This window comes from Campylobacter sp. B0100352/1 (assembly GCF_020135855.1).
Taxonomy (GTDB): Bacteria; Campylobacterota; Campylobacteria; order Campylobacterales; family Campylobacteraceae; genus Campylobacter_D; species Campylobacter_D taeniopygiae.
The window spans coordinates 1-57,671 of the sequence record NZ_JACHTP010000006.1 but is presented as its reverse complement, the minus strand read 5'-3'; the positions used below and the strand labels follow the sequence as shown (position 1 = coordinate 57,671).

At 30.1% G+C, this 57,671-nt stretch carries 55 protein-coding genes, 1 other RNA gene and 2 pseudogenes (1 of these 58 running past the window's edge); 32 read left to right on the top strand and 26 right to left on the bottom strand.

Going from position 1 to position 57,671, the window contains the following annotated elements; genetic code table 11:
* Together H2279_RS03070 and H2279_RS03065 are read left to right on the top strand one after the other, a co-directional pair.
* Window positions 1-545 carry the 3' portion of an ABC-type transport auxiliary lipoprotein family protein gene (locus H2279_RS03070; protein WP_137623127.1) on the top strand. The gene continues 49 nt to the left of window position 1, outside the view, so the window shows 545 of its 594 coding nt (coding positions 50-594); its start codon lies beyond the left edge, outside the window; the stop codon is at window positions 543-545.
* Window positions 546-602: 57 nt separating this feature from the next.
* Window positions 603-1,103, top strand: a complete 501-nt coding sequence (locus H2279_RS03065; RefSeq protein WP_337195549.1) for a flagellar FLiS export co-chaperone — start codon at window positions 603-605, stop codon at window positions 1,101-1,103.
* Between the two features lies 1 nt (window position 1,104).
* On the opposite strand, the gene map is transcribed toward H2279_RS03065, so the two are convergent.
* From map to H2279_RS03035, 6 genes are all read right to left on the bottom strand, one after another.
* A complete protein-coding gene (gene map, locus H2279_RS03060) occupies window positions 1,105-1,863 on the bottom strand; it encodes a type I methionyl aminopeptidase (protein ID WP_137623129.1) in 759 nt (252 codons plus the stop codon).
* A 9-nt stretch (window positions 1,864-1,872) separates the two neighbouring features.
* On the bottom strand, window positions 1,873-2,616 hold the full coding sequence (gene murI, locus H2279_RS03055; RefSeq protein WP_337195548.1) for a glutamate racemase: 744 nt from the start codon (window positions 2,614-2,616) through the stop codon (window positions 1,873-1,875).
* A complete protein-coding gene (locus tag H2279_RS03050) occupies window positions 2,613-3,086 on the bottom strand; it encodes a C40 family peptidase (protein ID WP_337195547.1) in 474 nt (157 codons plus the stop codon). Before H2279_RS03050 ends, murI begins: the two co-directional genes overlap by 4 nt.
* Before the next feature lie 15 nt (window positions 3,087-3,101).
* Window positions 3,102-4,271: a Na+/H+ antiporter NhaA gene (gene nhaA / locus H2279_RS03045; RefSeq protein WP_137623132.1), complete on the bottom strand. Its 1,170-nt coding sequence runs from the start codon at window positions 4,269-4,271 to the stop codon at window positions 3,102-3,104.
* Window positions 4,268-5,416, bottom strand: a complete 1,149-nt coding sequence (gene nhaA, locus H2279_RS03040; protein ID WP_337195546.1) for a Na+/H+ antiporter NhaA — start codon at window positions 5,414-5,416, stop codon at window positions 4,268-4,270. The genes nhaA (H2279_RS03045) and nhaA (H2279_RS03040) overlap by 4 nt, the downstream gene beginning before the upstream one ends.
* Before the next feature lie 119 nt (window positions 5,417-5,535).
* Window positions 5,536-5,718 carry a YjfB family protein gene (locus tag H2279_RS03035; protein ID WP_337195545.1) on the bottom strand — a complete coding sequence of 61 codons (183 nt, stop codon included), beginning with the start codon at window positions 5,716-5,718 and terminating at the stop codon, window positions 5,536-5,538.
* A 220-nt stretch (window positions 5,719-5,938) separates the two neighbouring features.
* Here H2279_RS03035 and H2279_RS03030 point away from each other — a divergent pair, with 220 nt between their 5' ends.
* From H2279_RS03030 to H2279_RS02995, 8 genes are all read left to right on the top strand, one after another.
* Window positions 5,939-8,002, top strand: a complete 2,064-nt coding sequence (locus H2279_RS03030) for an FTR1 family iron permease (RefSeq protein WP_337195544.1) — start codon at window positions 5,939-5,941, stop codon at window positions 8,000-8,002.
* A complete protein-coding gene (locus H2279_RS03025) occupies window positions 7,999-8,535 on the top strand; it encodes an iron transporter (RefSeq protein ID WP_137620299.1) in 537 nt (178 codons plus the stop codon). The genes H2279_RS03030 and H2279_RS03025 overlap by 4 nt, the downstream gene beginning before the upstream one ends.
* A 184-nt stretch (window positions 8,536-8,719) precedes the next feature.
* Window positions 8,720-10,123 carry a Fe-S-containing protein gene (locus H2279_RS03020; protein ID WP_337195543.1) on the top strand — a complete coding sequence of 468 codons (1,404 nt, stop codon included), beginning with the start codon at window positions 8,720-8,722 and terminating at the stop codon, window positions 10,121-10,123.
* Complete coding sequence (locus H2279_RS03015) at window positions 10,113-11,408, top strand: ABC transporter permease (protein ID WP_337195542.1); 1,296 nt, start codon at window positions 10,113-10,115, stop codon at window positions 11,406-11,408. Before H2279_RS03020 ends, H2279_RS03015 begins: the two co-directional genes overlap by 11 nt.
* Window positions 11,398-12,519: an ABC transporter permease gene (locus H2279_RS03010; RefSeq protein WP_337195541.1), complete on the top strand. Its 1,122-nt coding sequence runs from the start codon at window positions 11,398-11,400 to the stop codon at window positions 12,517-12,519. Before H2279_RS03015 ends, H2279_RS03010 begins: the two co-directional genes overlap by 11 nt.
* Window positions 12,515-13,168, top strand: coding sequence for an ABC transporter ATP-binding protein (locus H2279_RS03005; protein WP_137623191.1), 654 nt, complete (start codon window positions 12,515-12,517; stop codon window positions 13,166-13,168). The genes H2279_RS03010 and H2279_RS03005 overlap by 5 nt, the downstream gene beginning before the upstream one ends.
* Window positions 13,165-13,650, top strand: coding sequence for a TlpA family protein disulfide reductase (locus H2279_RS03000; protein ID WP_337195540.1), 486 nt, complete (start codon window positions 13,165-13,167; stop codon window positions 13,648-13,650). The genes H2279_RS03005 and H2279_RS03000 overlap by 4 nt, the downstream gene beginning before the upstream one ends.
* Window positions 13,611-14,111, top strand: a complete 501-nt coding sequence (locus tag H2279_RS02995) for a TlpA family protein disulfide reductase (protein ID WP_337195539.1) — start codon at window positions 13,611-13,613, stop codon at window positions 14,109-14,111. The genes H2279_RS03000 and H2279_RS02995 overlap by 40 nt, the downstream gene beginning before the upstream one ends.
* A gap of 18 nt (window positions 14,112-14,129) precedes the next feature.
* Here the strand turns inward: H2279_RS02995 and H2279_RS02990 are convergent, their stop codons facing one another.
* From H2279_RS02990 to H2279_RS02945, 10 genes are all read right to left on the bottom strand, one after another.
* Window positions 14,130-14,573 carry a DUF411 domain-containing protein gene (locus H2279_RS02990; protein WP_137623140.1) on the bottom strand — a complete coding sequence of 148 codons (444 nt, stop codon included), beginning with the start codon at window positions 14,571-14,573 and terminating at the stop codon, window positions 14,130-14,132.
* A 96-nt stretch (window positions 14,574-14,669) separates the two neighbouring features.
* Window positions 14,670-14,888 (bottom strand): hypothetical protein, encoded by a 219-nt coding sequence (locus H2279_RS02985; RefSeq protein WP_337195538.1) that lies wholly within the window; start codon window positions 14,886-14,888, stop codon window positions 14,670-14,672.
* Window positions 14,875-15,921 carry a GTPase ObgE gene (gene obgE / locus H2279_RS02980; RefSeq protein WP_337195537.1) on the bottom strand — a complete coding sequence of 349 codons (1,047 nt, stop codon included), beginning with the start codon at window positions 15,919-15,921 and terminating at the stop codon, window positions 14,875-14,877. Before obgE ends, H2279_RS02985 begins: the two co-directional genes overlap by 14 nt.
* 309 nt (window positions 15,922-16,230) lie before the next feature.
* Window positions 16,231-16,485: a 50S ribosomal protein L27 gene (gene rpmA, locus H2279_RS02975; RefSeq protein ID WP_002800974.1), complete on the bottom strand. Its 255-nt coding sequence runs from the start codon at window positions 16,483-16,485 to the stop codon at window positions 16,231-16,233.
* 10 nt (window positions 16,486-16,495) lie between these two features.
* Complete coding sequence (rplU, locus tag H2279_RS02970) at window positions 16,496-16,804, bottom strand: 50S ribosomal protein L21 (protein WP_137623143.1); 309 nt, start codon at window positions 16,802-16,804, stop codon at window positions 16,496-16,498.
* 146 nt (window positions 16,805-16,950) lie between these two features.
* On the bottom strand, window positions 16,951-17,961 hold the full coding sequence (locus H2279_RS02965; RefSeq protein ID WP_337195536.1) for a hypothetical protein: 1,011 nt from the start codon (window positions 17,959-17,961) through the stop codon (window positions 16,951-16,953).
* A 1-nt stretch (window position 17,962) separates the two neighbouring features.
* Window positions 17,963-18,586: a penicillin-binding protein activator LpoB gene (gene lpoB / locus H2279_RS02960; RefSeq protein ID WP_337195535.1), complete on the bottom strand. Its 624-nt coding sequence runs from the start codon at window positions 18,584-18,586 to the stop codon at window positions 17,963-17,965.
* Between the two features lie 34 nt (window positions 18,587-18,620).
* Window positions 18,621-19,970, bottom strand: a complete 1,350-nt coding sequence (locus H2279_RS02955) for a hypothetical protein (RefSeq protein ID WP_337195534.1) — start codon at window positions 19,968-19,970, stop codon at window positions 18,621-18,623.
* A 74-nt stretch (window positions 19,971-20,044) separates the two neighbouring features.
* Entirely contained in the window at window positions 20,045-21,382 is a 1,338-nt protein-coding gene (locus H2279_RS02950; protein WP_137623147.1) for an anaerobic C4-dicarboxylate transporter, read from the bottom strand.
* Between the two features lie 11 nt (window positions 21,383-21,393).
* On the bottom strand, window positions 21,394-22,794 hold the full coding sequence (locus H2279_RS02945) for an aspartate ammonia-lyase (protein WP_337195533.1): 1,401 nt from the start codon (window positions 22,792-22,794) through the stop codon (window positions 21,394-21,396).
* A gap of 196 nt (window positions 22,795-22,990) precedes the next feature.
* Here H2279_RS02945 and ung point away from each other — a divergent pair, with 196 nt between their 5' ends.
* The 6 genes from ung (at window position 22,991) to H2279_RS02915 (ending at window position 31,015) form a co-directional block, all read left to right on the top strand.
* Entirely contained in the window at window positions 22,991-23,686 is a 696-nt protein-coding gene (gene ung, locus H2279_RS02940) for a uracil-DNA glycosylase (RefSeq protein WP_137623149.1), read from the top strand.
* Between the two features lie 381 nt (window positions 23,687-24,067).
* Complete coding sequence (locus tag H2279_RS02935; RefSeq protein WP_137623150.1) at window positions 24,068-25,735, top strand: L-lactate permease; 1,668 nt, start codon at window positions 24,068-24,070, stop codon at window positions 25,733-25,735.
* A 22-nt stretch (window positions 25,736-25,757) separates the two neighbouring features.
* On the top strand, window positions 25,758-26,495 hold the full coding sequence (locus H2279_RS02930; RefSeq protein WP_337195532.1) for a (Fe-S)-binding protein: 738 nt from the start codon (window positions 25,758-25,760) through the stop codon (window positions 26,493-26,495).
* Window positions 26,492-27,928: a LutB/LldF family L-lactate oxidation iron-sulfur protein gene (locus H2279_RS02925; RefSeq protein WP_337195531.1), complete on the top strand. Its 1,437-nt coding sequence runs from the start codon at window positions 26,492-26,494 to the stop codon at window positions 27,926-27,928. Before H2279_RS02930 ends, H2279_RS02925 begins: the two co-directional genes overlap by 4 nt.
* Window positions 27,921-28,577 carry a LutC/YkgG family protein gene (locus tag H2279_RS02920; protein ID WP_137623153.1) on the top strand — a complete coding sequence of 219 codons (657 nt, stop codon included), beginning with the start codon at window positions 27,921-27,923 and terminating at the stop codon, window positions 28,575-28,577. The genes H2279_RS02925 and H2279_RS02920 overlap by 8 nt, the downstream gene beginning before the upstream one ends.
* Before the next feature lie 695 nt (window positions 28,578-29,272).
* Window positions 29,273-31,015: a hypothetical protein gene (locus tag H2279_RS02915; protein WP_337195530.1), complete on the top strand. Its 1,743-nt coding sequence runs from the start codon at window positions 29,273-29,275 to the stop codon at window positions 31,013-31,015.
* Window positions 31,016-31,211: 196 nt separating this feature from the next.
* On the opposite strand, the gene sppA is transcribed toward H2279_RS02915, so the two are convergent.
* Both sppA and mqnF read right to left on the bottom strand, forming a co-directional pair.
* Window positions 31,212-32,102 carry a signal peptide peptidase SppA gene (gene sppA / locus H2279_RS02910; protein WP_137623156.1) on the bottom strand — a complete coding sequence of 297 codons (891 nt, stop codon included), beginning with the start codon at window positions 32,100-32,102 and terminating at the stop codon, window positions 31,212-31,214.
* Entirely contained in the window at window positions 32,090-33,343 is a 1,254-nt protein-coding gene (gene mqnF, locus H2279_RS02905) for an aminofutalosine deaminase family hydrolase (RefSeq protein ID WP_442862186.1), read from the bottom strand. The genes sppA and mqnF overlap by 13 nt, the downstream gene beginning before the upstream one ends.
* 68 nt (window positions 33,344-33,411) lie before the next feature.
* Between mqnF and aroQ the strand changes: the two genes are divergently transcribed.
* Genes aroQ through fliY form a run of 8 tightly spaced genes read left to right on the top strand, consistent with a single transcriptional unit; the run spans window position 33,412 to window position 39,630 of the window.
* A complete protein-coding gene (gene aroQ, locus H2279_RS02900; RefSeq protein WP_137623158.1) occupies window positions 33,412-33,891 on the top strand; it encodes a type II 3-dehydroquinate dehydratase in 480 nt (159 codons plus the stop codon).
* Between the two features lie 6 nt (window positions 33,892-33,897).
* Window positions 33,898-34,380, top strand: coding sequence for a 2-amino-4-hydroxy-6-hydroxymethyldihydropteridine diphosphokinase (gene folK / locus H2279_RS02895; protein WP_137623159.1), 483 nt, complete (start codon window positions 33,898-33,900; stop codon window positions 34,378-34,380).
* Window positions 34,381-35,814, top strand: a complete 1,434-nt coding sequence (gene flhF, locus H2279_RS02890; RefSeq protein WP_337195528.1) for a flagellar biosynthesis protein FlhF — start codon at window positions 34,381-34,383, stop codon at window positions 35,812-35,814.
* Window positions 35,807-36,673: a flagella biosynthesis ATPase FlhG gene (flhG, locus tag H2279_RS02885; protein WP_337195527.1), complete on the top strand. Its 867-nt coding sequence runs from the start codon at window positions 35,807-35,809 to the stop codon at window positions 36,671-36,673. Before flhF ends, flhG begins: the two co-directional genes overlap by 8 nt.
* Before the next feature lie 15 nt (window positions 36,674-36,688).
* Window positions 36,689-37,045, top strand: a complete 357-nt coding sequence (locus H2279_RS02880) for a hypothetical protein (RefSeq protein WP_337195526.1) — start codon at window positions 36,689-36,691, stop codon at window positions 37,043-37,045.
* Window positions 37,026-37,718, top strand: a complete 693-nt coding sequence (locus H2279_RS02875) for an RNA polymerase sigma factor FliA (protein ID WP_171000059.1) — start codon at window positions 37,026-37,028, stop codon at window positions 37,716-37,718. The genes H2279_RS02880 and H2279_RS02875 overlap by 20 nt, the downstream gene beginning before the upstream one ends.
* Complete coding sequence (gene fliM / locus H2279_RS02870) at window positions 37,718-38,797, top strand: flagellar motor switch protein FliM (RefSeq protein WP_337195525.1); 1,080 nt, start codon at window positions 37,718-37,720, stop codon at window positions 38,795-38,797. Before H2279_RS02875 ends, fliM begins: the two co-directional genes overlap by 1 nt.
* Entirely contained in the window at window positions 38,794-39,630 is an 837-nt protein-coding gene (gene fliY / locus H2279_RS02865; RefSeq protein WP_337195524.1) for a flagellar motor switch protein FliY, read from the top strand. Before fliM ends, fliY begins: the two co-directional genes overlap by 4 nt.
* 68 nt (window positions 39,631-39,698) lie before the next feature.
* Here the strand turns inward: fliY and H2279_RS02860 are convergent, their stop codons facing one another.
* Window positions 39,699-40,478 (bottom strand): hypothetical protein, encoded by a 780-nt coding sequence (locus H2279_RS02860; protein ID WP_137623166.1) that lies wholly within the window; start codon window positions 40,476-40,478, stop codon window positions 39,699-39,701.
* 133 nt (window positions 40,479-40,611) lie between these two features.
* Here H2279_RS02860 and H2279_RS02855 point away from each other — a divergent pair, with 133 nt between their 5' ends.
* Window positions 40,612-41,211, top strand: a complete 600-nt coding sequence (locus H2279_RS02855; protein WP_337195523.1) for a TIGR00730 family Rossman fold protein — start codon at window positions 40,612-40,614, stop codon at window positions 41,209-41,211.
* Complete coding sequence (gene mnmA / locus H2279_RS02850) at window positions 41,211-42,227, top strand: tRNA 2-thiouridine(34) synthase MnmA (protein ID WP_337195522.1); 1,017 nt, start codon at window positions 41,211-41,213, stop codon at window positions 42,225-42,227. Before H2279_RS02855 ends, mnmA begins: the two co-directional genes overlap by 1 nt.
* 9 nt (window positions 42,228-42,236) lie before the next feature.
* On the opposite strand, the gene ffs is transcribed toward mnmA, so the two are convergent.
* An RNA gene (gene ffs, locus H2279_RS02845) (signal recognition particle sRNA small type) lies at window positions 42,237-42,334 on the bottom strand.
* A gap of 571 nt (window positions 42,335-42,905) precedes the next feature.
* Between ffs and H2279_RS02840 the strand changes: the two genes are divergently transcribed.
* Both H2279_RS02840 and H2279_RS02835 read left to right on the top strand, forming a co-directional pair.
* On the top strand, window positions 42,906-43,607 hold the full coding sequence (locus tag H2279_RS02840) for a hemerythrin domain-containing protein (RefSeq protein WP_137623169.1): 702 nt from the start codon (window positions 42,906-42,908) through the stop codon (window positions 43,605-43,607).
* Window positions 43,600-45,430: pseudogene (locus H2279_RS02835) on the top strand (flagellar assembly protein A). The gene H2279_RS02840 and the pseudogene H2279_RS02835 overlap by 8 nt, the downstream one beginning before the upstream one ends.
* A 1-nt stretch (window position 45,431) precedes the next feature.
* Here the strand turns inward: H2279_RS02835 and H2279_RS02830 are convergent.
* From H2279_RS02830 to H2279_RS02815, 4 genes and pseudogenes are all read right to left on the bottom strand, one after another.
* Window positions 45,432-47,069 (bottom strand): flagellar hook protein FlgE, encoded by a 1,638-nt coding sequence (locus H2279_RS02830; protein WP_337195521.1) that lies wholly within the window; start codon window positions 47,067-47,069, stop codon window positions 45,432-45,434.
* A gap of 133 nt (window positions 47,070-47,202) precedes the next feature.
* A pseudogene (locus H2279_RS02825) lies at window positions 47,203-47,995 on the bottom strand (flagellar basal body rod modification protein); the annotation flags it as partial.
* 58 nt (window positions 47,996-48,053) lie between these two features.
* Window positions 48,054-49,805: a flagellar hook-length control protein FliK gene (fliK, locus tag H2279_RS02820; protein ID WP_337195519.1), complete on the bottom strand. Its 1,752-nt coding sequence runs from the start codon at window positions 49,803-49,805 to the stop codon at window positions 48,054-48,056.
* A 15-nt stretch (window positions 49,806-49,820) separates the two neighbouring features.
* Window positions 49,821-50,144, bottom strand: a complete 324-nt coding sequence (locus tag H2279_RS02815) for a hypothetical protein (protein ID WP_337195518.1) — start codon at window positions 50,142-50,144, stop codon at window positions 49,821-49,823.
* 128 nt (window positions 50,145-50,272) lie between these two features.
* Here H2279_RS02815 and typA point away from each other — a divergent pair, with 128 nt between their 5' ends.
* From typA to H2279_RS02800, 3 genes are all read left to right on the top strand, one after another.
* Window positions 50,273-52,081, top strand: a complete 1,809-nt coding sequence (gene typA / locus H2279_RS02810) for a translational GTPase TypA (protein ID WP_337195517.1) — start codon at window positions 50,273-50,275, stop codon at window positions 52,079-52,081.
* Window positions 52,081-52,719, top strand: a complete 639-nt coding sequence (locus H2279_RS02805; protein WP_337195516.1) for a poly(A) polymerase — start codon at window positions 52,081-52,083, stop codon at window positions 52,717-52,719. The genes typA and H2279_RS02805 overlap by 1 nt, the downstream gene beginning before the upstream one ends.
* A gap of 106 nt (window positions 52,720-52,825) precedes the next feature.
* Complete coding sequence (locus H2279_RS02800) at window positions 52,826-53,869, top strand: c-type cytochrome (protein ID WP_337195515.1); 1,044 nt, start codon at window positions 52,826-52,828, stop codon at window positions 53,867-53,869.
* 21 nt (window positions 53,870-53,890) lie between these two features.
* On the opposite strand, the gene H2279_RS02795 is transcribed toward H2279_RS02800, so the two are convergent.
* On the bottom strand, window positions 53,891-55,234 hold the full coding sequence (locus H2279_RS02795; RefSeq protein ID WP_337195514.1) for a DUF2130 domain-containing protein: 1,344 nt from the start codon (window positions 55,232-55,234) through the stop codon (window positions 53,891-53,893).
* Window positions 55,235-55,312: 78 nt separating this feature from the next.
* Between H2279_RS02795 and H2279_RS02790 the strand changes: the two genes are divergently transcribed.
* The gene (locus H2279_RS02790; RefSeq protein WP_137623178.1) at window positions 55,313-56,512 is read left to right on the top strand and encodes a multidrug effflux MFS transporter; all 1,200 of its coding nucleotides are present in this window, start codon (window positions 55,313-55,315) and stop codon (window positions 56,510-56,512) included.
* Here H2279_RS02790 and H2279_RS02785 read toward each other — a convergent pair.
* Window positions 56,509-57,189: a hypothetical protein gene (locus H2279_RS02785; protein WP_337195513.1), complete on the bottom strand. Its 681-nt coding sequence runs from the start codon at window positions 57,187-57,189 to the stop codon at window positions 56,509-56,511. The genes H2279_RS02790 and H2279_RS02785 overlap by 4 nt on opposite strands.
* Between the last annotated feature and the right edge of the window lie 482 nt (window positions 57,190-57,671).

The window sequence follows — 57,671 nt, the reverse complement described above, 5'->3', positions numbered from 1 at the left end:
GCTCTATAAATAATCAAGTTGATAAAACTCAAATGTTTATTTTAAAAAACGATGAAATTTCTTCTAATATCCCTTTTAAAAAAACAACTAAGATTTTAAAAATCAAAAGTGCCACTTTGCCTTTATATCTTAATTCAAAATCAATCATTTACACACAAAACAATATAAGCAATACCTATGCTTATCATTTTTGGGCGGATTTGCCTAGTAATTTTTATCGATCTTTTCTTTTATCAAAACTAGAAAAAACTAAAATATTTAAAGCTGTTATTTCCTCGCAAAGCTCATTAAATGCTGATTATATTCTTGAAAGCAGAATTGATTCTTTTGAACAAATTCTTAACTCAAAGCAAAATTATACACAAATTGCCGTAAGTGTTAATCTTATCGATGTTAAAGAAAATAAAATTATTGTTCATCGATTTTTTAATCATAAAGAAAATATTGAGCAAAATAATATTTCAAGCATTTATCAATCTTTTGAAAAAAATTTAAATTCTTTAACCACGGATATTGTTCTATGGATTAATTCTAATATTGATTAAAAGTAGGAACACTTTTTGCTTTTAAAAATTTAGCAATATTTTTTTGAAAGGCAAAAGATGAAAAATGAATTAGATATACTAAAAAAACATTTAGGGGAAGTTGAGGCTGTAGGAGAATTTAAAGCAAATCAAATTTGTTCACAAATAAACGATGCAAATGATTTTATTGGTGCCTTGCAAGTATTAGAACTTGCCCTTAAAAAAATTGAACAAAGTATCACTCAAAGACTCGAGGATCAAATTGATGATTTACAAAAACGCACTTTAGATGCAACCACTTCACAACTTATCCAAAATTGTTCTTTCATGGGAACTGCACTTTTTGGAAATATTTTTAATGTATATGTTGGCAAAAAACTTTTTGAATTTGAAATTTCAAATCCTCTTTTAATCTTAGAAAAAGCTGGATATGAAGGTGTTTTAGCTTATATTCAAGATAAAAGAGATGAAATAAAAAATATTTTAGCTGATCTTGCTAATGCAATCATCATGGGTCAAAGCATAGATAATGCTGGAATGTATGACTCAAGCATGGATTTTAAAAATCTTTTTAGATAATTTATAAAGCAGAAAGGATATCTGCTCTTCCATTAACAATTGCAACGCAATGCTCATAATGGGCAGTGTTTAACTCATCGGCACTGCCCGCATCCCATTTTCCATTAAAATGCTTTGGAGTTCCATCTTTTTGGCATATCATAGGCTCTATACAAAAAACCATTCCATTTTTTATCTTAGGCCCACTTTTAGCATTAGCCCCTTTTTCTAAATAATTTAAAATTTCAGGCTCCCCATGAGGTTTGCGCCCTATTCCATGTCCGCAATATCCACGCAACGGAACAAAACCTCTTGAAGTAATAAATTCACCCAATGCAGCCGAAAGCTCCTTAAAACGCATTCCATCTTTAATAATATCAATTGCATAATACAAAGCATCTTTAGCACAAGCGATCAAAGCTTCATCCTTAGAAGAAATTTTACCAATAGCAATAGTCCTAGCAGCATCGCCATAATACCCATCAAGCATTGTGCCGACATCTATACCCAAAATATCGCCTTCTTTGAGAATTTTATCATCGGGAATTCCATGGATGCAAACTTGATTTAAAGAAGTGCAAATTGCACCTGGAAAGCCATAAAGTCCCTTAAAAGAAGGTTTGGCACCTAAGCTTAATATATACTCTTCTGCCATTTGATCAATTTGTTTTAAACTCATTCCAATTTTTATTTCTTTTTCTAGAAAATCCAAAGTTTTTGCGACGATTTGATTTGCATTTCTAAGTTTTTCTATTTCTGCCGGTTTTTTTAATTCTATCATGATTTATCCTTATAAATTTAACCAAATTTTAGCAGTATTTTTTAAAGATTGTACATCACTTGAAGCATAAAAATGCAATAGTGCTTTATCTTTTTTATAAATTAATTTTTCTTTTTCTTTCAAAAAATCAACTATAGCATCACCTGAATGGATTAATTTTGTATTTTGACCAAAATAATCACTCAAAGATTTCATTAAAAAAGGAAAATGGGTACAAGCTAAAATTAAAGCATCTGGAGTTTGAACTTTTTCAAAATAATATTTCATAGCACTTTGTAAAAATTCCCCCTCAAAAATACCCTCTTCAACCATAGGGACAAAAAGCCCAGTTGCTAAGGCTTTTATTTGAGTGAAACCTTGCTCGCTTAAACGTTTTTGATATTCTTGTGATTGAATAGTTGCTTTAGTAGCGATCACTAAAATTTTTTCATCTTTACGCTTTAATGCTTTTTTTGTAGCCTCCACTCCAGCGTCTATTACTCCATATATTGGGATATTAGCATTTTGTCGCAATATATCTAAGGCATAAGCACTTGCAGTATTACAAGCAATAATAAGCATATCAATTTGAAATTTTTTAAAAAAATCTAAAGCCTCTAAACAAAATTTGATAATCGTATCTTTATCTTTTACTCCATAAGGAACTCTTGCGGTATCCCCATAATAAATTATTTCATCAAAAAAATTCGCTTCATAAAGAGATTTTAAGACGCTAAGTCCTCCTACACCACTATCAAAAACTCCAATTTTCATCTTATATATCTTCTAGCGCCTATATAACGTGATTTCCAATAAGAATTACTCAAGTTAGCTTCTCTAGCTCCACCCCTAGAAGAAAGATGGATGAAATTGCCTTTGCTTGTATAAATTCCTACATGCATGCCATTTGGCCCTCTACCCGTTCTAAAAAAAACTAAATCTCCAGCTTTTAAATGAGACTTAGAAACCCTTATGCCTGAATTTAATTGAGTGACAGTTGTTCTTGGGATTTTTGCATTAAACTCCAATAAAGCTTTTTGCGTAAATGCTGAACAATCAGCACCTCTTTTAGTATTGCCCCCTAAAACATAAGGAGTTTTTCTCCATTCATAGGCAATAGATTTTAATTTAGATTCTACATTAGAATAATGGTGATTTGGTTTTCCCATAAAAGCAAAATTAGGATAAAAACTACAACCTGTGATAAAAAATAAAGCTAAAAAAATAAAAAAAAGTTGTTTCATTCATTTCTCCTTTTTTTAAGCACGATTTGCAAAAAATCTAAGATAAATAAAGCCCCAAATTCCAGAACAAAATGAAGCAATCAAAATAGCAAGATTATCTGCATAATGAAATATATCGCTTACCTCATAAGCCAAACCATCAATAAATAAACTCATGGTAAAACCTATGCCTGTTAAAATACAAACTCCATAAAGTTGTTTTAAATTTGATCCTTGAGGCAAATGAGCTAATTTAAATTTTATAGCAAAATAAGAAAAGACAAAAACTCCTAATTGCTTTCCTATAAAAAGTCCAAAAAATATCCCTATACTCACTCCAGAAAACATAGCTTTTAAATCTATGTTTGACAAATTCACTCCCGCATTTGCAAAAGCAAATAAAGGCAAAATAACAAAATTGAGCCAAAATTTTAAACTTTCATAAATATCTTCTAAAAAAGGTTTGCCTTCTTTAGTAACCATAGGGATAAAAAAAGCTGTAATGATTCCTGCTAAAGTAGCATGCACTCCACTTTTTAAAACACTGATCCAAAGAATTAACGAACAAATAAAATAAAAAGATTTTCGCGTAATACCAAAAACATTAAGCATAAGCATTATAAAAATAACAATTGTAGCAATGATAAAAGCAAAAATAGAAAGTTTGGTGGTATAAAAAATTGCGATAATTAAAATAGCCCCAACATCATCGAAAATCGCTAAAGAAAGTAAAAAAATTTTCAAACTCGATGGAATATATTTTCCGCACATCATCAATATCGCTAAAGCAAAAGCGGTATCTGTAGCTGTTGGGATAGCCCAACCTTTAAGGGTATATATATCGCCTAAATTAACCAAAGTAAAAAATAAAGCAGGGATTAATATACCTCCTAAAGCCGCTATAAAAGGCAATACTATATTTTTAGGATTTTTAAAATCTCCATGTAAAAATTCTTTTTTAAGCTCAAGACCTATTGCAAAGAAAAAAATCGAAATGAGTCCATCATTTACCCAAAGCAAAAAAGGCTTATTAAGTTCAAATTCGCCAACACTAAATCCCACTTTTAAATTAAGAAGACTACGATAATGTTCGCTAAAAAATCCATTTTGGATCAATAAAGCAAGTAAAGTAGAAACAATAAGTAAAATTCCGCCAAAAGCTTCACTTAAAATGAGAGTTTTTAATTTTTGGAAAACACCATTCATTTGATTATCTTAAGATATATAAAGCCGATTAAGGCACTGATGAAACTCGCTAATAAAATAGCTAATTTATCAGCATGTTCAAAAATATCACTATTTTTATACGCTAAACCATCGATAAATAAACTCATAGTAAAGCCTATGCCTGTTAAAATACAAACTCCATAGAATTTGGAATATTTTATATTTTCAGGAAGTTTTGCAAGTTTTAATTTGATAGCAAGATAACAAAAAGAAAAAACCCCTAATTGTTTTCCCAAAAATAAACCTAGCATAATTCCGAGACTTACAGGTGAAACTAAAACACTCGCATCCATATCTTTAATATCAACCCCTGCGTTTGCAAAAGCAAATAAAGGCAAAATAAAATAAATCACCCAAGGATTTAAATCCTTTAAAACTGCATGCAAATAAGGTTTTTTATCAGGTGTATCTAAAGGTATAAATAAAGCTATGATCACTCCTGCTAAAGTAGCATGCACTCCACTTTTAAGCATCGCTACCCATAAAATCACTCCGATTAAAACATATAAGGATAGGTGTGTAAAATGAAGATAATTTAGCACAAACAAGACCAAAATACATAAAAAACAAATCACAATAGCCAAAAATGAGAGTTGATCCGTATAAAATAATGCGATAATAATAATCGCGCCCAAATCATCAAAGATAGCCAAAGAAAGTAAAAACAACTTTAAGCTCGATGGAATTTTATTTCCTAAAAGCATTAAAATTCCCACTGCAAATGCTATATCTGTAGCTGTTGGAATAGCCCAACCTTGCATAGCAAAATCATGGGAATGATTGATTAAAGTAAAAATCAAAGCGGGGAAAATCATCCCCCCTAAAGCTCCAAATAAAGGCAAAGAAACTGATTTTATATTTTTAAGCTGTCCGCGTAAAATTTCATATTTTAACTCAAGACCAATACAAAGAAAAAATATAGCAATCAATCCATCATTGATCCAAAGTTCTAAAGACTTTGCAATTTTAAAATTCTCAAAACCTATCGTTAAATTTGCGTGAAAAATTTCTGCATAATAAAAACCAAGAGAAGAATTTTTAAACAATAAAGCTAAAAGAGTAAAAAATATAAGCAAAATTCCAGGAAAAGTTTCACTTAAAATTATTTTTTTAATTATATGCATTTATAACCCATCCTAGAACTAAAAATTATTTTTGTATGATTATAACTAAAAAATACTAAAGAAATAATTATTTTCAAATAATTTATTAGGATACAAATTGCATCCTAATTGATTAGATATTAAGCATAAATATCTAAACCACTAGAGCTAGAAGCTTGTGGAGCGGAGGCTTCAGAGACATTCTCCATACCTTCAATAAGCTTACTCATTAATGTTTCATTTGTATCCATAGATTTTTTTAATACTGAGGTATTAACCGCTGTTAATAAGTTTGCATTATTCATGGTTGCATCTGAAATCATAACATCCTCCTTATTTTGATGTAGTCTTATAAAAGACGTTTAAATAATATCGGAAATATTTTTTAAAAATTAATACCTAAATTTTTTAAATATTTTAAAATTTACAATAAAACCTTGTATTTAAATTATTTTTTAGTCTTATTTAAGATTGTTGGTATTATACTTCTATATTGATAATAAATATTATTTTTATAAATACATGATTTTGGAGCAAATCACAATGAAAATTTTTAAAATAATGCTTTTTTATTTTTTATTTTTTTCTACAACAGCTGTTTTTGCTAAGGTTGATGATTATATAGTTGAAACAAATATTATTAAAAATATCCTTAGTCAAAGTTTGGATGTATATAAAAAAGGCGATAATGGACAAGCAAAAAAATTAAGCGAAGATGCTTATTTTCAACATTTTGAAAATATGGAAGGTCCTATAGGTAGAAATATAGGTCGAAAAGCTATCACTATGGAGCGTAAATTCATTAATTTGCGTCGTATGTATAAGGAAAAAGCTCCTTTAGATCAAATCAACGCACTCATTGAAAGCCTTTATTATGACTTAGATGAAGTGGCTCCTATTTTACAAAATGGATATAGGTTAAAAGCAGAAGCTAGTCAAACCAATTATGATAAAGCAGCGGCTGAAAAATCAAGTTTAGAGGCTAATGCTAAAAGAGAAGCTGATGCTGAAGCTTTAATTGCCCAAATTACAGGTGTTAAACCCAGCTCAAACAATAATTCTAATATCCAAACTAGCTCATCAAATTTAAAAACCAATGATATCAATTCCGATCTTCAAGCGGCAGCCTCTATGGACACAAGATTGCAATTTATTCTTGATAATATTTCGACCAAATTTACCCTTGCTGCAAATGCTTTTAAAAATGGAAATTATGATGAGAGTAAAAATTTATTAAATGATGCTTTATTTAATGATTATCGTAATACAAAAGTTGAAATTCTAATCAATAAATTTACCAAAGCTGGAAATGATCAAAAATTCCAACAAGCTTTAAGAACCTTGATACGTGAAATTGATGATAAAAAACTTGATGAAAAAAAATTAAGAGATGGTTTAGATGATATAGAACAACAGCTTTTTGATACATTTTTACAAATTCCAAATTCAGAACTTTCAAAATTAAGACTAAAAGGTTTTAACGATGAAAATCAAGGAAAAGATTACGCTAAAGTCGGAGATGATATCAAACTTGCCTTAAATGAAATTTTAAATAATTACGATGGTTTTAATATTTCAGCTATCAATGATTTACAAAATACCTATTTAGATATTTTTGAAGCCAGTGGAATGGAAAATAAAATAGGTGCTGTTGATAGCAATTTGAAATTAAAAATCGAAAGTTTATTTTCTCAAAGTGTTGCATTAATCAAAAATAGTGCCGATAAAAAAGAGCTTAAAGCTACTTTTGATGAATTAGAAAAATTCATCCAACAAGGTATAGATAAAATTCAAGATTCTACGCCTTATTCTCTTTTTATATGGGCTTTAGGAATTATCATACGCGAAGGTTTAGAAGCTTTAATTATCGTTGTTGCAATCGTATCTTATCTTGTTCAAAGTGGCAATAAAAATCGCCTCAATATAGCCTATAGCGCACTTTTTACCGGAATCATACTCAGCTTTATTACAGCTTTTGCTGTCTCTTGGCTTTTTAAAGAAAATGCGGGGCAAAGTAGAGAACTTATAGAAGGCATTACTATGCTTATAGCTGTTCTTTTATTATTTTATGTTGGATTTTGGTTGCTTTCAAACGCACAAAATAAAAAATGGGCTAGTTTTATCAAGCAAGGTGCAATTGATGCTATTTCAAACAATAGCGCAAAAACACTTTGGATTACCGTTTTTCTAGCTGTTTATAGAGAAGGTGCGGAAACGGTTCTTTTTTATCAAGCTTTGCTTTTTGATGCAAAAACCAGTACGGATTTAAGTGCTATATTTGGGGGACTTGGACTTGGAATTTTAATTTTAATTGTTTTATATTTTCTTTTAAAAGCAGGAGCTATTCGCATCCCTGTTAAGCAATTTTTTTATATCACCTCTTATATAATCTTTTATATGGTATTTGTTTTTACAGGCAAGGGCATAGCAGAGCTTATAGAAGGAAAAATCATCCTTCCTAGTTTAGTTCCTATGAATTTTGAACCTATATTATGGCTTGGAATTTATCCTTATTATGAAACTTTAATTCCTCAATTTATAGTATTAATTTTATTGATTATTGGTATTTTAATCACAAAACAAATTTCAAAAAAAGGAGTAAAATGAAAAAAATTTTATCAAGCGTTGCTATAGCAGCGATTGCAAGTATCAATCTTTTTGCAGGTGAAGTGCCAATTGGCGATCCAAAAGAATTAAATGGGATGGAAATAGCCGCTGTTTATCTTCAACCAATCGAAATGGAACCAAGAGGAATTGATCTTGCAGCATCTTTAGCAGATATTCACTTAGAAGCAGATATTCACGCAACTAAAAATAATCCTAATGGCTTTCCTGAAGGATTTTGGATGCCTTATCTAACCATAGCTTATGAACTTAAAAATACGGATACTGGAGCCATTAAACGCGGAACTTTAATGCCTATGGTTGCGGATGATGGTCCTCATTATGGTGCTAATATCGCTATGGAAAAAGACAAAAAAGGTGGTTTTGGAGTGGGTAATTATGAACTTACTTTTTATATTTCAAATCCTGAAAAACAAGGATTTGGACGCCATGTTGATGAAGAAACTGGCGTAGGTAAATGGTTTGAACCTTTTAAAGTTGATTACAAATTTAAATACACAGGCACACCTAAATAATTCCCAAATTTTTAGAAATTCTTAATAATAGAATTTCTAAAAATACTTCTTATTCTTTAAAAAATAAAATCTTGATTAATTTTAATATCTTAAAAATCTTTATACAAAAATTTATTTATTTTTTACACTTGTTAAAGTTTTTTATGTAATAATAACTCTTATCAATATAAAAAAGTGAAAGATTATGAGCATATATTTTGTCAATTTTATTTCCAATATTTTGCCCTTAAGCGTTTTAATAGCTTTTATAAATCCTGACAAAAAATACATTACAAAAAGCTTTATAGCGGTTTTTTTAGGGTTTTTATTTGGGTATTTTGCATTTTTTATATCCGCACAATTTTTAAAAACTGATAATTTGATATTTAATCTCAATTTTATTTTTATAGCTTCTTTACTTGCAAGTTTTATATTTTATTTTTGGGAAAAAGTTAAAGTTTTAAACTTAGTTTTATCGACCGTTTTAAGTTTTTGCATAGCTTTAAATTATTATTACATCAATCAAGATTTGCCTATATTTAGCAATTCTTTATTGGATAGTCAAACAATTACATCTTTAGGTTTTATATTCTTAGCTTTCATTATTTGTATTTTAATCTTTTTCTTTTTAAGATGGCAAAAAACAATCAATAAAAAAGCAAGTTTTGTTGTCTTTTGTATCGTTATCTTTATAGAAATGGATCGTGCTTTAGCTAACATCTTACTCACTTTGATGAGAAATTCAATTATTGATACTGAAACTTTTTTAATTAGCTTTGTTGGAAAAAGCAATTATTTTGGTACTTTTAAAATTTATCTTTATATCATTTTAATCCTTATTCTTGCTTTTTTAAGTTTAAAAATTCGCCAAAACAATATCAATAAGCATACGATTTTAGATATTAAGTATCGCAAAGATAAGGCAAAAAATCATCTAATCAATTCTTATTTTTCAAGCGTTTTTATAAGCTGTATAGTTAGTTTTTGTATTGTTTTGTATTTTTTTATGATCAGTTCTAAACCTTTGGTTATAGATGAACCTAAAGAAATTTTACCTAACGCTGAGGGTAAATTTATCTTTGATGTGGCTCTTTTAAGGGATAATAAACTTCATAGGTTTGCCTATGTAACAGCTGAAGGTAAGGTTGTGAGATTTTTTCTAATCAATAAAAGAGAAGATAGAGACTCTCCTGTTGCTGTTTTTGATGCTTGTATGATTTGCGGAGATATGGGGTATATTAAAAAAGATGGGGAATTAATCTGCATTTCTTGCAATGTCCGTATTTTTCTACCAAGCGTAGGTAAATCAGGTGGTTGCAATCCTATTCCTTTAAAATATACCTATGATGGTAAAAATATTATTATTGATGTAAAAGATGTCATTGCCGGATCTAATTATTTTAATCAAATCAAAGAAATTCAAGTTAGCGATCCTGTTTCAAAAGATAAACTGATTAACATAAAAGCACCTTTTTCTTATAGTTATAAAGGAATTACTTATTATTTTATCAATGAAAAAAACTATGAAGAATTTAAAAAAGATCCTTTAAAATTTATTGGGGATACAGAAGCTAAGTTTTTAATCCAAAGGAGAAGCGATGTTAGCTAAAATAATCCTTAGTTCTATTTTTAAAAATAAAATTCAAAAATTCTTAGCCTTTCTTACTTGTTTTTTAGCCACTCTTTTGCTTTGCATCATGCTAAATATTACTTTAAGTATAGGCAATGAAGTCACAGAACAATTAAAAAGTTATGGATCAAATATACTGGTTTTACCTAAAGGTTCTAACTTAAACATTGAAATAGGCAATGAAATTTATAAACCCTTAAAAAATAAAAACTATCTTGAAGAGAAAAATTTATATATGATTAAAGATATTTATTGGCGCAATAACATCACTGCCCTAGCCCCATTTTTAGATGGTAAAATCACTGTTAAAAATGATGATAAGGCTATAAAAACTCTATTGTATGGGACTTATTTTAGTAAAGCAATTAAAATAAAAGACGATGATGATTTTGTAACAGGAATTCAAACCCTTTATCCTTATCTTAAAGTAGAAGGAAGCTGGGCAAAAGATGATAGCAATGAAATCATGCTCGGTGAAGATTTGGCTAAAAATTCCAAACTAAAGATAGGACAAAATATAACACTCCTTGGAGAAAATAATATTTCAAAAGAAGTTAAGATTGTAGGAATTTTATTGCATACAAATCCTAAAATGTCAAATAAAATCATCGCTCCTTTACATCTTGCTCAAGAATTACTTAATAAACAAGGGCTTTATTCAAGTGCTGAAGTTAGAGCTTTTACTATACCTGAATCCTCACTTTCTGAAAAAGTACGCCGCTTAGGAGAAGAAAAACTCGATCAAGTTGAATACGATAAATGGTATTGTTCTGCTTATGTAGGTTCTATTGCTAGTCAAATCAAAGATGGACTTCCAGGATCTGATGTAAAAGTGCTAAATGCTATAAGCGATGCTCAAAATTTAATCGTTAAAAAAATTCAATCTCTAATGTCAATCACCTGCATTATTTGCATTATTATTTCAAGCATAGCTATTTCAAGCCTTATAAATTCAGAAATTCATCGCAGAAAAAAAGAAATAGGCCTTTTAAAAGTCCTTGGAGCTAATACTTTTCAAATTTATTTGATCTTTTCAAGCGAAAATTTAATTGTAGCTTTTATCGCTGCAATTTTTGGATTTGTATTTGGCATAGGAATTTCAGAAATCATCAGTCTTAATATTTTTGGTTATTTTATCAACATTGCTTTTATCGCTTTACCTTTGAGTCTTATTTTTGCTGGCTTAATAGCTATAATTGGCTGCTTAATCCCTATAAGAAATATTTCTAATCTTTCTCCAGTAGAGGTGCTTTATGGAAAATAGATTTTTTCTAAATGAACTTTTTAAAAGTCTTAGTTTTTCTTATCAAAGACTTTTTATCATCATTTTATCCATTTTCATAGGTGCCTTAACTTGTTCAGCATTTTTAAATATCTATTTTGACATAGATACAAAACTTTCTAAAGAACTCAAAGCTTACGGGGCAAATGTGATTATAAGCTCTAAAAATATGGATGAAAATTTTATCTCTAACGCTAAATATGAGGAAATCAAACAGAAATTAAAAGCTAGGGCTTTAACTCCATTTTTATACGAATTTTTAAATTTAGGTAGCACAAGTGCGGTTGTTTTGGGAACAGATTTTAAGGCCTTAAGACTGACTAAACCTTTTTTAGAGATAAAAGATGGAAGCTTTTCTTTAAGAGATTTTAGTGATAATTCTGTTTTTTTAGGTATTAATCTAGCTAAACAATTAGATCTTAAAGTAGGAAATGAGCTGCAAATTTATAATCCAAACAATGGAAAAAGTGTTAAATTAACCATAAAAGCTATATTTTCAAGCAATGATGAATTCGATGGTATAGCCTTAGCGTCTTTAAATGTGATTCAAAATTTAAGCGATACTCAAGGTATTAATTATGCTAATGCTATAGTCGATGGTGATTTTCAAAGCGTTTGGAATAAAACTCAAGCTATTAGCGATCATACTATTAACGCTAAACCTATATCATCGGTATCTTTAAGTGAAAATTTGGTTCTTGAAAAAATAAAAACCTTAATGTTTTTAATCGTCATTATTGTTTTAATCATAGTCACAACCAGTGTTAATACCACGCTAAGCTCTATCATATTTTCTAGAAAAAAAGAAATTGCTTTGCGTTTAGCTTTAGGAGCTAAAAAGAGAGAAATTTTTAAACTTTTTGCAAGTGAGTGTTTTATTGTGAGCTTAATAGCAAGCATTATAGGGGCATTTTGTGGAATATTTTTAGCCAATATTTTTGGTTATTTAATTTTTAATTCCAGCATTGACTTTAGATTTAAAGCGGTATTAATATCTATCATTATTTCTTTGGCTTTTGCTTTTTTTGCCGCTTTTTTACCTATAAAAAAGGCTTTAAAAATTAATATTTGTGATAATTTGAAAGGTGATTAAAATGAAAGAATTAATAAAAATAACAAATCTTAGCAAAAATTTTGGCAAAGTCAAGGCTTTAAATAATATTAATTTAAATGTTTATCAAGGAGAATGGCTTGCGATTATGGGGCCATCAGGAAGTGGTAAATCCACACTTTTAAATATTTTATCTCTAATGGACACCCCAAGCAGTGGTCAATACATCTTAGATGGGCAAAATTTAGAACAAATTCAAGAAGAGCAAAAAATACAATTACGCAGAGAGAAAATAGGACTTATATTTCAGCAATTTCATCTTATCCCTTATCTAAATGCTTTAGAAAATGTGATGCTTTCTCAATATTATCACTCTTGTATTGATGAAGAAGATGCAAAAATGATGCTTGAAAAAGTTGGTCTTTCACATCGTTTAAATCACCTTCCTAATCAACTAAGCGGAGGGGAGCAACAAAGAGTTTGTATCGCAAGATCTTTAATCAATAATCCTGAAATTTTACTTGCGGATGAACCCACAGGAAATTTAGATGAAGCCAATGAAGAAATCGTTCTTCAAACCCTAAAAAAACTCAAAAATGAAGGAAAAACTATTGTTTTAATCACGCACAATCCAGATTTAGCTAAATTTGCCGATAGAACCATATGCTTACACCATGGGGTTTTAAAATGAAATTTTTATGTATTTTTATTGCACTATTTTTACTCAATGCATGTTCTTTTGAAAATCATAAAAAAAGCACGAAAATAGGAGAAGTGGCTGCAGAAATTTCAGCTAAAAATCTTTTAGGAAATGAGATTAAATTAAACAATGATAAAAATCCTTTAAAAGTATTAGTTTTTTTTCAAAATGGTTGTTCTTCTTGCTTAAAGGAACTGCCTTATCTAGATGAATTTGCGCAAAATTATCCAGATAAAATTAGCGTTTATGCTATCAATTCAGCCAATGATATACAAACCATACAATCTTTAGCAAAAAAATTTGATTTTAAAAAGGTTAAAATTTTAAAAGATGATCTTAAAATAACGCAAGATAGATATGCCATATTTGCAACGCCAACAACTATAATCATTAAAAATGGAATTATAAAAGATAGAATTTTAGGAGAAACACCTTGGGAAAATTTAAAGTCCAAGCTTATTTCATTGCTTTAATCACAGCTTTATTTTTTATAGCTTGCAGTGATGGAGAAAATTTTAAAAGCTTAGATCATAAAAATTATAATTTTTCCTACAATGGTTTTGAGAAAACATTAAAGCTTAATCAAAAGGATGAAAATTTTGCTTTGGTGTTTTTTACCAAAGATTGCGAAGTATGCAAAGAACAAATCAAAATCTTACAACAATTAATCCAAAATTATAATTTTAATGTTTTTGTAATTTTAGGAGATGCAAAAAATTTAGATGATGCAAAAAATTGGGCAAAAGAAAAAGGCTTAACTCAATTAACTTTATTCTATGAAAAAAATGCAGCCAAATATCTTTCAGATTCCATAGGCGGTATTTATGGAGTTCCTGTAATTAGTTTTTTTGAGTCAGGAAAAATGAATAAAAAATTTATAGGATTGACACCTTATCATATACTTGAAAATGAAATTAAAAGGATAAAAAATTAATCTTATCCTTTTAAATAATTAAAGTTTTTGATCTCCTAAAAAATAACCATAAATTTCATAACTTCCATCTTTTTTCATTAAGATGACGGGATATTTTTCATTGTAGCCTTGTTCCATTCCAGGGCTTCCTTGTGGCATTCCAGGAGCTGAAATTCCTATAACGTCTTTTGGTTTATTTTCAAGGAGCCAAGCTACAGCGCTTTCAGGAACATGTCCTTCAACGACATAGCCTTCAATAATCCCTGTATGGCAGCTTTGATATTCATTTTTGATTCCATATTGATCTTTAATTTTTAGAAAATCATCTGTTTTATGCACATTTACACTATAGCCTTTTTTCTTCATATAAGCCGTCCAATAATCACAACACATGCAAGTAGGACTTTCATAAATTTCTAAATTTTTAGCTTGTAAAATACAAGCACTTGCAACTACAACAAAAGCTGAAATTACTTTTTTCATTTTCTACTCCCTAAATTTCATTATTTTAACTATGCAACCTGAATTAACAATATATCAAATTTTACTTTTAAACAAAGTAAATCTTTTTGTGCAAAATTAATTTTTTTTATTTAATTGACTTAATCGATATTGGCTATAAGCAGTAAAAATAACTCCAATAACCAACCAACAAATCCCACTCCAAATAAGTCTTGACTCTTTTCCGAGCAATAATATAAAAAATGCCCCGATAAAATGCACCAAAGCTACAACTAAAAACAATATGCCTGCTAAACGTTGCTTTTTAAGTTTTTTCAGTTTTTCATCTTTTTCCATGTTTTTCCCTTAACTTTTTAATCTCTTCTAAAAGCATAAATTTAAGCTCCTTAAGCCCTGTTTTTTCAAGACTTGAAACCTCAATTAAAAAACTTTGCGGATCTTCTGTACTTTTTAAATAATCTTTTAAATTTACTATATTCTCTGCAATCGCTTCTGCAAAATCAACACCTAAATTCACACTATCACTTTTTGAAATCATAATACCAAATTCACGCTTAAAGAGCTCTTTGGAAAATTTTTCGAGCTCATTTCTTAGCACTATAAATTGCTCTTTTAAAGACATTTCTCTTAAAGGATCCAATACAAAAAGTAAAAAAGATGTTCTTTCTATATGCTTTAAAAAAGCAAGTCCTAAACCTTTACCTCCACTTGCACCCTCGATAATACCAGGAATATCTGCCATCACAAAAGAATTATACTCATCCACATCAACAAGACCAAGTTTTGGCGTCAATGTGGTAAATTCATAATTCGCAATTTCAGGTTTTGCGTTTGAAACTACACTAATAAGAGTCGATTTTCCCACATTTGGAAAGCCCACAAGCCCCACATCAGCGATCAATTTAAGTTCAAGTCTTACTAAACGACTCTCTCCTTTTATACCAGGTTGTGCATAGTCTGGACGTTGATTGGTTGCATGTTTAAAATGAGTATTTCCAAGCCCTCCTTTGCCACCTTTTAAAAATACTTCTCTTTGCCCTTCTTTAGTTAAATCAAGTAAAATTTCATTGCTTTGTGCATCAATAACTTGAGTGCCCTCTGGAACAATGAGTTCTAAATTTTCACCTTTTTTTCCATTTTTATTACGCCCCATACCCGCTGCACCATTTTGCGCACGAAGTTCCTTTTTTCCTTTAAAATTAACAAGGGTATGAGTATTGTTATCACATATAAAAATAATATCTCCGCCATTTCCGCCATCGCCACCATCAGGACCACCCAATGGAACGTGCTTTTCACGACGAAAACTTACAGCACCTTTGCCTCCATCGCCTGAAGCTAAAGTAATCTTAACGCTATCTATAAACATAAAAAAACCTTAAAAAATTTAAAAAGAAGTATATCAAAAGAAAATAAAATTCAAAATAATTTTTACAATAGCTCAAAACTCTCATTAGCTTATTTTATATAAAAACTACTATAATTAAAAATTTTAACATCGTCAAAAATTGATATTTTAGATTAAATATTGATATTAAACTAAAGATTTTATAGTAAAAATTTGATTTTAAGTACTTTTTAAAATTTATAATCTTTAAAATTAACTTGTTTAAAAAAATATCTAAGTTTTTAAATTTTGGATAAAAATTTAAGATTTTTCTAGGCAGAAGCCTAGAAATTAAGCAGGATAAACAGAAACTTTTTTTCTATCTTTATCTTTTCTTTCAAATTTAACAAAACCATCAATTAAAGCAAAGATAGTATGATCTTTTCCCATACCTACATTATTACCTGCATGTGTTGCAGTTCCTCTTTGGCGAATGATGATATTTCCAGCTCTAACAAATTCGCCACCAAATTTTTTAACACCTAAACGACGACCAATAGAATCGCGATTATTTTGAGTTGAACCTTGACCTTTCTTGTGTGCCATTCTTTACTCCTTAAGCTTTAATATCTTTAACTATAACGCGAGTAAATTGTCTTCTAAAACCTCGTTTAAGTTTAGAATCTTTTCTGCGTCTTTTTTTATAAATTACAACTTTCCTATCTTTTCCGTGATTGATCACTTCTAAAACAACTTTTGCACCTGCTACGAAAGGCGCACCTACCTTAATATCTTTATCGCAAATTGCAAGTACTTCATTCACTTCGATAATAGCTTTGCTTTCAGCTTCAAAGTGATCTAGCTTTAACTCATCATTAACGCTAACTTTATACTGCTTTCCGCTGTGTTTCATAATAGCATACATTGCTTTTCCTTATAATTTGGTAAGTACCATAAAGCACCAATTAGGATTTAAAAGCTTTAATGGTTTAGAAAAACTTTAATTTTATAAAATTTTTCTTTAATATTTAATGAATTTAAAAGTTTGCAAATTAAAAAATCAAAGCGAAACTAAAATCCAAGATCAACCCCACCACCTTCATGAAGCTTATAGGTAGAATCTTTGCCTTTGTCTTGCTTATTTTCCTCTGATGCATTAGCGTTAAAAAGAGAATTTTGTATATATTTTTGCACCATTAAAGCAGTATTTTCCCAAAATTTTTGTTCTTTTTGAGCATCATAAGTAAGTATTAAATTCGTACTTAGAGTTTTTGACAATACTATCTCTCTTGTGGGATAAAATATAAGTTTGAAAGAGATATTTATCTTTAATTTTTTATCATTTTGATAAGTAATATAGCTATTTTGTTTAGATGTATCTAAAATTTTATACTCTAAAATATAATCCGTACCTAAAACATTCCCTAGCTTAGAGCTTTCATCACTAGAACCTTGAGCACTTTCGATAAGTTTATCTTCGCTTTTAAAATCATTTTTTCTTTCTAAAAGAGTAAAATAAGCATCGTTAGAAAAAATATCATTTAAAGCTTGAGTTAAATTTTCTCCCGATTTTCCATAATTTTCATCAAAAAGTATTAATTTTGGTTTTTGATCATTTTGGTAAAGATATTTATAAGCTAAGATTTTAACCTTCCAATTTGTGCCATTATTTTCAGCAGAAGTGATCTCATAACTATCAATACGCCCATTACTTACATTTTGAAGCGTATCTTTTGAATTTTGAACAATTTGCCCTAAGGCTGAAAATTTAATATCAATACTTTTAATTTCTTGTCTTAAATTAAACTTTGAAATACCTTTAAGCTTAGATAAGGCATCAATTAAGGCGTTATTTAAAGCATCTTCTCTTGTTTGACCTGTCCCAACACCTTGCATAATTTTTTGAAATTTAGATCTTTGATGCGGAAGTGTTTTTAAGCTTTGAATATTGCTAAAATTGACATCTTCGGCAGGAGAATAATCATAAATAATCACATTTTTTTCATTTTGAGCTTTTATAATATTTTGATTTTCAGCCCAAAGTAAAGACAAAAAAGCTATTAAAATAAAAAAATATTTCATTTTACCAAGTCACCGATTTACTTGTTCCTGTTTTATCGATTGTTTTTTCATCTTCCCAATAAGCAAGTCCTGAATTTAAATCTGTAAGTGTTAAATGGAAAAAATACTCCGCTTGTATATCGCCATTTCTAAGCTTAACAGTATCTTGACGAATTTTTCCGCTTAATGAAAAATCAGGAGCTACTAAAGTTCCTTTTTTAGAAATAGTATTTTGGTTAAATTCTTCATTATCCCGTAGTTCTCTTACGACTTCACTCATCCCATCTCTAGCACCCCCTGCTGCAACGGCTGTAGTAAGGACAAATTTGCCTGATTTTCTAAGTGCAATAGTTATTTTGCTTATAAGTTTGTCTGTATCGATTCTTTGAGGGGTATCATTAATGATTTTTCCAATAGCTATCACTTTTCTTTGGCCTTGTGAAATATTAGCAAAAGCGGGATCTTTCAACATGCTTTCAATCATTTCTTGTGCTGTTTTTTCAAAATCTTCTCTATCAAGCCCTAAAGTTAAAGCATCCCCTTGTTTTTTTTGACTCGCATAACCATCAGTATAAACAGGTGCTCCACAAGCTGCAAGAAAAAAAGCTAAAAAAGCATAACAAGCCACTAAAAATAAATTTCTCATCTTAATTTCCTTTTTTTAATCTATTATACTTTGTTTAATTTTCAATTTTGTAAATTTCACTTGGGATTATTGGGTTAAAAGATCGAACTAAAATCAATATGTCTTTATTTTGATCTAAAGAATTAGAATATATCGCATTATTGTTTTCATCTTGAATTTTAATAAAACCATCATTATCGATCATTAAAATTTGAATATTTTTAGGTAAAAAATTCCAAATTCTCAAATCACTTCTTGTTGTCGCCGCAGTAAAAATATCCGTCGCAAAAGTCAAAATTCCGCTTTGATCATTTTTTGCTACAGCCATGTTTAAACCTGTTTTAAAAAGACTTGACATTAAAGATTTCATAATTTTAGCATTCAATTCTTCTTTAAATTCGCTAGCTACCACCTCATCAAAATCGAAAATTCTCGCAGTTTGGTTTAAATTTTTACCATTAAAAACATTTAAATAAGCAAAAGATTCTTCTCTCTTTTTTAAGGTAGGTAAAGCTACACTTGCTGTTACAATATGCTGATCAAAAATAAAAGGCAAAGTAAGTGAAAATTCATCCAATGCAGGGCTTAAACCATTTTCATAAATGATGAAAATATGTTTTTTTAATTTTTGCGGATTTAAAGCCTTAGAGTATTGATCAAAAAGCTCAAATTCTTTTTGTATTTCTTTATCATTATTGTATGCTGCATAAACCTCTTTAAGTAAATCAGAAGCTTTTTGATAATCATGATCCATGAAAAAAAATACTGAAGAAATATAAGTTACATAAGCATTTGTATAGTTTTTTTGTGCATGAAATTCTTTAAAAAGATTATTGTATTGATTTGCAATGATTTTGAGATTTTGATCTATATTTTGCTTGAAATTCTCTTCTTTTTCAGCTTTTTTTCGCATCTGCTGAATTTGAGTGGCAAAATATTCTTTAGCTATGTTTTGTCTTGCTAAAGCGCGATTAAATTCCACTCTAGCATTTGAAAAATCTTTCAAACTCATGAAATTTAAACCCTTATAAACATTGACCATAGTTCGTTCATACCAAGCACCTTGATAATCATTAACACCATCATTTATCAATGTAGAACTAATAAAATTTACACCCTTGTGAGCAATATTTTGCAAATCAACATCATATTTATAAGAATTTTCTACTTGATCAAAAATAGCATTGCTTAAATTAAAATCCTTGCAATCTCTAGCAATATACGCTGTATTTAAGCCTTTAAAAATAGTATCATCATCTTGATTGATCGCTTGTAATTGTTTTTCAAAAAAATCCTGATCACATTTTTTAGAAAATAATTCTTTTTGATAAAATAAATTTTGATCTTGATAAGTTGAGCAAGCACTCAAAATAAATATAATAAAAAATAATATTATTCGATACATTTAAAATAATCCAAAAAATAAAAATTATTCTAAACTATATCAAAAAATCAATAATAGCCTAAGGCTATTATTGATTACTTTAAAAAGCCAGCTGCAACAAAGCCTAAGGCTACTGAAATAGCAATGGCTAAAACACCTGGTATAAAGAAAGAGTGATTAAAGATAAATTTACCTATTCTTGTTGTTCCTGTATCATCCATTTGTACAGCACCCAATAAGGTAGGATAAGTTGGTAAAACGAAAAGGGCAGAAACCGCAGCAAAACAAGCCACTAACATATAAGAATCATTCGGATTTGCAGCAGTGATACCCAAAGAAGTAATTACCACTGGAACAATAGCTTTAGCTGTAGCTGCTTGAGAATATAAAAGCATACTAGCAAAGAAAAATGCAACCGCAAGTGTTGCTGGAATTTGTTTTACCCAATTGCTTGCTAAATCTGTGATTTCTTGCGTGTGACCCGAAACAAAAGTATTTCCAAGCCAAGCAACACCAAAAACACAAACACAAGCTGTCATGCCACTTTTAAAAACACTTGTATCCAAAATTTTTGCTGGATCTACTTTGCAAAACCAAGTGATCAAAGTAGCTGCTGTTAATAAAAAGCTCATAATAGCTGAATCTCTTGGAATAACAACAGGATCTATCCATCTAATATTACTAGAAATTGCTGTTGCGTATAAAACCACGCATAAAACTGTGATTAGAAAAATTCCAACTGAAAGTTTAGCACCTGGTTTATCTTGTGCTTGTAAAACCTCATTAGCATCTTTAACAAGTCCTGCTTTTAAACGCTCTTGATAAATTTTACTTTTACTAAGATCTAAAGGAGTAATGATACTAACTATAAACGCTGTTAAAATACAAGCGATAAAGGTTGTGCTGATCCAAATTCCTAATAGTGTTGGATAATTCCACCCAAATTGCTCCAAAATTCCACTCATATAAACAACAGCAGCACTCACAGGAGATGCAGTGATACCTATTTGAGAAGCAACCACCATTAAAGAAAGCGGAACTGAAGGTTTGATATTTTGAGATTTTGCAACATCAACAACTACAGGCATTAAAGAAAATACAGCATTACCTGTTCCTGCTAAAAGAGTTAAGAGCCATCCGCAAATTGGAGCTAAATAATTGATGAATTTTGGATGCTTTCTTAAAAATCTCTCGGTTAATCTTACCATATAATCAAGACCACCGGCTTGTTGCATCGCAGAAATTGCTGCAATAGCTGCAGCAATAATTAAAATAACATCCCAAGGAATACTACCTGGTTTCATGCCTAAAGCAAGTCCTAAAATAACAACCCCTATACCTCCTGCATAGCCTATAGCTATACCTCCTAGACGAATTCCTATAAAAATAGAACCCAAAAAGACAACTATTTGTAAAATCAACTCCACACTCATAGTAAAACCTTTTATTTTTCAATACGTGGATTTAGCATATTTTCAGGAGTTAAATATTCATCTAGTTTTTCTTTGGTTAATAAGCCTCTTTCTAAAACTATATCAGCAACGCTTTTTCCAGTTTGTAAAGCTTCTTTTGCAACTGATGCTGAATTTTCATATCCTATATAAGGATTTAAAGCAGTAACCAAACAAACAGAATTTAACATAGTTTCTTTACATTTTTCTGGATTAGCTGTTAAATGCTTAATTGCTTTGTTAGCTAAAGTTAGCATTGCATTTTCTAAAAGAACTAAAGAATTAAATAAAGCATAAGCAATTCCTGGCTCAAATGCATTAAGCTCAAATTCTCCTCTTTCTGAACAAAGTGCTATAGTTACATCATTTCCTATAACCTCATAACAAGCTTCTCCAACTACTTCTGGAATAACTGGATTGACTTTACCTGGCATGATAGAACTACCTGGTTGCATTTGAGGTAAATTAACTTCGCCTAAACCACATCTTGGGCCTGAATTCATTAATCTTATATCATTAGCAATTTTAGAAAGTCTAACCGCAGCAGTTTTTAAAGCTCCGCTTACATGGACAAAATCGGCTGTATCTTGAGTCGCCGCTATAAAATCTTCTGCTGGTCTAAAAGTGGAACCTGTTATATCACTTAAATATTTTTCAACCAAATCTTTATAATCAGGATGACAACAAATTCCTGTGCCGATCGCTGTTGCTCCTAAATTTAAATAAGTCATTGATTCTCTTGCTTTGGTAATTTTTTCTATATCGCTTTTTAAATAGCTTGCAAAAGCATTAAAAGTATTTCCTAAGGTTGTAGGAACAGCATCTTCAAGCTCTGTTCTACCGATTTTTAATATATCTTTCCATTCTTTTGCTTTAATTTCTAATTCATTTTTTAATACTTCCATAGCCTTAAGCAAATCACCCATTTTAGCATGAACTGCAACTTTAATAGAGCTTGGATAAGCATCATTAGTTGATTGGCCAAAATTTGTATTGTCATTTGGATGAAGGTATTGATATTCCCCTTTTTTATGTCCCATCATTTCAAGGGCGACATTAGTAATCACTTCATTAGCATTCATATTTGTGCTTGTTCCAGCACCACCTTGAACCATATCCACTACAAATTGATCCAAAAACTCACCATTTATAATTCTATCACAAGCTTTAACTATATAATCAGCTCTATCGGCTGGAACCATTCCTAAATCTTTATTAGCTAATGCTGCTGCTTTTTTAACTTGCGCAAAAGCTTTTACAAAAAATGGATATTCTTTTAAAACCCTACCACTCATTTTAAAATTTTCTAAAGCTCTATAAGTTTGCACTCCATAATACACGTCATCAGGAATTTCTAATTCCCCTATAAAATCGTGTTCTTTTCTTGTTCCCATTATAAACCTTTCGTATAGTTTGTATTTTTAATGTAAACACTAAAAATCTACATAGATAAGTATATTCTTGTTTTAGTTAATATTTAGTTAATATTATTAACATTTATTCAAGTAAAACTAAATAAAAAGATTAAAAATATATCTATAAATAAATTTGTTATAATTTCTTCAATATAAAACTTTGGATTATCATAAAATGGAAAAAATAGCTATTAATTTAGAAAATATTAAAATAAACGAGGATTGGAAAAATTTTTTAAAAGAAGAATTTTTAAAACCTTATTTTTTAGAAATTAAAAAAAAATACATTCACGCTTTAGAAAATAAAAAAACGATCTATCCGCCAGCAAATTTAACTTTTAATGCCTTCAATCTTACTCCTTTAAAAGATTTAAAAGTGATCATTTTAGGGCAAGATCCTTACCATCAAGAAGGTCAAGCAATGGGACTTAGTTTTTCAGTTCCCAAAGGGATTAAAATTCCCCCAAGTTTGGCTAATATTTATAAAGAGCTTTATAATGATTTAAAAATTCAACCTGTAAAAGATGGGGATTTGAGTTTTTGGGCAAAACAAGGGGTTTTGCTTTTAAATTCTATTCTTAGTGTTGAAGCTGGAAAACCTGCGAGTCATAGCACTTGGGGTTGGCAAGAATTTAGCGATGCTATCATATCGAAACTCAGTATAGAAAAAACAGGGCTTATTTTTATACTTTGGGGGAATTTTGCAAAATCTAAAAAAAATCTTATTGATACAAAAAAACATTTTATATTAGAAGCTGCTCACCCTAGTCCATTAGCTAGAACAGGCTTTTTAGGTTGCAAACATTTTTCAAAAGTCAATGAAATTTTAAAAAGCTTAGGAAAAGATATTATAAATTGGGATTTGAAATAATTTTTCTAAAAAGCTGAATTTAATCAGCTTTTTAAATTGCAATATTTTTAAAAGATTCATTAGCTATATCGGTTTATTTTTAAATTAATTTAGTTTTTTGATAAAAAATAAAAATTAATTTATATTTAAATTTTTATATTTAATAAAAAGCAATACTGATAACTACAATAATATAAAAGATTAAAAAATATTTTTAAGTATAAAAATTATTTCATTATGTTTATATTTTATTAAAAATAAAAAAATCAATATGTTACAAAAATACACAAAATTTTAAAGAACTCATAAACTTTAACACCCTATTTCATTTCTTAAAATCTATTTTTTAAAAATTTGATACAATGGCCAAAGATGTCAAAAAATTTAAGGAGAAAATATCTAATGTGGCAACAAATTTATGACCCAATGAATAATATTTGGTTAAGTGCTTTAATAGCATTTTTACCGATTCTTTGTTTTTTAGCTTGTCTGGTTTTTTTTAAACTTAAGGGTTTTCAAGCTGGATTTTTAACCGTTATTGCAGCATCTTTGGTGGCTTTATTTGCATATAAAATGCCTTGGAATTTAGTTGGAGCAAGTTTTATTCAAGGCTTTATTAATGGTATGTGGCCTATTGCTTGGATCATCATTGCAGCGATTTTTCTTTACAAACTTTCGATTAAATCAGGTTCTTTTGAAGTTATCAAAAAAAGCGTTATGAGTATCACTCCAGATCACAGAATGCAAGTGATTTTGATCGGTTTTTGTTTTGGATCATTTTTAGAAGGTGCGATAGGATTTGGTGGACCAATTGCTATTACCGCAGCTCTTTTGGTTGGACTTGGTTTTAAACCATTGCAAGCAGCCGGACTTTGCCTTATAGCCAATACTGCACCTGTAGCGTTTGGCGCTGTTGGAATTCCTGTTATTGCAATGTGTGATTTAGTTAAAATTGAAAGCCAATCTGTTTCAGCTATGATAGGTAGAATGCTTATTCCTCTTAGTTTTATTGTGCCTTTTTTTGTTGTATTTTTAATGAATGGTTTCAAAGGTGTTAAAGAAACTTTTCCTGCAGTTTTTGTTGCAGCAGCAAGCTTTACCCTTACCCAATATCTTAGTTCTAACTATTTAGGCGCAGAACTTCCGAGCATTATTTCCGCTGTTGCTTCTTTGGCAATTACAACTTTATTTTTAAAATTTTGGAAAATAAAAAATATTTACCGCGTTGATGGAGAAACTAATTTTCAAACCAATGATAATCTTAGTCTTTCTTCAGTATTGAAAGCTTGGGCTCCATTTATCTTGCTTATAGTTTGTATAATTTTTTGGACTCAACCTTGGTTTAAAAATCTTTTTGGAAAAGATGGAATTTTTGCTTTTACTAGCATCACTATTGCATTTAACAATATCACTCAAGGAATACTTAGTCCTTCTATCGTTGATGCAAGTGTTCTTAAGCCAGTTAGCTTAAATTTGGGCATAGATTTTATCAATGGAAAAACTGTAGCTCAAGCAGGAACTGCTATTTTGTTTGCAGCGTTTTTGACTATTTTTATTTTAAAAATCAAAGCAAGCGATGCCGCTGAGTGTTTTGGAGCAACTTTAAAAGAAATGGCTATTCCTTGTCTTACTATAGGTCTTGTAGTGGCTTTTGCTTTTATTTCTAAAAATAGCGGTATGAGTGCGACTTTGGGTCTTGCATTTGCACACACAGGCGATATATTCTCTTTCTTCTCTCCTGCTATAGGTTGGATAGGAGTATTCTTAACAGGATCTGATACAAGTGCTAATTTACTTTTTGGAACTTTACAACAAGCAACCGCTCAAAAACTTGGAGTTAATGAAGTTTTATTTTTAGCAGCAAACTCTGTAGGTGGAGTTGTTGGAAAAATGATCAGTCCTCAAAGTATAGCAGTTGCTTGTGCAGCCGTTGGACTAGTAGGAAGAGAATCTGAACTTTTCAAATTTACTCTTAAATATTCTATAGCTTTTATTATTTTAGTGGGAATTTGGACTTGTTTTATCGCTTTCTTCTTACAAGGTATCATTCCTAGTGTTGTTTTGAAATAGTAATTATTGAAAGGTAAATTTAATGAAAAAAGTATATTTTTATGCAACTTGCTTAGGCACAGCAGCCATGCAAGATACAATTTTAAATGCTTTAAAACTTTTACGTTTGGAAGGAGTTGAAGTTATATTTAAGAAAAAACAAACTTGCTGCTCTCAACCTTCTTTTAATTCGGGTTATTTTAAAGAGAGTAAAGAGATTGCAATGTATAATGTAAATCTCTTTGATGAACCTTATCCTATCGTTGTACCGAGTGGATCTTGTGCTGGGGTAATGGCTCATGATTATTTAGAGCTTTTTAAAAATGATCCTCAATTTGAAAAAGTAAAAAATTTTAGTCAAAGAGTAATAGAACTTTCTCAATATCTTGATGAAGTTTTAAATGTAAATTATGAAGACAAAGGCGATCCTGTAAAAATAACTTGGCATTCAAATTGTCACGCCTTAAGAGTTCAAAAAAGTATAGATGCAAATAAAAACTTAATCAAAAGACTTAAAAATGTTGAACTTGTACCTTTAACTTATGAAGAAGAATGCTGTGGATTTGGTGGGACTTTTTGTATAAAAGAGCCTGAAATTTCAAACGCTATGGCACAAAGCAAAATTAAAGATATCCAAAATACAGGAGTAAAATATTTAGTCAGTGCCGATGGAGGCTGTTTGCTTAATTTAGGAGGCACCATAAAAAAAATGGGACTTGATATCAAACCTATCCATTTGTATGACTTTTTAATCAAACGCTTACAAGGAGAAAGACTATGAATGCTAAAATGCCTCATGAGCAAATCGTTCATATAAAACTAAACGATAAACAAATGCAAGAAAACCTTGTTAATGCTATGCATACTTTACAAACCAATCGTTTTAAAGTCATTGATGCTAAATTTAATGATTGGCAAGGCTTAAGATCTAAAGCCAAACAAGCTAAAAATAATGCTTTAATGAGTTTAAAAGATCGCTTATTAGAATTTGAAAAAAATGCCACAGCTAATGGAATGATCGTGCATTGGGCAGATACAAAAGAGGATGCTTGTGAGATTATTTATCAACTCATGGTAGAAAAAAATATCTCTAAAGTTCTAAAAGGCAAATCAATGGCCAGTGAAGAGATAGGCTTAAATCACTATTTAGAAAGCAAAGGAATGAAAGCCATTGAAACTGATTTAGGTGAACTTATTTTACAATTAAACGATGAAGCACCTGTGCATATCGTAGTTCCAGCCATCCACAGAAATCGTTATGAAATAGGAAAAATCTTTAAAGAAAAATTAAACTCTGAATTAGAAAGCGAACCAGAAAAACTTAATGCCATAGCAAGAAAACATTTAAGGGATGAATTTGAAGGTTTAAAATTGGGTTTAAGCGGAGTTAATTTTGCCATGTCTAAAGAAGGAGCTTTTTGGCTTATAGAAAATGAAGGTAATGGCAGGATGTGTACCACAGCTCCTGATATCCATATAGCACTTTGCGGTATAGAAAAAGTTATGGAAACTTTTGAAGATGCGGCTACAATGGTATCTTTGCTTACTCCTTCTGCTACGGGACAATTTATACCAACTTACAATAACATTATCACAGGGCCAAGAAAAAATGGAGAATTAGACGGCCCTAAAGAAGTGCATGTGGTATTATTTAATAACAACCGCACTAATATGCTTGCTAATGAAGATTATTACGAGGCTTTAAGGTGTATAAGATGTGGCGCTTGTATGAATTTTTGTCCTGTTTATGACCAAATAGGCGGACACACTTATCAAACAACTTATCCAGGGCCTATAGGAGAAGTTATTAGTCCAAATATTTTTGGTATAGATCATACGGGAGATATTTTAACTTTTTGCTCACTTTGCGGACGTTGTTCAGAGGTTTGTCCTGTTAAAATTCCTTTAGCTGATCTTATTAGAAAATTAAGACGCGATAAAGTAGGACAAGGAGATAATCCGCCTATAGGTGCGAATTTAGTTCATCACAATGCCATGGAAGCTTTTGTTTTTGCAAAATTTAAAAGCTTAGCTACTAGTGGAAATTTGTGGAGATTTTCTTTTTCAAAGGCTCATTATTTTAATTCTTTACTGCATAAATTTAAAGATTCTTTGCCAGTAATTAAAAATTGGAGTGCTTTTAAAGAATTACCAGAAATTAAAAAAGATCTATACAAAGAAGTAGAAAAACTTCAAGGAGTTATTTATGAATAAAATTGCAGAAATTTCCTCAAAAAGCAAAGCAAATATTTTAAAAAAGCTAGAAAATTACTATCATGAAACAGAATTTTCTCGCACTCCAAGCATTGATCCTGTAGAACATATTCGTACCACAGATGATATGCTTAGTGAATTAAAGCAAAAAATGAGCGATAATAGATATATCGTTGAAGAAAGCACTCAAGATAAACTTGAAGAAAAAATCAATGAAATTGCCTCAAGTTATGGCTATACAAAACTGATCTATCCACAAAATTTGAATTTGAATTTGGAAAAGATCAATGCTGAAGAAAAAGTTTGCTTTGATAAAAACATAGAAGATTTAAGATCTGAAGTTTTTCATAGCGACTTTTCTATTATCCATGCAAGAGTTGGAGTTAGCTCTCATGGTGTTGCTTTAGTGCTTTCATCAAAAGAACAACCTAGAATGCTTTCTTTGGCTCCAAAACTTTGTATTGTTTTGCTTAAAAAAGAAAATATAGTTAAAAGTCTTAGTGAAGCTTTGAATTTAACTAAAAAAGAGCATGAAAATTTACCAAGTAATATCTTATTTATCGCAGGACCTTCAAGAACGGCTGATATTGAACTTATCACTGTTTTTGGTGTTCATGGGCCACAACAAGCGCATATTATTTTATATTGATTTTTATTCTAGATAATTTTATCTAGAATAAAAAATTAAACTACAAAATTAAAAATTTATTCTCACTTTTATAAATTTCAATAATAGTATTTTAATCCTAAATTAAATAATTTTTTGATAAATTACAAAAAAATAATTAAGGCTATATTTATAAATTAATGTTTTAAGGAAAATTATTAATGTTAGTTTACATAAATAAATACGATAAATTAATTTATCATCAAGATATAAATGATGAAAATTGTTTCATTGTTTCTATAAAAAATATCAATAATTTTTTTCACTCAAGACTTGTTTATACGGATTTTAAATTTTTCATTGATAGCCATTTAACTTTAAATCAATTTATTGAGAATAGTTCAGATGATCGCGGTATATATTTTAAATACTTTTTTCAGATCTCTTTCATTTTGACACAAAGCAAAATCAATTTAACTCGGACATCATTCACATCATGAAAGAAATTTTTGAACTCATTGCAAGTGAAGAAAATAAAACTATGCAAAATATTAAAATATTGTTTCGAAAAATTTAAATCTCTTCAATCTCACCTATTTAAGTATTTATAGATAATTTAATTTATCTATAATATTTTTATTTATTGAAATCATAAAATAATTTAATTTAATAATATCAATTATTTTTTATTATAATATCAATTATTTTTAATAATAAATATTTTATAAGGAAAATTTATGCTTAATCAAATTTATTATTATTATTTTAACTCTAATTATGAAAAATGCTTAGAAATAAGTGAAAAATATCTTGATAGCATTGATGCTTTAACGTATGCCACACTATGTTCTTTTAAGCTATCTATAAACGATAAAACTTTGTATTATGCTGAACAACTTTTTATAAAAAATCCAACCAGTTTCAACGGTCTTTTGCTTGCAAAGGCTTATATATTAAATTCCAAATTTCAAGAAGCGCTTGATCTACTTCAAAAGCTTGAAGCAAAAAATGATGCCTTACATGATGAAATCAATTTAGAATTAGCTTTACTCTTTCAAATGATAGGCAAATTAGAAGAAACAGAAAAAATCTTTCAAAATTTACTCAAAAAAGATCCTTATAATTTAAATTTATGGAAAAGTTATGCTGAAATCTACTTTAAAAAAGATTTCAATAAAGCCCTTAAAGCCCATGAGGAACTCTACGCCTTTTGCATACAAACTAATGAAAAAATCAAGCAAGGATTATTAGTAGAAAAAACACATTCTAATGCGTCAAATTTTCAAGATCGTTTGCAAAATAAAACAAAAGAAAATATAACAATCGTAAAAATTGAAGAATTTTTAAATACCCAAATTTTACCCCAAAAAGCATATTTACTTTTTAAACTTTTTAAAATAGAACAATCTTTAGCCCTGTTTCAATCCTTACAAGAATTTAATCAACATAGCGCTCAATTTTGGCAAAACTATGCCAAGGTTTTAGAATTTAGCTCCAATTATCAAAATGCTTATCATGCCTATCAAAAAGCTTTGAGTTTGCACTCGCACGCAACTTATAAATTTGATTTGGCCTATCTTTTAATGCGTATGGGCGTAGAGGATAATTTCGAAGAAGGAAAAAAATTTTATGAAAGCCGACTTTTTTATGCCCATAATGAAACTTTTTCAGCCTACCACTACAATAAAACATTGCAAGCTTTCAATAAAGACGGCATAGAAGCATTTAAAAATAAAGAAATTCTTGTGTTCTGTGAGCAAGGATATGGGGATACTATCATGTATTCTAGATGTTTAGAAAAAATTTGCCAAATCGCTTCTAATGTACTTTTTGCGCCTCAAAGTGTTATGTATGAAATGTTTAAAAGTCAAATCAAAATTTTAAATCAATCCAAAAAGAGCTTTAAAAATTTAAAAGTATTAAAAAGTTTGCCAAAAAATTTTGATTATGCTATGCCAATTTGCTCTTTACCTTTTTTTATGGATATCAAATTAACAGAACTTTCCCAACTAAAAACCCCGATAAAAGCACATCATAGAACACAAGATAAAATCAAAAAAATAGGAATTTTTTGGTTTACTCCAAATGCTATAGATTCTGAAACAACGAGGAATTTTGAATTAAAATTTTTACTTGATGCTTTAAAAGATACACCATATGAGCTTATTTCTTTCCAAATGCAAGGTGATTATAAATTGCCAGATGAAATAGAAAATAGAGCCACAAAAATAAAAAATTGGAATGATACTTTAAATAATTTAAGCGATATTGATTGCATGATCACTATAGATAGTGCTATAGCACATCTTAGTTTAGCCCTTGAAATTCCAACAATAGTTCTTTTAAAACCGAGGTTTGATTGGCGTTGGGGAAAATTTGAACAACCAAAAAGCTTTTTTTGGCCAAAAGCAAAAATTTTAGTCGTCAAAGATGAGAAAAATGCCAAAGCAGAGCTTAATAAACTCATAAAAACCATTTAAGGAGTATATCATCGAAAAAGTTAAATATTTTATTTTAGATAAAGAGTATTACTCTTATCCTATATTAAGTCAAGAAGTTATTTGTCCTTATTGCAATCGATCCTTTTGTGTAGAATACGCTTCAAATTTAGAGCAAATGCAAAAAGAGTGTCCTTTTTGCAAAAACAAAATGAAAATTCATTTAAATAAACAATAATTATCTTGCGTCAAAAAAACTGCTTTTATAGATCAGTTGAGTAAAACTTTGACTTATTAAACTTGAAGTTTTATTCTCTAAACGATTAAATAATTTATCGATTTTATCCTCTTCTTTCCAAATAGGCATTTGAACCTTGCTAAGTTTTTCAAGCTCTTTTTTAGCATTTTCATAATTACTGACATCATCAATTAAACCGAGTTCCTTAGCTTTTTGTGCTAAAAATACCCTCGCATTAGCCCAAGTATTTTTTTGAGCTTTATCTAAATTTCTTTCCTTGGAAACAAAATTAACAAATAAATCATAACTTTGATTGATTAAATCTTGTAAATATTGCTTTTCCTTGCCACTCCAAGCTCTTGTAAAAGTCCCCGCACTTTTAAATTCCCCCGCTTGTATGGTTTGCTCTTTAATACCTAATTTATTAGCCAACTCACTAATATCAGCCCCTTGCATAATCACTCCAATCGATCCAATAAAACTTGCAGGATTAGCCAAAATTTTATTAGCTCCTACTCCTGCTAAATAACTCCCACTTGCCATAGTGCCACTTGCATACACCACCACAGGTTTTTTAGCTCTTAAATCTTTTATAGCTAAAGCAAGTTCCATACTTGGAGCAAAAGCACCTCCTGGAGAATCGATCACAAAAAGAACCCCTTTAATTTGATCATCATTTTTAGCGTTGATGATTTTTTCTAACACAGAAGAACTATCAAAAATTTCACCCTTTAAATCAATACGTTCTAAATTAGCAAAATGCGAATTTGAACCTTGACTCGAAGCAAAAATCCAAATCACAATTAATAATAAAACAAAAGTTTTAAAATAAGTATTGATAAATTTAATACCATTTCCTAGAGTTTTAAAAAACGATTTTATAAATTGCATTCTCTTCCTTTTATAAAAAATTTTTCCACTTCTTTAGCATTTAAAATAAATTGCAAAGGCGCTTGTTTTTTTTCACATTCTCCAAGATTAAAAACACTAAAATCCGCATTTTTTCCAATTTTTAACTCTCCTGCGTTTAAATTTAAAGCTTTTGAAGGATATAACGTTGCCATTTGCAAAAGTTTAGAGGCTAATTTTAGCAAATCTTCCCCTTGATGAATTAATAAATTCGCACGCATTTCATCAAGTAAGGATAAAGAGATGTTAGAACTAAGTCCATCAGTTCCAAGATGAACATTTAAACCACTCTTTAAAGCTTTTTTTAAATCAAATCTTTTTTGGCTTAAAAGACGATTTGAAAAAGCACAATGAGTTATAGAATGATAAGTTTTATCCAGCCATTCATATTCTTTTAAATAAACACAGTGTGTAAAAAGAGTTTTTACATTTTCAAAAAGCTTTACATAATCTTTTGGCGCATAAAATGGCTTAGGATTAGCTATAAAATTTTCCAACCATTTTTTAAATCCACCTTGTGCTTTTCTTAGCCAATTATTTTCAGCCCTACTTTCTAAAAAATGAGTGCTTACTAACAAATCATATTTTCTTGCTAAATCAAGCGCAAAATGAGCAAGTTTTGGATGAGTGGAATAAGCAGAATGCACAGAAATTGCAGGAATAAAAAATTCGCTTTTATGTTTTAAAGAATTTTCAAATCTTTTTAAAAATTCAACTTTTTTTTCTTCAATTTGATCTTCATTTGTGCCTAAAATTTCATTAAAATAAACAACGCGTATGCCCTTTTCGCTTGCTTTTAAACAAGCATTAAAATCACTCCCAAAGCTTGAAATTTCACCTATAGTTCCCACTCCGCTTTTTTGCATTTTTCTTATATTTTCAAAAATCAATTCTTCTTTAGCCTTAGCGCTTAAAAAAGAGCGTGATTTAATCACACTTTTAAGCCAAGTCAAAAACTCTCCAAAATGCAAAGTTGTAGAATTAGCACTAAATTCTAAGTGCGTATGAGGATTAATAAAAGCTGGAAGAATAATGGAATTTTGATCCGTTTTTATCCATTGGGCCTTAGGATATTTTTTTAACAAATGCTCAAGTTCTCCAAATTCTAAGATTTGATCCTCAAAAACAAAGGCTTGGTTTTCTAAAATAGTAAAATTTTCATCACATAAAAAAAGATATTTTGCACCGATAATATACACGAATTTTTCCTTAAATAAAATCATGATTGTAGCAAAAATTTATTTTAAAATGTTATAATAGAAAGTTAAAAATAATTTTTAAGGTGAATTTTATGAAAATAATGGTCATTCAAGGTCCAAATATCAACATGCTAGGAATAAGAGAGATCAATATTTATGGCGCAATGAAAATGGATGATATCCACGAACAAATGAAAATTGCAGCATCTCAAAATAATGTTGAACTTGACTTTTTTCAAAGTAATTTTGAAGGAGAAATTGTAGATAAAATTCAAGAGTGTTTGGGTACCAAAGATGGGATTATTATCAATGCTGGAGCTTACACTCACACTTCTGTAGCGATTCGCGATGCCATAGCAGCAGTAGCTTTACCAACTGTAGAAGTTCATATTTCTAACACTTATCGCAGAGAAGAATTTCGTCAAAAAAGTTTAATCGCTCCAGTTTGCTCTGGATCGATTATAGGTTTTGGTCCTTTTGGATATCATTTAGCCCTTATGGGTGTGATCCAAATTTGCGATCAAATTAACAATTTACGCAGTATGCAAGCACAAGCACAGGTTCAAAATTAAACCATAATGCTAAAAATAAAAGGAGCGAGACGACTAGAAAAAAGTCGTTTTTTTCCTTATTTTAGCCGAGATAAAAAGGAGTTTAAGTATTTTGCTATTTTGGGCTTAGGGAGTAATATAGAGCCTGAAAAAAAACGTTTTGATGCCTTATTTAGAAAATTCATGGATGATAAAAGAATAAAAGTTTTAGAAACTTCACCTTATCTCATCAATGAAGCTTTTGGATTTAAAGCACAAAAAGATTTTACCAATGCTATTATGCTAGTGCAAACAAATTTACACGCAAGAGCTTTTTTGAAAGTTTTACTTTTTTACGAGTTGAAATTCAAACGCAAAAGAACTTTCAAAAACGCTCCCAGAACGCTTGATTTGGATCTTTTGTATTTTTCTAGAAAAGTCAAGTGTGATGCGTGGTGTAAGGTGCCTCATCCAGGGGCTAAAGAAAGAATAAGCGTAATTTTACCTTTGGGCTTGATAAAAGGATTATAAATGGGACAACTTATCCATACCTTTACCGTTGAAGATACAGAGCAAATCATACCTAAAGTCAAAGAAGACTATGGCGATAAGGCACTCATCATCACCAATAAACAAATTCGCCCAAAAACTCTTAATCGTGGTGCACTCTATGAAGTGATGGTTGCTATCGAAGAGGCTGATTATCATGAACATCTTAAAAAAATGGGAAAAAGCTTACCACCTAAAAAACCTGTTCAAAAAAATATTCCAAATCCTAATATCGTAGAAAAACCAAAGACTAAAACCACAAATGTAAGTGAAGATGAAGATGTTATTCTTGATTTTTCAAACGCAAAAGCCAGTTTAAATTTAGGCGCTTCTAGGATTGAAAATAAAAATTATCAAGACTTTCCACCTAGCAAGATAAATCCTAACGCGTCAATGGATTTTAGTGATTTTAAGGAACGCTTGAGTGAGGTTAGCAGTGAAATTTCTAAAGTAACTAATACGCCTTTAGAAGATTACACACCTCAACCAAATTATAATAAAAAAATAGAACATGTTGAAAAACAAATCAATAAACTCAATGATAAAATTGATCTTTTAGCTGATATGATGTGGGATGAAAAAGCTGAAGCACGTAACAATCTCATCATTCCTCCAGAATTTGCAACCATTTATAAACAAGCCAAAGAAAGCGGAATGCTTGAAAAACATTTAGAAGCCATCATGAAAGCAACCATTGAAAATATGCCAGCTTCTATGAAAACTAATAAAGAAGCGGTGCAAAGATATTTTTATTCTCTTTTGAGAAATATTTTACCTTGTCGCGTTGAAAGCGATATTAAAAAGCAAAAAATTATGATGCTAGTTGGTCCAACAGGAGTAGGAAAAACCACTACTTTAGCAAAACTAGCTTTTAGATACGCTTATGGCGATAAACGTTATAAAACGGGTATTATCACGCTTGATACTTACAGAATTGGTGCAGTAGAACAGCTTTTTCAATACGCTAAAATGATGAAACTTCCTATCATCGATAGTATAGAGCCAAAGGATCTTGATGAAGCGATTAAAAGCTTAAATAATTGTGAAATTATCTTAGTTGATACCATAGGAAATTCACAATACGATCAAACCAAACTTGCCAAAACAAAAGAATTTTTAATGCATTCCAATGCTGAAATTGATGTTAATTTAGTGATTTCGGCAAATACAAAACATGAAGACTTGATGGAAATTTACAAAAACTTCTCATTTTTAAATATAGACACTCTTATTATCACCAAATTTGATGAAACCAAAGTGTTTGGAAATATATTTTCTCTTATTTATGAAACTAATATACCTCTTAGCTTTTTTTCAACCGGACAAGAAGTTCCAGATGATATAGAAGTAGCAAACAGTGACTTTTTAGTTCGTTGCATCCTAGAAGGTTTTAACAAAGGAAAAAACAATGGATAATCAAGCCAATAAACTTCGTACTTTAATGAATCAAAATGGCAGCAAAAAATCACAAAACACTCATTTTATTGCTATTACAAGTGGCAAAGGTGGCGTGGGTAAAAGTACCATCAGTGCAAATTTAGCCAATGTTTTAGCAAAGAATGGCTATAAGGTAGGATTATTTGATGCTGATATTGGCTTAGCAAATTTGGATGTGATTTTAAATGTTCGCATTCATAAAAATCTTTTGCATGTTTTACGTGGAGAATGTTCTTTAGAAGATATACTTATCGAAGTAAAGCCTAATTTATGGCTTATACCGGGTGAAAGCGGGGATGAAATTTTAAAATATAATGATAAAAATATTTATGAAAGATTTTTAAATCAAGCAAGCATCTTAGATGAACTTGATTTTCTCATTATAGATACAGGAGCAGGAATTGGCGGCAATACCTTAAATTTTCTAGAAATGGCCGATGAAGTTATTGTCGTAACCGTTCCTGATCCTGCTGCAATCACAGATGCTTATGCCACCATTAAAACCACTTCAAAAACCAAAGAAAATTTACTCATGTTATTTAACGTGGTAAAAAATGAAAAAGAAGCCTTAAAAGTTTTTGAAAATATTAAAAAAGTCGCAGATGCCAATATTAAAAATCCTCTTAATCTAGAATTTTTAGGACACCTAAGCTCTTCAAAAGATGTTAGCTCAAGCATAAAAAAACGCACCCTATTTACAGATGAAAATACCAACGCGAGTGATGAGTTAAAATCTCTAGCTTCTAAGCTTTTATATAGATTGGAACGAAAAATGCTTGATAATGTTTCAAGTCGAAGTTTTTCAAATTTCTTTAGAAAAATTATCGAAAGATTTTAAATTAAAGAAGAGATAATGAGACCAGAAAATTATGTAGCATTTTTTACGGTTTGTGGATTTTTTATAGGATTAGCTTTTAGCGTTGTAAGTATAAGTGATGCTTTTGATATTTTAATTTTTACTTGTTTGATTACTTTTATGTTTTATGTTTGCATTCATATTGCTATTATTTGTTTTATTGATATTAAAAAAATTAGTGGAAGAATTTTTAATAAAAACGAATATGAAAAAACAAGTAATAATATCATCAATGATCTTGTAATTCGCGAAAAGAAAATGGATATAATTTTAGAAAAATTAGAACAAGAGCGAGAAGAACTCAAGAAAAACGAATCAAAAGAAAGACGTAAGTATGCAAAAAAAGCCGCCTAAAGCTTATATTCAAACGATAAAAAATGAACAGGATCAATTAGTTTTATCCTACATGCCAGCACTTCGTGCAATGGCATTTCGTTTGAAAGAACGCTTACCTTCTAGCATTGATGTTAATGATCTTATTAGCGTCGGAGTGGAAGAAATGATTAAACTTTCTCGTCGCTACGATAAAGAGCAAAATGATAGCTTTTGGGGTTTTGCTAGAAAAAGAGTTAATGGTTCTATGCTTGATTTTTTACGCTCTTTAGATGTTATGAGTCGCAATAACCGAAAAATTATCAAAGATATCGATAATTTAATTGATGAGTATTTTAGAGAAAATGAAGAAGAACCCGATGATGAATATTTGGCAAAAAAACTTGATTTAGATATAGAAAAAATTAAAGAAGTGCGTACAGCACATGCTATCAGCTATACTTTACCCATAGATGAACAAATGGAACTTTATAATGAAGATGATACTTTAGAAAAACTAGAAAAAGAAGAATTTTTAGAAAAAATTCATGAAATTTTAGAAGATTTAAAAGAACGTGATCAACTCATCATTCAGCTTTATTATTATGAAGAATTAAGTCTTAAAGAAATCAGTGAAATTTTAGATATTAGCGAAAGTCGAATTTCTCAAATTCATAAAAAACTTCTTAAAAAACTTAGAGAAAGGCTTATTTAATGGCAGAAATACTCTCTCAAGAAGAAATTGATGCTTTACTTGAAGTCGTTGATGATACGGAAGCACCCTCAGCTTCAAATTCTAAAGAAGACAAAGAAGAAAGAAATATTGTTGTATATGATTTTAAACGTCCCAATAGGGTTTCAAAAGAACAACTAAGAACAATCAAAGGTATACATGATAAACTTGCGAGAAATTTAGCTTCTCAAATTTCATCCATGATGAGAAGTATTGTTGAAACAAAACTTCACTCTGTAGATCAAATGACTTATGGGGAATTTTTAATGTCCTTGCCAAGTCCTACAAGTTTTAACGTATTCTCCATTAAACCCTTAGATGGAAACTGTGTATTAGAAATCAATCCAAGTATTGCTTTTCCAATGATTGATAGACTTTTAGGAGGTCAAGGTGATAGTTATGAAGCTTCACGTGAGCTTACAGATATAGAGCTTAATTTGCTTGATTCTATTTTGCGTATTATCATGCAAAGACTTAAAGAAAGTTGGGCGGGAGTTACTGAAATTTACCCAAGTGTTGAAGCAAAAGAATCAAGCCCAAATGTTGTTCAAATCGTATCGCAAAATGAAATTGTAATCATGGTTGTTATGGAAATTATCATAGGAAATTCAAGCGGTATGGTTAATATCTGCTATCCCGTTGTGCATTTAGAAAGTATTTTAAGTCGTTTAGCAAATCGTGATATCATGATGGGTGAAACTTCAGCAAAAAAATCAAGAAATAAAGAGCTTAAAACCTTAATTGGACGTGCTGAAGTTGTTTATGAAGCTATTTTAGGTAAAACTTTAATCAGTGTTAATGAATTCCTAGAATTAAAACAAGGGGATATCTTAAAACTCGATAGAGAAGCTGATGATAAAGCTATAGTTAGTATTGATAAAAAAGATGTATTTTTAGCACAAATTGGTTTGCACCGTTTTAGGAAATCGATTAAAATTGTTGAACTTGTTCGCACTGATAAAGATGAAATTAAAGAAATTCTAGAAAAATACGAAGAAGAACGTAAAGCAAAAGCTAACGCTTATGATGAGTCTGAAGATATGGAGGATGAAGAAATATGATTAATGATTTTTTGAAATTATTTACCAATGAATGTATAAGCACCATAGAAGGATTAACAGGAAAAAGCGCAGAATTTAGCGAATATAAAGAGTTTGACGTTTCATCTCAAGACACACTCAAACCCCCTTTGGTTTTTGCTATTTTTAAAGTAAATGATAATGCAAAAATAGGAATTTTAGCCGGTTCTGTTCTTATGAGTGCCATCGGAGAATGGATGATAGGTGAAGAAGAAATTTCAAAAAATGATCAATTGGGTCCTGATGAAATGGATGCTGCTAAAGAAGCCATACAAAATATCATCTCGGCTTTTTCAACCACCTTAGGCGCCCAAAAAGAAATCCCAAATATGGATTTTAGTATTTCTTCTTGTGATTTTGTATCTGATAGTGTTGATTTTAAAGACTTTGTGAAACTTTATTTTTTCGATGTGAAAATAGAAAATCTAGAAGAGCAAATTTCTTTAGTTGTGGATCAAAATTTACACAATATTTTAAGCGGAAAAACTGAAGAGGCAAATTCTCAAAATACCACTCAAACTGGCGATGAAAAACACTTTAATATTAGCGAAGAACTTAAAAATATAAATTTAATTATGGATGTTCGTTTGCCAGTTCGCGTTCGCATAGGCAATAAAAAAATGCTTTTAAAAGATGTTTTAACGATGGATATTGGTTCTGTTGTAGAGCTTAATCAACTCGCTAATGATCCGCTTGAAATTTTAATTGGAGAAAAAAGAGTCGCTTATGGGGAAGTAGTGATTGTGGATGGAAATTTTGGAGTGCAAATTACAGAAATAGGCTCCAAAAAAGAAAGATTAGAGCAATTAAGATAAATTTTATAATTTATCTTAATTTTATAAATTTCAAATACTCTAATAAATTTCTTAAAGCATCTAAGAATTTAATTTATTTCATTTAATGTTAATCTTTTCCAATATTTGACTTTTTTGTTACTTTTTACAAATTTACCATCAATAAAATAGTAAATATATATATCATCTTTTGAGCCTTTATAAATCAGAGGAAATTCAGTTTTATCAAAGTAAAATCCAGCGCCTTCATCACCACCTAGACTATAAATATCTAAATAAATATACGTTTTATCATAGGGATAAATTTGAAAAGTTAATGGAATTCTTTCTTTTCCGCATTGATAATAACTTTCTACACTAAAAGAACTCCATAAAATTTCAAAATCTTCATCACTGACACCTAAATATTTTTTAACCTTATCAATAAAAGTTTTAAATTCATCGTGATACGCATATACATTTAATGTTTTATTAAAATATTTACAGCCATTGGAGAGTATTGTGGGATATTTTTCATCAATTAAATAAGGGTGTGTTTTATCATATTTTCTAGAAAATTCTTCCATTTCGGAGCTTACTATATGACTTTCTTTAATTTTTTTTATATCTTTTTCAGTATAAATTGTTCTTAAAAATTTTTCTTTTTCATCATCTTCTTGTTTAAAATAATTTTCACGATACTCTTCTCTTTCTTTTTCCCTTTTCAACATCTCATCTAAAAGTTGTTTGTTAAAAACATAAACACCTTCGTATTTCTCACCCAGTTTAAACCTTTGATCTTCCTTTGTCCAATCTATCCTAGGAACAGCACAAGCATTCATAAAAATCAAAACAAACAATGCAAGAATACCAGCAATACAAGTTTTCATCATATCCCTTTTTTGGTTTTTAATTTAATTTTACCAAAATATTTATAAATATTAATAAATTTTTTATTTTAATAAATAAAGAACTTATTATCAATTTTTAGTTAGAATGAATTTTATTTTTAAAGGTTATCAAATGGATAAAAAAATAAGCCAAGATTTAGAAAAATTTGCTAATATACCAGACCTTAAAAAAACCGTAACTTTTTTTGGATCTGCAAGATTAGAGAAAGATGATTTTTACTGCCAACAAGCAAAAATTCTTGCAAAAAAATGCGTTGAAAATGATTTTTGCGTGATCAGTGGCGGTGGCGGTGGCATTATGCAAGCAGCCAATGAGGGTGCTTTTAATGCCAATGCAAATTCTATAAAATCTATAGGTTTTAATATACTTTTGCCCCATGAGCAAAGATTAAATGATTTTATAGAATACAGTATTACTTTTGAGAGCTTAGCCATACGCAAAATGGCTCTTATTGAAAAGAGTCTCGCTTTTGTGATTTTCCCAGGCGGCTTTGGAACACTTGATGAACTTTGCGAAGTTCTTGTACTCAAGCAACTTGAATTCAAAAAAAATGTTCCTATTTTTCTGTTTGGGAGTGAATTTTGGCGAGGCTTTGATGAGTTTGTCAGAAATTCTTTACTCAAACAAGGAGTGATTTCACAAGGAGATGAGTTAAAGTATAAAATCACTGACGACTTAGATTTGATAATTAACACTTTAAAGGAACTTTAATGAAAATTCTAGTCGCAATGAGCGGGGGAGTTGATAGCACAGTCACAGCTTACAAATTAAAAAATGCAGGGCATGAAGTCATAGGTTGTTATATGAAACTTCATGGTAAGCCTAATTACCACGAAGAAAATATCAAAAAAGTAGAGAAAGTAGCCAATTTTTTACAAATTCCTTATCATATTTTAGATTTGCAAGAGGATTTTAAAGATAAGGTTTATATGCCTTTTATCAATACTTACAAAGAAGGCAAAACTCCAAATCCTTGCGCTTTATGCAATCGTTTTATTAAACTTGGAAAACTTCTTGAATTTGCAAAAAGTTTAGGTTGTGAAAAATTAGCCACAGGACATTATGCAAGACTTGAAAATGGTCTTATCCGCACAGCAGTTGATGAAAGCAAGGATCAAAGTTATTTTTTAGCAAGTGCTGATAAAGAAGCTTTAAAATATCTTATCTTCCCTCTAGGAGAAATGAAAAAAGAAGATGTTAAGGCTTTTGCTTCTTCGATTGAAGTTTTAAAATCTTTTGCCACACAAAAAGAAAGTTCTGAAATTTGCTTTGTGGAAAACACTTATGTTCAAGTTTTAGATCAGTTTATGGATACAAAAATTCCAGGCGAAGTGCTAGACAGTAGTGGAAAAGTTGTAGGCAAACATGAAGGCTATATGCACTACACCATAGGAAAAAGACGAGGTTTTGAAGTCAAAGGAGCGCATGAGCCTCATTTTGTTTTAAAAATCAATCCTCAAAAAAATCAAATTGTCGTGGGTAAAAAAGAAGAATTAAAAATCGATAAATTTGAATTAAAAAATATCAATTTATTTATAGAAGCAAAAAATCTAAATTGTGAGGTAAAAATTCGCTATAGATCCAAATCCACGCCTTGTGAAGTTAAAATTTTTGAAGACAATAGCGCAAAAATCACACTCAAAGAAAGCGTTTATGGTATAGCAAGCGGACAAATGGCTGTATTTTATGATGGGGATAAAGTTATTGCTAGTGGTTTTATAGAATAGCTTTAAAACCCTTTCTCAGATGGCTGCGGCACACACTATAATCAAGTGCTCTGCTGTGTTCCCACCCTGAAGCGGTGCTTAAAAATAGCATTGCACAGGTCTAAGAAAAGGCGGATGTTATTTTAACATAATACTCTTAAAAAGCCTTGATATTTGAAAAATTTCTCATTTTTATCATTAATAGAAACATTTTTATCTTAGTTAAAAAATTTTTATTAAAATCATAAAAAAAATTAATTTGATAATTTCAATTATATTTTATTATAATTACAATTATTTTTAATTATAATTTTAATTATTTTTAAAAATAAGTCCTTTTTAGAAAATAATTTGAAGCTAAACTAGACTCCTTTTTAGAAAATCGATCTTTCACTCTTTTAGCTACTGATTATTTTAATTTCCAATTCAATTTTAATCGCAATATTGCTAATAAAGCAGTATTGCTTTTATGCTGAAATAGTTTTCTTGATATTTAAAAGTATTAATTACTATTTTTAAATATATTTGTGGGTTAGCGTTGGGTGGGTTTTTCCTTTTTGTAAAAATCATTTCAAAATAAACGGATTGTAAAAATTACTAACAATCCGTTTTTACAAGGTGGTTAATAAAATAAAATTATTTTTAAACCTTAAAATTGCTTAATAAAATTGAGCATTTACTTAGTTTGGAGTAAATACTATGATAAAATGGGATAAAAATTTCAGTATTAAAAATCTGCAATTAGACAAACAACATGAACTTATTTTTGACATTGCTGATATTGCAGACAATTTAGCAAAAAAAATACAAAGTGATGATATAGATAAACCCGAAGAACTTAAAGAAGAATTGAAAAAAGTTTTACTTAAATTATTTCAATATGCTAAAGTCCATTTCAAGGAAGAAGAAAAATTTATGGAAAACATAGACTTTCCTTTAATAGATGAACATAAATACTCTCATCGAGTCTTATTAGAACGAGCTAAAGATCTTTTAAAATATTCCAATGATATTTTAAAACTCTCTGAAGAACTTTCAATACTTACAAAAGATTGGGTTTTTGAGCATTTTGCTAATGAAGACTTATGGTTATCTAATTTTACAAGTAAAGCTATACATTTAAAAGAAATTAATTATACTTTAGAACATTATATTAAATTAAAATCAATCAAACTAGATCTAAGTAAAGAAGAAAATCATGATTATATCTGTAACTGCCCTTTGCGTATCCATAAAGTTCCAGAAACTATCCATCAAGAACTTGTCAGCAAAGAAAGCATATTAAGGTGCGAAACCTGCGAACAAATTTTAATCCATTTAGATAAATTTGATCCTAAAGAGAATTTTGAAATTTTAAATCAAAAATTTGAAAGTATTAAGGAGCAATTAAATTATGAATAAAACTTTGCAAACCTTAGACCCTTTTGAAAGTCTTAAATTTGAACAAGAAAATTCTCAAGAAATGCTTGATTTCTCAATCATTGATTATAAACTTATATGCTCTAATAAAAAACCAGCAAAACGTAAAATTTATGAAAAACAAGATTTAGATTTATTTAATTCTGATGATTTTTTTGTAAAAAATTATGATACCATGATACAACAATTCATCATAGAAATCCATCCTAAAAAACCACAAAATAATTTTGCTGTGCTTCTAAAAAGCGATGCGGCTTTAACACACGTTAAAGTACATATTAAATGTAGGGAAAATTTTTCTTATTATGCTGATTTAAAAAAAGATATTTTACAAAGCATTTATAAAACAATGGCAAAACAAAGAATTTTAATCATAAGGCTTGAAAAAAATTTCTTTAAAATGCTCGATGATTTCATAAAAGATCATGAAAATGGAAATGGTGCCCAAGAATTAGAATACTCTCTTGCAAAAGGAGTTGATAAAATAGACAATCAAAGCGATAAAATTATTATTCATCGTCAAGAAATCAATGATAATTCCTCATCACAAAATTATGATGATGGAAAATTTTGCAAACCTATCAAAAAAGATGAATTGTTATTTGAATATATTTTTAGAATTAATGGTAAAGAAGGTAGAAATTTAAGAGGAGCAATCATTGGCTTAAATCCTGTTAAATTTCATGGCAATCCTTTTAATCTTAAAGACGAAAGTATTTATACACAAGAATTAGAAGATAGAATAAGATATTTTAGGCTTTTTAAATAAAGATCGTATAGGCTATAGCATCACAAATGACATCAAAATAAAACAAGTAGGACTAAAAACTACAGGTTCTATTAAAACAGATACTCAAGAAGATATAAAACTAGAAATTTACAACCATGATGTAAGCGATGATGCAATTAAATCGGGTATTGTTAATGTTAAAGCATCTAATATTAAAGTCAATGGAAATATTGGAGCAACTGAAATTCATGCAAAAAATTTAACTGTCAAAGGGCTTACACACAAAAAAAGTTTAATCTATGCGCAAAATTCTTCTATTTTTATTCATAAAGGATATATAAAAGCAGAAAATGTATATATTAAAAATTTAGAAAATGGCGCAGTAGAGGCAAAAAATGTTTATATAGAAAATTGCGTAGGAGGCACGATTAAGGCTGAAAATATCTATATTTGCAATCTACTAACCGATAACATTTTATATCCTGATAAAAAGTTAGTGATATCAGATTGTATAAAAACCAAAAATACGATTATTTGCGATTTTAAAAACAATGATTTAGAATGTGAAAATTTAAAAAATTTAGGCATAAAAGTACAAAATACTCTTGCCATAATCACTGCGAAGACAAAAAATCTTTATAATCATTTAATCAATAATCAAGTTAGAGCCATACAAGCAAAAAAAGAAAAAAATCCTTTACCTGCACAAACCAACTTTATAAATTTGTATGATTCAAAGATCAATGATTATAATCATTTAGTAAGCTTATACGCTAAATTCATTAAGATCAAATTTCAAATTGATACAAAAATAAATTCTTTAGAGCAAATGCAACAAACGACTAATATCTATATCAATGCACAAGAAATCAGCAATGATAATTTATTGCTATTTGAAGCCGAGACAAAAAAAGAAGAGATCAGATACACTTTATCTTCAAATGATTCTCAAAAACATTTCTATATAGAGAAAAAAGGAGATAAACAAGAATTACAATCAAGCCATTATAACGAAATTGAAATAGAAGATTTAAAATCCAATTATGAAGAATTAAAAAAGGTAAATTCTTTTTAATTTACCTTTTCATACTGATAGCTTTTTGTATCATTTGATCGCTGGTTGTGATACTTTTAGAACTTGCATCAAAAGCTTTTTGAGTTACTATAAGATTAGACAATTCAACGCTTAAATCAACATTGGATTGCTCTAAATATCCGCCTTTAAATTTAGCGGTATTTACCACTTGTCCATTTTTCAAAATAAAGCTTGGATCTCCACTATTAGCAGTTGCTGCGAAGATATTATCCCCCATAGCTGCTAAACCTTGCTCATTGATGAAATTATAAAGTGCAAGTTTTCCCACAACAGCATTTTTTCCATTGCTAAATTGCGCGACTACGCTACCATCATCTGTGACTTGATATTGCTGAAAAAAGCCTTCTGCTAAGCCATCTTGCTGAGTAATGATATTTTTTTCCTTGCCTTGCTGCACATAAACTCCACTATATCCTGATCCTGGTTTGCTTGGATCATAAGGCGAACCTAAATCTATATTGATATTTCCACCATTAGGATTTGCAATGCTGGTGATATTATTTTGCAATAAAGCTCCATTTTTATCAAATACCATACTTCCTTCAGTTGGATTGCCAACAGCCTTGCCATTAGAATCATAAATTTGAGCCGTTGCTTTATAAGTGATATTATCACCTTCTTGAGGCAAAACTCTTTCCAAAGTCACTCTAAGAACGCTTTTGCTTCCATCAGCATTATAAATTGGTGCTTCTAAGATATCTTTATTTGCTTTTTCTTGTTCAGTTGAAACTTGCACAGAGCTTAATTTTATACTATCAGGATCTAAACCCTTTAAATCTAATTCATTGCTTTTAAAGCTTAAATTATCATCCAAAGTCGCCTCAAAGCTTGTTTTAACCCCTTGGCTATCAACAAAATTTAAAAGGACTCTATCCCCTGCTTTAGCACTGAAAACATCTTCTTTGCTTATACTACCACTGACTACATATTTACCATCTTCTGTTTTAGTAAGAGTAAATTTACTAGGATCAACATCAACTTTTACAACTTCTTTGCTTGTATTTGTGCTTAAATTGCCACTCCATTTTACGTTTTTGGTTGGTTCTGGATTTAAATACATATTAGTTGGAACTTGTATAGGTTTTTGAGTTGTAGTCGTGCCTATACCAAAAGCATTATTTGAATTAACTGTAAAGCCACTATTAACCGGACTTCCAGTATTTAAATAATCCCCCATCAATCCTGCTACCCTATCGCTATAAGTGATTCCACCAAAAGCAGGATTCATTGTTCCTAAAACAAAGTTTCCATAAGAATCCACTAAATATCCGTTTGCATCTCTTCTAAAAGTTCCATTTCTTGTATAATAAGCGTTTCCATCAGCACCTAAAACACCAAAGAAACCTTTTCCCTGTAAAGCAACATCAAATTCACCGCCTGTAGCGACAACAGAACCTTGCTCAAATCTTACTTGAGAAGACGCCGCACCGCCACCATAACCACCTTGAGCTGGGTTGGTTGATTGGCTAGTGATTGTGCTATAAAATATATCTTTAAATTGTGCGTCAGAATGCTTAAAACCGGTTGTATTAACATTGGCGATATTGTTAGCGGTAACATCGATACCAAAACTATTATTCTTAACTCCGGAAATTCCATTATAAAATGCATTCATCATGGCTAAAATCCTTAGCTAAAATATTTTCTAGTATTTGTATCCGAAGGTTTTTCCTCACCCTCTGAAGGTTTCTCATCTTCTGAAGGTGTTTCTGAAGGCTTTTCATCCGGTTTTTCTTCAGGGGTTTGCACTGTAGAATTGCTTGAGGTTTTATAATCTGAAATTTCAGCGATGTCATCAAAACTTACATACTGACCCCCCATTTTAGCATAAGCAACCCCATCAACAAATTTAATTGATTCTATAGGATAAGATCCGTAATTTGCGGTGATTTTTTCTCCATTTTTATTGTTATATACCACTTTAACGCTATATTCACCATCCCCAGCATAAACGCCATCATTATTTCTACCTGGCCACTCTAGAGTAAAGAGTCCTTTTGAAACTTCTTGACCTTCACTACTCTTTTCAGAATAAACCAATTTATTATTTTTATCATAAATTTCAAGTGTTAAGCCTTTATTGTCAGAATCTTCAGGTAAATACATCTTTAAAGCGATTACCTCATCAGAACCCGTAAGCTTAATGGTATTGTTATTAACAGTTGCCATTTTACCAATAGCCCCTATAGCTGAAGTACTCATACTGGTTGAAAAAGAAGCTGAAAGTTTTTGCATAGTCTCAACCATTTTTTGCATGGTTGTATTTGTATTTTGCTGCATTTCAAGAGCACTAAGCTGTGAAGTTTGAGTAAGCATTTTATCACTATCCATAGGATCTGTCGGATCTTGATGTTGCAACTCGATCAAAAGAAGTTTTAAAAACGCATCTTTATCAAGTGTCGCGTTAGGATTGCTGACTATACCGGAATTATTACTGCTGCTTGTTGAACTTGAACTATCAGTCTTTGTTGAACTGCTTGTGGAGCTTGAACTATTGCTGACTGGTGTCCAGTTAAGATTGCTATTCCAATTTGTTGTTGCCATCATAAAATCCTTTTTATATTTAAGTCTTTTTTAATTAAAAGCAAAAAGTATTCCAACTTTAGAAATATTTTGCTAAAACGAGTTCTAAATTAATATTTGATTTTTCATTATTGTTTTCTATGGCATCCTTAAAACCATATCCACTACGATTTTTACCTTTATTTTGATTTTGTTCTTTTCTTCCTTGATCGCTAAAATTCATTTCAAGTCCAGTAAATCCCATATTAACAAGGGAATTTTTAAACTCGGATTGATGTTGCATAAATAAATTCATAGCATTAGTGTTAGAATTAAAATTAATATGAAGATTACTTCCTCTTTGCACCAAAGTAACTTCAACTTCACCTAAATTATTTGGATTAAGCGTGATGCTTAATTTTGTAATAGGTGCTTTATAATGCTCTACCGCGTCTTTAAGATCATTAGAGAAATACTGCAAAGTCTCTTTTGGCGTGATATTTCTAGTATTATTTTGATTGACCTTACTTAAATCTTTTACCAAAGAATTTAAATCCTCTAAACCGATTTTATTAGCCGTTTCATCGTGATGATTTTTATTTTGATCAAGATTGAAATTATTTTTTGTTTCTTCCTTGTTGGTATTAAGGTGTGTATTATCCTTATTTTGCACCACTTGAGTTTTATTTAAATTTTCAAAATTAACTTTTTGATCATTTAAATTCAATTTTAAATCTTGATTATTAGTTTTATTGTCTTTTAAAGTCAGATCTTTAGGAGTTAGATTAGAACTTAGATTTTGAGAATCTTTGAGTATTTCTTTATTGGAAATTTTATCTGAATTTATGTTTTGAATTTCACTTTTTTTGCTCTGTTCTTTTAGATTCTTTGAAAGATCTACTTCTTCTAAATTTTGCATTTGATCTTTTGAAATATTTTGCTTTTTATCCTCTTGATTGTTTAAATTTTTTAAAATATCTTTCATGCTTTCTTGATCTGTGTCAAGTTCATTATTTTTATTATTTTTAATATCTTTTAAAAGATCATCTAACTGAATTGGTTCTTTTTTGGTGTTTAAGGTTTCAAGTTTATCGCTTTTGATTTTTGATTTCTCATTTTCTTGACCTTTTATAATAGAATCTAAATTCTTTAAAGTCTGAGAAAGCAAGGAGCTGTCGTCTTTTTTATGGGGGTTATTTTTTTGCAAATTTTGATTTAAATTTTTACTCACATGAGCGATTTTATTGTTAATGATTTCTTTAAAAACATTATCAACAACACCTTTAAAAAAATCCGCTTTATCAAGATTTGGAAAAGTAGCTTTTAAATCAAGCAAACGATCTACTTTGATATTTTTCACATTTAAGCCTAAATCTTTAGCAATATCTAAAAGCTCATTGAGATTGTTTGCACCTTTTAAAGCATTAAAATTAGCTTCAGTTTTTACAAGCTGACTCAATTGGCTTGAAAGATTTGCGAGTTTAATATCTGCGGTATCTGTTTTTAATTTATCAAGCAAGGAAAGAATTTGCATAAAAGATGCTGATTCGAAAATACTGATTTTATCACTATCGTCAAATGATCCCTTTTGAAGTTTATTGATCGCTTCATTTACCACTTCTTTTTCGCTGATCTTCATATGATCAGGCAAAAATTCATTGGTTTCATCGATGGAATTAAGTAAAGAATTTAAGAAATTCTCTCTATCATCTTCTGCGTTTTGAGTGACATTTTCTTCTTTATTTGCATTAGATTTTTGACTTGTTTTTGTTGTTTTGCTAAAAGAATCACTTGATGAAGTTTTACTCGGAGCAAGACTTAAAACATCGTTTTGCGGGGCTACATTTGACATGATCTTTCCTTAAATTTATTTTAAAAATTCATCTGCTGCCAAGTTAGGAAACCTTTCTTCTAAATATGAGTTTTCATAAATTTTTATCATTTTGTTATCATTTAAAAGAATAAGAATTTCCAAAAGCTCATCTAAATTTTTCGCTTGTGTAATTTTTTCAAAATTTTCTTCATTTTCTAGAATCGCTGCAAGATCGCTTGAAATTCTCACCATTTTTTCATCTTTATTTGACTTTAAAATCTCCAAAAGATCCAAAGCTTGAAGTAAAACTTCATTTTTTCTATCGATTAAATCTAAATTTAATGGTATAAATAATTCTTCATTTAATGGTTTTGACATGATTAATTTCCTTATTTAAAATGATATTTGTCAAGATAAAAGCAAGAAGTGTTCCAACTTTTTATTTTTCTAAAATTAAGCAAAATTTTTATATAATCTTAGCTTTGAATTTAATAATGGAGAATCTTTTGGAAAATATCAGAAATATAGCTGTTATTGCACACGTTGATCATGGCAAAACAACAATGGTAGATGAATTGCTTAAGCAATCAGGAACTTTTAGCGAAAGAGAACAAATTTCAGAACGCGTAATGGACAGTAACGATATAGAAAAAGAAAGAGGTATTACCATCCTTTCAAAAAATACTGCTATTAATTATAAAGGAACAAAAATAAACATCATAGACACTCCAGGCCACGCCGATTTTGGGGGAGAAGTAGAACGTGTTTTGAAAATGATTGATGGGGTTTTACTTTTAGTTGATGCCCAAGAAGGCGTTATGCCACAAACTAAATTTGTGGTTAAAAAAGCTTTATCTTTAGGGCTTAAACCTATAGTCGTGATCAATAAAATCGACAAACCAGCAGCCGATCCTGAAAGAGTAATCAATGAAATTTTTGATCTTTTTGTAGCACTTGATGCAAACGATGAACAACTTGATTTTCCTATCGTTTATGCGGCCGCAAAAAATGGTTATGCCAAATTAGATCTGAATGATGAAAGTGACAATATGGAGCCACTTTTCCAAACTATTCTTGAAAAAGTTCCTGCGCCAAGTGGCACAAATGATAATCCTTTGCAACTTCAAGTTTTCACGCTTGGTTATGATAATTTTGTGGGCAAAATAGGAATTGCAAGAATTTTTAACGGTGTAGTGAAAAAAAATCAAAATGTAATGCTTGCAAAAGCTGATGGAACAAAAGTCAATGGCAGAATTTCTAAACTTATAGGTTTTATGGGTTTAGAAAAAATGGATATTGAAGAGGCAAAAAGTGGCGATATAGTCGCGATAGCTGGTTTTGAAGCTTTAGATGTTGGTGATAGCGTTGTAGATCCTAACAATCCTATGCCACTTGATCCACTCCACATAGAAGAGCCAACGCTAAGTATCGTTTTTTCAGTCAATGATGGCCCATTAGCAGGAACAGAAGGTAAGCACGTTACTTCAAATAAAATCGCAGAACGCCTAGAAGCAGAGATGAAAACGAATATCGCGATGAAGTATGAAAGCACGGGCGAAGGTAAATTTAAAGTCAGCGGTAGGGGTGAACTTCAAATCACTATCTTAGCTGAAAATATGCGTAGAGAAGGCTTTGAATTTTGCATGGGAAGACCAGAAGTTATTGTAAAAGTAGAAGATGGTGTAAAAACCGAACCTTTTGAACATTTAGTGATTGATGTACCAGAAGAATTTAGCGGTGCTGTGATAGAAAAACTAGGCAAAAGAAAAGCTGAAATGAAAACAATGGCACCAACAGGAGATGGACAAACAAGACTTGAATTTGAAATTCCAGCTCGTGGGCTTATAGGCTTTAGATCTCAATTTTTAACCGATACCAAGGGCGAAGGCGTGATGAATCATAGCTTTTTAGAATTCCGTCCTTTTAGCGGTGCTGTTGAAAAAAGAAATAACGGCGCTTTGATCTCTATGGAAAATGGCGTGGCTTTGGGATATTCTTTATTTAATCTCCAAGAACGCGGTGTGCTTTTTATCGATCCGCAAACTAAAGTTTATACGGGAATGATCATAGGGGAACATTCTCGCCCAAATGATTTGGATGTAAATCCTATCAAAGGTAAAAATCTAACCAATGTTAGAGCCAGTGGAAGCGATGACGCTATAAAACTTGTTCCACCTAGAAAATTAAGTCTTGAAAGGGCTTTAGAGTGGATAGAAGAAGATGAACTCGTAGAGGTAACTCCTCAAAATATCCGCGTACGCAAACGCTATCTTGATCCAACCCAAAGAAAAAGAATGGAAAAAGCAAAATCTTAATGGATGCTTTAGAACATCAAAGAATTCTCATATCTAAACGCTTGAAAATTTTAAAAATTTTAAGCGTTTTTGAGTCTTTGATCGTATTATTTTTAGCTTTTGTTTTTATAAGAGATGCGGTGATATCTCTTATTTTAGCTGTATTTGTAGGTATTTTTTTCTTTCGTTTCACTTCTAAAAAACTTATTCTTGCCAAAAAAGAATTGCAAATTAACACTCTTAATCTTTTTCTTAAACGCCACGGAGCTAAATTTAAAAAAGAGGGCTTAAGCCAAAAAGATTTTTTAAAATTGGAATTTGTTTCAAATTTAAAAGATTTTAAAAGCCAAAATTGCTTTGATTTTAAGGAATTTAAAATCTATGATGTGCAATTTATCAATGAAAACAAAGATTTTTTTTGTGGAATTTTACTCCAGAGTTTAAAAACAAACAAAAAACATGATTTTAATGATGAAAAAAATATCTATGCCAAGCTTAAAAACAAAAATTTCACTCTAGATCATATCTTTAATAAAAACAATTATTTTCTTATTGCAACTTTGCAAAATCCTTTTTTTATCGATCTTAGTCAAAATTTAAAAGATAATTTTGAAATTTTAGAAAAAAATTTAAATTCCATCAAAAATAAATTTCTTTAGCCGATATAATCTATACAAAATTTTGTAATATTAAATACTTAGACTTAACATTTAAGTTTTAATGTGATAAAATGGAATAAAATAACCAAAACTAAGGAGAAAACTCATGAAAAAACATGTTTTATTGTTAGGCCTTTGTTTAGGTTTAAGCCTAAATGCAAAAAATGTAAGCGATTACAAAGTAGGCGAAGAACTAAATGACAAAGAAGGAGTTGCTTATTTTAAAGAGCTTTCAAACAGACCTGAACAAGAATGGCCAAATAAAAATTTAAGTATCAATGACGTGCCAAAAGGCAAAGAAGGAGACTTAATCCGCTATGGTATCAAGCTTTTAAGTAAGACAGAAAGCACCTTAGGGCCTTATAGCAAACTCAAAAAAACAAGCAATGAGGTTAATTGTATCTCTTGTCACATGGATAATGATGGCAATGGCTTACCGGGGACAAAAAAATACGTGATCCCATTTTTAAATGTTATGAACAATTATCCAAGATTAGACATAGAAACCATGAAAATCATTTCTTTAGAGGATAGAATTCGTGGTATGGGTGGAACTGATTCTCATAAATTTCCTAACAATTCTAAAGAAATGAAAGCGATTTTAGCGTATTTTAAATGGCTAAAAAGTGCCTATGGTATCAAAGATGGAGTGAAATTGCAAGGTGAGTTTTTTGCTAAGATGAATTTCCCAAATCGTCCAGCCGATCCGGTTCGTGGTAAAAAACTTTTTGAAGAAAATTGCGTCGCTTGTCATGGAGAAAGAGGACTAGGGGTAAAAAATGCAAACTATGAAAAAGGCACTGGGCATTTATATCCATCATTGCTTATCTATCCTGATGGCGGACACATGGCTATGATCCCATTTTTGGCAAGATTTTTAAAATCTGCTATGCCTTTTGGTGCAAGTGCTGACAATCCGATCTTAAGTGATGGTGATGCTTTAGATATCGCAGCTTATGTTAATACAGGCTTTGTAAGAATGCCGATCGTTACAACAGAAAACCGCGCAGGACTTGACACCGCTTATAGCAAATCTCCGTCCTTAAAGCCTGAGTATTTTGCTTCACCACAACAAAATTTAGATCCTAAAGAATACATCAAAGTCAAATACGGACCTTGGAAAAATCCAAACTATTTTCCAGGAGAATAATTGATTTGGGGCTCTCCCAAATCAATCTTCTTTTGCTAAATTTTCAAGACTTTTAATCCCTTCTTCACCGATTAAATTTTCACCTTTTAAATCACTAAATATCGCGTTTAACGAACTCACAATAGCTGTAGAATTAAAACTTAAATTCTCAATAGCCCTTTCTCTTTTTTTCCATATATTTTGCAAGGCTCTTTTTTCAGCTTCAAGCTCTTCTCTCATGGTTTGGTAAGTTTTAAGTATAAAAGTGATTTGAGTGTTAAATTCTTTAGAATTTAGATATTCATATAAAATATGATTTTTTTCATCTTTATTTTGCAAGGCATTTTTTAATTTGTAAGCGTTGATTATACTTTCTCTAAGCACAGCTAAGACACCTTTAAATTCGGCAAAAGTGCAGATTAAAATTCCTTCTTTAAAATGCGTTTTTTCTTTATCTTTAGGCATGGTTTTTGTGATCAAAACCGCGATATCACTTTTTGCAGCTATGCTATCTAGTTTTAACTTGTCTAGCCATTCTTTATTGAATTCTTTGGTGCGTTTGCTCTCGTATAAAATCTTGCCACAAGTATTTCCAAAAGCATCCTTAACGATGTGCAAACAATCCGCCCCATTAACACCCTTTGGCACTTCTTTAACCTCATCGCTAAAATATTCATTTTGGATATATTCTTCGATGAGTAGTTCCGCCGCTTCGCCTTGGAGTTGCTGTGAGCCTTGCTCGACTTTACGTTTTGCCGCATCAAGTTCTTGAGTGACACTTTTAAATTTGATCTCAAGTTCTTTAAATTTTATGTCTTGCTCTTCATTTTTGCTTTGAAATTCAAGACGAATTTTTTCCTTTTCTAGCTCTAAATTTTTTCTTTCCTGCTCTTTAAATTCTTTAAAAGCCTCTTCTTTGATTTGCAATTTTAATCTTTCTTCATTTTCTTTTTGTTCTCTTTTTAGCCTTTCATTTTCAGCCTTTAAAGTCAAAAGTTCGCTTAGTTCTTTGCTTTTTTTATCGAGCTCTTCTTGCATGATTTTCTTTTCATTTTCATGTTCTTTAGCGAATTTCTCCATAAAATCTTTTTGAAAAATTTGCTTTTGCAAAAGTGCTTCTTGTTCGATTTTTTGTTTTTCGATGTCAAGTTTTTGGCTAACTTGCTCACTGATGAGTTTTTCTTGTTCTGCCTTTTGTGCTTTTAGCTCGGATAAAATTTTAGAATACTCCGCCCTTTTTTCATTGACTTCTTTTTCAAATTCTTGCTTTTGTTTTTGCATATCTAGTTTAGCTTTGTCTAAAATTTGAGTGTATAAAGCCAAGCTAATATCGATAAAATTTCCGCAATTTGGACATTTTATTTTTTCATTTTGAAAATTTTGCAAATTCTTTCCTTTTGTTAAATGGATTTTTTATAAAAATTATATTAAATTATAGCTTTTTACTTTTTAAAAAGGGAATTTATGCAAAAACAAACACAAATTCACGGCTTTAAAAAATTAAAACTTATTATCATCCTTGCTTTGATGTCAAGCATAGCGCCACTTTCTACGGATATGTATTTGCCTGCGCTTTCTCACGTACAGCAAAGCTTTCAAACGAGTTCTTTTTTAACCCAATTAAGCCTTGCGAGTTTTTTCATCGCTTTTGCCTTAGGGCAGCTTATATATGGGCCTTTAAGCGATGTTTTTGGGCGAAAAATTCCTGCTTTAATAGGAATTTTGTTTTTCATACTCTCTAGCTTTTTTTGCGTGATCATTGACAATATTTATGCTTTTATCGCTTTAAGATTTTTCGAGGCTCTTGGAGGATGTGCTGGAGTTGTGATCGCAAGAGCGATCATTAATGACTTATTTGAGATCAAAGAAGCGACGGGAATTTTTGCCTTGATGATGGTTTTTAGCTCTCTTGCACCTATGCTTTCGCCTACTTTTGGTGGATTTTTGCTTGAGTATTTTTCTTGGCATAGTATTTTTGCTACGCTGTTTGCCCTTGGGATCACGCTTTTTTTAATGATACTTTTTGGGCTTAAAGAATCCGCACCCAAAGTTGCTGATAAAAAACAATTATGCCCTTATGAGGCTTTTAAAAAATACAAAATCGTTCTTAGCGATAAAGCTTTTTTCATCTGCGTTATTTGTGTATCTTTCGCACTGGCTGCGATGTTTGCTTATATCGCTGGATCGAGTTTTGTTTTTACGCAATTTTTTGGCATCAGTGAGCAAAAATTTGCACTGATTTTTGGAGCCAATGCCTTTGGATTTGTCATCTGTGCTAATATCAATGCGAGATTGGTTTTAAAATTTGAAAGCAAAAAAATTCTCTCTAAAGCTTTGGTAGTTATGCTTTTATCGACGATTGTTTTGCTTGTAAATGCTTGTTTTTTCCCGAATTTATTTCTTTTTGAATTTAGCCTTTTTACGAGTATAGCTATGCTTGGCTTTATCGCGCCAAATACTGTGACTTTGGCCATGGCAAGATTTAAAGAAAATAGCGGAACAGCTTCAGCTATACTTGGGGCTATGCAATTTGGCTTTGCTGGGACGATTTCTTACATCGTCGGTGCCATAAATGCAAATACACCGATAATCCTTGCTTTGGTAATGTTTATTTGCGTTTTGATCGCTAATGGAGTGTATTTCCTAGCTAAACCTAAAATTTAGCTAGGCACTATGGAATTTTTACGTGCGGTTTTTACAAAAGAATATGCCACTAAAGCAAAGGATAAAGTATATATTCCTCCGATTACGCTTAAAGGATCGAGTAGATTTTTCCCATTTGAAAAAAATCCTAAAGCAGGAATAATCAGTTTTGGTGAAATAATCATTATGACAAATCCTGTTAGATAACCACAAATTATAAAAAAATATCTCAATATATTTGACAATAATGAATTTGACAATAACAAATAAGCAATTAAAGCTATATGTATAAATAACAACAAAATATCAAATTCAATAACCCACCAAATATATTTTTCTATCAAAAACACTATATGAGCATTATAAATATTTTCAACAAAATATAAATTTGAAAAATTAAATTTTATAAAAAACCAAAAAAGAACAATTACCATTGAATTTAAAAAACCAAAAATTCCAAGCATTATAAAAAAAGAATGAAAAGCTTTTAATAAATCCGTATGATGTTCACAAAGATTCTTATAAAATATAAGCTGCCATCGCTCGATTTTTTCTTTCAAACTTTTGTCTTTTTTGTGCTCTAGTTCCAATTCTCTAGCATAAAGCTCTTGTGTTCTTAGTTCTGAAGCATCGATTTGATTATGATGGGCTATGCGATTACTCTTTAATTTTCTAAATAAATCCCTATAGTTTAACAAATCCTTATAGTTCTTTTCGGTATCTGAATTTATTTTAGCTTCGATTTCATTAAAATTATATTGTATGTATTTGTGCTCTATATTAAATTGATTAGAAAATGTGCAATTTATAAAATTTGGTTTATTGATTTTTGATTCATGATTTAAAACGAAATTAACATCTTTAAAACGACTATATTATTAAATATCACATTTTCAAAATTTAACTCACTGATATTTAAGTTTTTAAAACTTGTAACATCTTTAAAGATTACATTTTTAAAATGATATTTTTGTTCCGTGCTTTTTTATTAGAAATAAATTCAGCATGATAAAATTCTACATCTTTAAAGATAAAATCATTATCTTTAAAAACTGTATCTATAAATCTAACCTCATCCTTAAATTTTGAAATACTAAAATTTACCCTAGCTTGAAATGTTACTTTATCAAAAAAACTGTATTTTTAAAAATTGTTTCTCTAAAACTATTTTCTATTATCT

Bases quoted from the DNA above. Each gene is read 5' to 3' on its own strand.
- H2279_RS03065 (WP_337195549.1), top strand. From the start codon at position 603: ATGAAAAATGAATTAGATATACTAAAAAAACATTTAGGGGAAGTTGAG.
- map (WP_137623129.1), bottom strand. From the start codon at position 1,863: ATGATAGAATTAAAAAAACCGGCAGAAATAGAAAAACTTAGAAATGCA.
- murI (WP_337195548.1), bottom strand. From the start codon at position 2,616: ATGAAAATTGGAGTTTTTGATAGTGGTGTAGGAGGACTTAGCGTCTTA.
- H2279_RS03050 (WP_337195547.1), bottom strand. From the start codon at position 3,086: ATGAAACAACTTTTTTTTATTTTTTTAGCTTTATTTTTTATCACAGGT.
- nhaA (WP_137623132.1), bottom strand. From the start codon at position 4,271: ATGAATGGTGTTTTCCAAAAATTAAAAACTCTCATTTTAAGTGAAGCT.
- nhaA (WP_337195546.1), bottom strand. From the start codon at position 5,416: ATGCATATAATTAAAAAAATAATTTTAAGTGAAACTTTTCCTGGAATT.
- H2279_RS03035 (WP_337195545.1), bottom strand. From the start codon at position 5,718: ATGATTTCAGATGCAACCATGAATAATGCAAACTTATTAACAGCGGTT.
- H2279_RS03030 (WP_337195544.1), top strand. From the start codon at position 5,939: ATGAAAATTTTTAAAATAATGCTTTTTTATTTTTTATTTTTTTCTACA.
- H2279_RS03025 (WP_137620299.1), top strand. From the start codon at position 7,999: ATGAAAAAAATTTTATCAAGCGTTGCTATAGCAGCGATTGCAAGTATC.
- H2279_RS03020 (WP_337195543.1), top strand. From the start codon at position 8,720: ATGAGCATATATTTTGTCAATTTTATTTCCAATATTTTGCCCTTAAGC.
- H2279_RS03015 (WP_337195542.1), top strand. From the start codon at position 10,113: ATGTTAGCTAAAATAATCCTTAGTTCTATTTTTAAAAATAAAATTCAA.
- H2279_RS03010 (WP_337195541.1), top strand. From the start codon at position 11,398: ATGGAAAATAGATTTTTTCTAAATGAACTTTTTAAAAGTCTTAGTTTT.
- H2279_RS03000 (WP_337195540.1), top strand. From the start codon at position 13,165: ATGAAATTTTTATGTATTTTTATTGCACTATTTTTACTCAATGCATGT.
- H2279_RS02990 (WP_137623140.1), bottom strand. From the start codon at position 14,573: ATGAAAAAAGTAATTTCAGCTTTTGTTGTAGTTGCAAGTGCTTGTATT.
- H2279_RS02985 (WP_337195538.1), bottom strand. From the start codon at position 14,888: ATGGAAAAAGATGAAAAACTGAAAAAACTTAAAAAGCAACGTTTAGCA.
- obgE (WP_337195537.1), bottom strand. From the start codon at position 15,921: ATGTTTATAGATAGCGTTAAGATTACTTTAGCTTCAGGCGATGGAGGC.
- rpmA (WP_002800974.1), bottom strand. From the start codon at position 16,485: ATGGCACACAAGAAAGGTCAAGGTTCAACTCAAAATAATCGCGATTCT.
- rplU (WP_137623143.1), bottom strand. From the start codon at position 16,804: ATGTATGCTATTATGAAACACAGCGGAAAGCAGTATAAAGTTAGCGTT.
- H2279_RS02965 (WP_337195536.1), bottom strand. From the start codon at position 17,961: ATGAAATATTTTTTTATTTTAATAGCTTTTTTGTCTTTACTTTGGGCT.
- lpoB (WP_337195535.1), bottom strand. From the start codon at position 18,586: ATGAGAAATTTATTTTTAGTGGCTTGTTATGCTTTTTTAGCTTTTTTT.
- H2279_RS02955 (WP_337195534.1), bottom strand. From the start codon at position 19,970: ATGTATCGAATAATATTATTTTTTATTATATTTATTTTGAGTGCTTGC.
- H2279_RS02950 (WP_137623147.1), bottom strand. From the start codon at position 21,382: ATGAGTGTGGAGTTGATTTTACAAATAGTTGTCTTTTTGGGTTCTATT.
- H2279_RS02945 (WP_337195533.1), bottom strand. From the start codon at position 22,794: ATGGGAACAAGAAAAGAACACGATTTTATAGGGGAATTAGAAATTCCT.
- ung (WP_137623149.1), top strand. From the start codon at position 22,991: ATGGAAAAAATAGCTATTAATTTAGAAAATATTAAAATAAACGAGGAT.
- H2279_RS02935 (WP_137623150.1), top strand. From the start codon at position 24,068: ATGTGGCAACAAATTTATGACCCAATGAATAATATTTGGTTAAGTGCT.
- H2279_RS02930 (WP_337195532.1), top strand. From the start codon at position 25,758: ATGAAAAAAGTATATTTTTATGCAACTTGCTTAGGCACAGCAGCCATG.
- H2279_RS02925 (WP_337195531.1), top strand. From the start codon at position 26,492: ATGAATGCTAAAATGCCTCATGAGCAAATCGTTCATATAAAACTAAAC.
- H2279_RS02920 (WP_137623153.1), top strand. From the start codon at position 27,921: ATGAATAAAATTGCAGAAATTTCCTCAAAAAGCAAAGCAAATATTTTA.
- H2279_RS02915 (WP_337195530.1), top strand. From the start codon at position 29,273: ATGCTTAATCAAATTTATTATTATTATTTTAACTCTAATTATGAAAAA.
- sppA (WP_137623156.1), bottom strand. From the start codon at position 32,102: ATGCAATTTATAAAATCGTTTTTTAAAACTCTAGGAAATGGTATTAAA.
- mqnF (WP_442862186.1), bottom strand. From the start codon at position 33,343: ATGATTTTATTTAAGGAAAAATTCGTGTATATTATCGGTGCAAAATAT.
- aroQ (WP_137623158.1), top strand. From the start codon at position 33,412: ATGAAAATAATGGTCATTCAAGGTCCAAATATCAACATGCTAGGAATA.
- folK (WP_137623159.1), top strand. From the start codon at position 33,898: ATGCTAAAAATAAAAGGAGCGAGACGACTAGAAAAAAGTCGTTTTTTT.
- flhF (WP_337195528.1), top strand. From the start codon at position 34,381: ATGGGACAACTTATCCATACCTTTACCGTTGAAGATACAGAGCAAATC.
- flhG (WP_337195527.1), top strand. From the start codon at position 35,807: ATGGATAATCAAGCCAATAAACTTCGTACTTTAATGAATCAAAATGGC.
- H2279_RS02880 (WP_337195526.1), top strand. From the start codon at position 36,689: ATGAGACCAGAAAATTATGTAGCATTTTTTACGGTTTGTGGATTTTTT.
- H2279_RS02875 (WP_171000059.1), top strand. From the start codon at position 37,026: ATGCAAAAAAAGCCGCCTAAAGCTTATATTCAAACGATAAAAAATGAA.
- fliM (WP_337195525.1), top strand. From the start codon at position 37,718: ATGGCAGAAATACTCTCTCAAGAAGAAATTGATGCTTTACTTGAAGTC.
- fliY (WP_337195524.1), top strand. From the start codon at position 38,794: ATGATTAATGATTTTTTGAAATTATTTACCAATGAATGTATAAGCACC.
- H2279_RS02860 (WP_137623166.1), bottom strand. From the start codon at position 40,478: ATGAAAACTTGTATTGCTGGTATTCTTGCATTGTTTGTTTTGATTTTT.
- H2279_RS02855 (WP_337195523.1), top strand. From the start codon at position 40,612: ATGGATAAAAAAATAAGCCAAGATTTAGAAAAATTTGCTAATATACCA.
- mnmA (WP_337195522.1), top strand. From the start codon at position 41,211: ATGAAAATTCTAGTCGCAATGAGCGGGGGAGTTGATAGCACAGTCACA.
- H2279_RS02840 (WP_137623169.1), top strand. From the start codon at position 42,906: ATGATAAAATGGGATAAAAATTTCAGTATTAAAAATCTGCAATTAGAC.
- H2279_RS02830 (WP_337195521.1), bottom strand. From the start codon at position 47,069: ATGATGAATGCATTTTATAATGGAATTTCCGGAGTTAAGAATAATAGT.
- fliK (WP_337195519.1), bottom strand. From the start codon at position 49,805: ATGTCAAATGTAGCCCCGCAAAACGATGTTTTAAGTCTTGCTCCGAGT.
- H2279_RS02815 (WP_337195518.1), bottom strand. From the start codon at position 50,144: ATGTCAAAACCATTAAATGAAGAATTATTTATACCATTAAATTTAGAT.
- H2279_RS02805 (WP_337195516.1), top strand. From the start codon at position 52,081: ATGGATGCTTTAGAACATCAAAGAATTCTCATATCTAAACGCTTGAAA.
- H2279_RS02800 (WP_337195515.1), top strand. From the start codon at position 52,826: ATGAAAAAACATGTTTTATTGTTAGGCCTTTGTTTAGGTTTAAGCCTA.
- H2279_RS02790 (WP_137623178.1), top strand. From the start codon at position 55,313: ATGCAAAAACAAACACAAATTCACGGCTTTAAAAAATTAAAACTTATT.